Raw genomic sequence first — 45,519 nt, 5'->3', positions numbered from 1 at the left:
TTGCCGGCCTGACCGGCTCAGGCTTCGCGGTCGAGGGGGCCAGGCCCGCCCGCAACAGCGCGCTGCTCGCCGCCGGGCTCGACCTCAGGCTCAGCCCCTCCGTCACGCTCGGCGCCCGGCTCGACGGCGAACTCTCCGGCTCCACCAACCGCCTCGGCGGCCAGGCCCAGGTCAGGGTCAGCTTCTAGATCATCGGACCGGATATCGTATCCAGTCCGATGATCTAACCCTTTGTCTTTGCATCGGCTTCCCCGAAAAATCCCAATCCACTTTTCGGGCCGATGCTAAGGCGYGGGCATTCCGGCCGCGTGCATGAGCTCGGTCGAATGACAGCCATCGGAGTTGCAGCCGAAGGCTGCCCGCGCTTAAACGCAGCATGYGCCAGGCCCTGCTGATCGTGGACGTGCAAGCCAGCTTTTCGCCGCCGGAATGGCTGATCCAGGGTATTGCGGCTGTCGTAGCCGGTATGCCCTCAGTCGCGACGGTCGAGAGGCATGACGAGGCGGTGACGCCTTTCGAGCGTCAGTTGGGCTGGAAACCCGGCCTGTCGGACGAGAGCCTGGTTCCCGCCGATCGCGTCTTCGTCAAGCACGGCTATCTGCCGCCGGCCGCGATGATCGACCATCTCCAAGGCATGCAGCTGGAGCGTGTGCTGGTCTGCGGCCTGCAGGCCGACACCTGCGTCCTCGCCGCCGGCTTTGCCCTCTTTGATGCCGGGCTCAGTCCGGCGCTCCTGAGTTGGTTGACCGTCGGCTCCTCCTTGGATCGTTCCGGCGAATTGGGTGTCCGGCTCTGGCGCCACCATTTCGGTGCGGTGATCCTGAGCCCTGATGAGCTTCTGGCGGGTTAGCGCGGCCTTGGCTCCGATCCGGCTCGATGTAGCATGACGAAGCATTAATGCCCGCGTCATCGAACAGATCGGCCCGCCTCCCTATGCGGAGTGTGCTCGGTGTTTCGCTTTCAGGACGCGTCGCGTGAGTGATCTGACGCGATACCGATCGCCTGGCCTCGAGTGCAGGTCGAAGCAGTGAATGCTCCCTGCGCGCGTCGTTACTCGTACCGGGAATACCCGGGCGAGGCCTCGGCCCGCGGGAGGAGGCGCCGTGATGGGGAGATAGCGGCGCCTCCTCTTCGATCGCGCATGGAGCGGTCGGCATCTCGAGGCCGGCGAGCCTGGCGGCATGACGTGTGTCGCGCTGGGCTCAGCGTCGTCCCGACTGGGGGCGCTGGGCGGCCATCACCCAAGAAAAAAGGGCCACGCCAAAGGCGCAGCCCGAAGTCTAGGGAGGAAACGCCCAAGGAGGGCGCCACAGCATCTCTGCTGCGGTGCACAGGAGATAGGGCGGCACTCTCGCGACTGCAAGAGGAAAAGGGCAGTATCGCTGCCCTTTTTTCAGGCGGCCTGCTCAGCCTTGCTGCACGGCCGCGGGATCCATCCACATCACCTCCCAGACATGGCCGTCGAGATCCTGGAAGCCGTGGCCATACATGAAGCCGTGGTCCTGCGGTTTCGCATAGGTCTTGCCGCCGGCGGCGACCGCAGCATTGACCATCGTGTCGACATCGGCGCGGCTTTCGCGCGACAGGCAGGTCAGGACCTCGGTGACCTTGGTCGCGTCGGCAATCGGCTGCGGTGCAAAGCCTGCGAATTTCTCGTGCGTCAGCAGCATTGCGAAGATGGTGTCACTGATCACCATGCAGGCGGCGGTGTCATCGGTGAATTGCGGGTTGAAGTTGAAACCGAGCGCCTTGAAGAAGGCCATGGACTTCTGCAGGTCCTTCACCGGCAGGTTGACGAAGATCATCTGGGGCATGGTCGTTCCTTGCTTGTTTTTGGTGGTGTGGGTTGGGAAACGGCCGCCGCCATAGGCGGTAGCAGTCAGGGCTGGGACAGTGCCCTGAGATCGTGCCGGAAACGGTCAGGATCCGTCCCGGGCAAGAGCGCGTCGACCTCGCGGTGGATGCGCTCCCAGGTCGGGACGGCGAGGAGGAGCAATGCATGCCCGGCTGGCTGCAATGTCAGCAGCCGGCTGCGCCGATCATCCGGATCGCTGTCGACCGAAACGAGACCGCGCCGCTCGAGCGGCTTGAGCGCCGCCGTCAGGGTGGTGCGGTCCATGGCAAGGAGGTTTGCCACCGGGCCGAGGCTCGGTGGTTGCGGGCGATTGAGCGACATCAGCAGCGAGAATTGCTGGTTCGTCAGCTCAAACGGTCGCAAAGCCTCGTCAAAGCGCCGCGCAAGTGCCCTGGCTGCCCGCTGCACATGCAGGCACAGGCAATGGTCCCGCACATGCAATGTGGTCTCGAAGGGCAGTCGGTTCTCGGCGGAAAGGGGGATGGGCTTTGACATGAAGTTTTTATGTTGATATCAACTTATCTTGTCAAGAGGGGCGTTTCTGAAGGAGGAAGGCCATGCAGCAACACCCGGTTGTTTCACGCGAGGACTGGCTTGCCGCGCGCAAGGTTCTGCTCGCCCGCGAGAAGGAAGAGACGCGTCTGCGCGACGCGGTGAATGCCGAGCGAAGCGCCTTGCCCTGGGTCCGGGTCGAGAAGAACTATGTCTTCGACACCCTGACAGGGAGGCGGCGGCTGGCGGAGCTGTTCGACGGGCGCAGCCAGCTGATGATCTATCATTTCATGTTCGGGCCGGAATGGGAGGCAGGTTGCCCCGGTTGTTCCTTCCTGGCTGATCATCTCGACGGCACGCTGGCGCATCTGAACAATCACGACGTGACATTGGTCGCAGTTTCGCGCGCGCCGCTGCAGAAGATCGAGGCCTATAAGCGTCGCATGGGCTGGCGCTTCCCCTGGGTCTCGTCCCATGGCAGCGACTTCAATTTCGACTACCACGTCTCGTTCACGCCCGAGCAGCTCAAGGGGGAGAGCGTCCGCTACAATTTCACCGATACGCCGGTGGGCAATGCGCATGACGAACTGCCCGGACTGAGCTCATTCATCCGCAACGAAGCCGGCGAGGTGTTTCATACCTATTCGAGCTATGCGCGGGGCCCGGAGGAGCTGATCGGCACACTGATGATCCTCGACCGCGCCCCCAAGGGCCGCAATGAGGACTCGACCATGAGTTTCGTCAAGCGCCACGACGAGTACGAGACGGTGCCGATGGCCGCAGCCTGCTGCGCGTGATTGAAGGCCTGGTGCGCCCGGAACCCGGGCGTCACCCGGCCGATGAGAAGCGCAGGACCGGGGTCCATGCCAGCCTTGAACCATCCAGGTTCGGGCACGGCCCCCGGGGCTCTCTTCACCGCCCCGTCCGGCRGCGAGGCCAGAATGGCTCACCCCCGCGCCACGCTCGCGCGCTTCACGATGCCGGCCAGTTCCGGCGATGGATCGAGCGTGCCGAAGACATAACCCCAGTCGGCATCGAGCCTGGAGCGGCAGAAGGTCTCGAACACCGCCTCGTCCGCGTGCTTCTTCAGCTCCGAGGCCTGCAGCGCATAGGCCATCAGGTTGGCGAGCCGGCGGCCATGGCCGTCGTCATTGCGCGGTTTGGCCACCTCGTCGTCGAGCCTGTCGAGCCAGCGGTCGAGCGCACGGTTGACGCCCCGAGCGGAGCCGAGCTCGGCCATGAAGGCCTCCTTCGTATGTGGATCGCGGTTGAACGAGCGCAGGACGTCCATGCACATCATGTTCGAGGTGCCTTCCCAGATCGCGTTCAGCGGCGCCTCGCGATAGAGCCGTGCCATCGGGTTCTCCTCGATGAAGCCGTTGCCGCCATGGCATTCCAGCGCCTCGACGACGAAGGCGGCCGCGCGCTTGCAGTTCCAGAATTTCGCCAGCGGTGTCGAAACCCGTGCGACATGCCGCTCCTGCTCGCTGCTCTCCATCGCGTCCGTTGCGGCGGCGACGCGGAAGGCCATCAGGGTCGAGGCTTCGGAGTCGATTGCGAGATCGGCAAGAATATTGGTCATCATCGGCTGTTCGGCCAGCGAGGAGCCAAAGCCCCTGCGCGATTGTGTGTGGTTGAGCGCCAGGGTCAGCGCCTGCCGCATCAGCCCCGCCGAGCCGATGGCGAAATCCAGCCGGGTCAGATGGGCGTGGCCGAGGATCTCGCGGATGCCGTGCCCCTCTTCGCCGACCAGCCAGCCCAGGCACTCGCGGAATTCGACCTCCGACGAGGCGTTCGAGCGGTTCCCCGCCTTGTCCTTCAGCCGCTGGATCTGCAGCCGGTTGCGGCTGCCATCCGGCAGGAAGCCGGGGGCGAAGAAGCAGGAGACGCCGCTCTCGCTGCGCGCGAGTGTGAAGAACCCGTCCGATTGCGGGACCGAGAAGAACCATTTGTGTCCGGTGATCAGATAGACGCGCCCCTCCGGCGTATCCTCCAGATAGCGCGCGGTCGTCTGGGTCTGCCGGAGGTCCGATCCGCCCTGCTTCTCGGTCATCGCATAGCCGATGCTCGCCCCTGTCTTCTGTGAGACCGGGAGTGGGCGCTTGTCATACTGGCCAGAGGTGATCTTCTCGCGCCAGAGCGAGAACTCAGGCTGGGCCAGGCCCGGCCAGGCGGCATAGGTCATGCCGGTCGGGCAGCCGACCCCATGTTCGATCTGGTTCCAGACATAGGAGAGGACGCCACGCGCGACATGGCCGTTCGGCTCCGTCGTCGTCCAGGCCAGCGAGGGCACCTCGTGCCGGAAGGCGAGCGCCATCAATTCGTGCCAGGCTGGATGAAATTCGACCCAGTCGATGCGGTTGCCGAAGCGATCATGCGTCCTGAGTTCCGGCGTAAACCTGTTGGCGAGACGCGCCAGATCCTGCACCGTCTCATCGCCGGCATGGGCGCCGAGCGCCATCGCTCTGCCTGCAACCCAGGGAGCCTGGCGCGTGACGACGCCCTGCAGCACCGCGTCGTCGGAGAAGGCGTTCCAGCCCGTGGCTGGGCGCGCCTGGTTCAGCACCTGATCGGTCGAGGCAAGGGCGTGCACGGTCATGTTGGTCCTCTGGTCAGGTCCGGCGCGCCGGCTATCCCGTCCCGGGACGGGGAATGAAGGGGATCAGAGGCTGACGGGTTGCGCTATTCAGCCGCTTCGCGCGGGGCCCCGCCCGGCATTTCCGGCACCTCGCAACCGGCGACACAACAGCGCCCAGGCTGCTTCGAGACCCTGCCGCCATCGGCGAGGACGCCCCGTCCGAGCAGGCTCTCGACCAGTTCGACCTTCTCCGCCACCGGGTAGTTGCGCCAGATCTCGCGCTTCATCGCTTCCGGCGAGCCGCCGCCATGCAGCGAGATCACCGAATACCAGCCGGCCTCCTTCGAGACGGTGAGATCCTCGATGAAGCGCGCGACCTCGGCGCGCTGCGCGTGCGGGATATCGGGGCGGCCCGCGAGCACGGCAGACAACGAGGCAGCGGTCTCGGGATTATGGTCCTCATCCGGGCCTGGCAGCGCCRCGATCAACCCGCCCGATACGTAATGGGCGATGCGGTGCATGTCGTAGATCTGCGTGGCCAACAGCAGCTTGCCGATATTGGAGAAGACGCTGTCAGGCATCACCGAGCCTGCTGGATCTTTCTGGCAGTAGACGGAGGCCGCGACACCGCAGGCGAAAAATCCTTCGGTGATCTTGATCAACTCGACCATCTGTTCGCGGACATGGCCGTGGCGCTCGGTATCGAGCCCGTTGGCCTCGATCATCAGTGCGCCGGCGCCGATCAGGAGATCGCCGAACCCGGCTCTGGCGCCGATGCAGGAATGGCGGTGATGCGTCGCGTAGCTCGTGGTCAGGAAGCCGCCTTCCTCGGTCTCGCCGGCAAGGAAGACGCGGTCCCATGGCACGAAGACATCGTCGAACATCACGACGCCGGTCGACTGGCCGTATTGCGACGAGAATTTCGCGGCTCGATCTCCGGGGCGTCCGGCAGGTCGCGCTACGATGGTGACGCCCGCGGCATCGCAGGGCACGGCGCAGCAGACCGCGAAATCCTCGTCGCCCGGCACGTGGGTTCGGCAGGGCATCACCAGGAATTCGTGCATATAGGGCGCGCCGGTGACGATGGCCTTGGTGCCGCGAATGACGATGCCGTCCTTCCGCCGCTCCTTGATGTGAACATAGGAATCCGGGTTCGCCTGTGCGCCCGGTCGCTTCGAACGGTCACCCTTGGCGTCGGTCATGGCGACGCCGAGCGTCAGGTCCTTGTCCTGAACCTCGTGCAGATAGGCGCGGAAGCGTTGCGCATAATCGGTGCCGTGACGGGCGTCGGTGAGCGCTGTCGCCTGCCAGAGCGCATTCAGCGCATCATGGCTGAGATAGCGCTGGGCGCAGCCCGAGATATTGCAGACCAGCCGAACCGCCTCGAGCTTGGCGAGCAGGTCGCCGGAGCTTTCGTTGATGTGCAGCATGCGGTTGACGGTCTTGCCGGAGCTTGTCTGCCGCGCCGTCATCACCGGGAGATGGGCCTCCTGATGGGCGAGGTCGTAGGTGATCCCGACCGCGTTGATGCCCGGAGCGAGCAAGGGCTCGTCAGCCACGCTCTCGACACGCTGGCCGTTGACGAAAACCCGCGGATGATAGGCGCGCAGCGACTCGCGGTAGCCCGCAGCATCCATCAGCATGGGCGTGTCCTCTTGATATTTGAGTGTTGCCCGTAAAATTGAACGCCGTTAGAATTTTCGTCAACTCAAATCTGGAGCGATGCTGAGGTGGCAGTGGCCGAGACGATGCGAGGTCGCCGCAAGCGGGCGGTCACGGAACTCAGGCGCGGGCTGATCCTCGACGCCGCACGCACGATCTTCGAGCGCGATGGGTTGGATGGCGCCTCGCTGCGCGGCATCGCGGCTGAGGCCGGCTACACGCCGGCGGCGCTCTACTTCCATTTCGATTCCAAGGAGGCGCTCTATGCCGAGGTCCTTGGCCAGTCGCTGTCGGCACTGCGCGACCATGTCGACAAGGCGGTCGAAGGGGCTGCTACGCCGGAAGCCCGCTTCCGCCTGGCAGCGCTCGCCTTCTTCGATTTCTATGCGGCTCATCCCAGGGATCTCGATCTCGGCTTCTACCTGTTCCGTGGCGGCATGCGCCCCCATGGGCTCGGCCGCGAGCGGGACAAGGCCCTGAACGAGGCCCTGGAGGCGGGGCTCTCGCCAATCAGGCACGCGGTCGAACAGATGGGCCGCGATCAGGAGACGGCACGGCTGGCCATGGCCGATGCCTTCGCCCATGCTTCGGGCGTGCTGTTGCTCGCCCATACGCAGCGGCTGAGGATGTTCGGGGCGCAGGCGCGCGCCCTGATGGAACGCTATGTCGATGTCCAGATCGGACAATTGCTGATGAAGGGAGAGCGTCCATGACACTGCTGAAGGTCGAGCGCGCCCGCCTCGTCATCATCGATTTTCAGGCGCGCCTGATGCCCGTGATCCATGACGGGCCGCGCATGGTCGCGAATGCACGACGGCTCGTCGAGGCGGCGGCCCTGCTCGATGTTCCCGTGGTGATGACCGAGCAGAACCCGGCCGGGCTCGGCAGCACGGTGCCGGAACTGTCGGGCGCCGGTCCGGTGGTGACCAAGATGAGCTTCGATGCCTGTGCCGAACCGGCCTTTCTCGGCGCGCTGGAAGAGGACGAAGAGCTGATTGTCTGCGGTTGCGAGGCGCATGTTTGTGTCGGCCAGACGGTTCTTGGGCTGCTGACGCAATGGCGCCGCGTCCTCGTGGTGCAGGACGCGATCGGCTCACGCGCTGCGGAGAACAAGGAGGCTGCGATCCGGCGCATGTCCGCTCATGGCGCCGAGATGGTCACGACCGAGATGGTCCTGTTCGAATGGCTGCGGACGGCGGAACACCCGCAATTCCGCGCCGTGTCCAAGCTGATCAAATGAGGATGCGAATGACCAAGCCTGCCATCTGGTATTTCGACCTCATCTCACCCTTTGCCTATCTGGCATTGACGAAGCTCGACGCGATTGAAGAGCTGCGGCCTGTCGTGATGAAGCCGATCGTCTTTGGTGCCGTGCTCAAGCATTGGGGCCAGCTCGGCCCGGCCGAGATCGCGCCGAAGCGTGTCCACACCTATCGTCTCGCGACGCACCTGGCCCAATCGCTGGGCGTGCCCTTCCGCTTCCCGCCGAGCCACCCGTTCAACCCGCTCGCCATGCTGCGCCTGTTGACCGCGCTCGATGGGCAGAAGGGCGCGGTCCGCGAAGCCTTTCGGCTGATCTGGGGGCAGGGGCGCGACGGTAACGATCCAGCCGTGCTGGCCGAGGTGGCGGCCGCGGCCGGAGATCCTGCTGCGCTCGGCCGTATCGGCGAACAGCCGGTCAAGGATGCGCTGCGCCTGGCCACGGAAGAGGCCGTCGCGGCGGGGGTCTTCGGCGTGCCGAGCCTGCTGATCGACGGCGAAGTCTTCTGGGGCGTCGACGCCATGACGATGGCGCGTGACTATCTGGTGGCGCCGGAACGTTTCCTGAGCGGCGAAATGGCGCGGGTTTCGAGCCTGCCCGTCGGAGTTCGACGGCAGCTCTGAGCGGCAGGGGAGAGTCGGCGCAGTTTCACCATCTTGTCGTCCCAAGCTGGAAACCGGCCGAGGCGTTGCGCCCGGCCGGTACAGGAGGAGACGCTTCATGCTGCGCCGGTCCTTTCTTCAGCTTGGCCTCGTCGGGCTTGCGGCGCCGGCCCTGGTCGGCCGGGCGGCGGCGGCCGGACCGACGGCGCCGGGGTCCAGATTCAACATCACCTATTTCGATATCCCCGCGATCAAGGGCTCGCGCGATGTCACCGATGCCGGCGACGGCACGATCTGGGTCTGCGGTCAGCGCAACGGCACGCTCGGCCGCTTCGATCCGCGTTCGAGCCAGCTCAAGGTGGTCGAACTCGGCCAGGGGGCCGCACCCCATGGCGTGATCAGGGGCCCGGACGGAGCCGCCTGGGTGACGGAAGGTGGCCAGAACGCCATTGCCCGCGTCGACGACAAGACCCACAAGGTCGATCTCTTCAAGCTGCCAGCGGGGCGCGAGAGCGCCAATCTCAATACCGGGGTCTTCGATAAGGAAGGCATTCTCTGGTTCACGGGCCAGAATGGGATCGTCGGTCGCTTCGATCCGAAGACCGCCAGGATGGAGATCAAGGATGCGCCACGCGGGCCGGGCGCCTATGGCATCACCAGAACGCCCTCCGGCGAGATCTGGTACGCCTCGCTGGCGGGCAACCATATTGCCCAGATCAATCCCGGCACCTTCGAGATCACGGTGGTCGAACCACCGACGCCTGGTCAGGGCGCGCGGCGGGTCTGGTCGGATTCGAAGAATCGCATCTGGGTCAGCGAATGGAATTCCGGCAATGTCTCGGCCTATGACACGCTCAGCAACAGCTGGAAGACATGGAAATTGCCGGGTGACAAACCGCGCACCTATTCGGTCTATGTCGATGATGCGGACAAAGTCTGGCTGACGGACTTTTCGGCCAATGCCATCGTCCATTTCGATCCCGTCACCGAAGCCTTCAGCAGTCTCCCGAGCGACAAGCCCGGCGCCAATGTCCGCCAGATGGACGGGCGTTCCGGCGAGGCCTGGGGCGGCGAGAGCGGCAATGACCGACTTGTTCGGATCCAGACGGTGAAGCAGGCGTGAGGAGCGCGCCTGTCGCATCTGCGATCACGKCGGTTCTGTTTGCCGCGCAGCCTGGCGCAGCCCAGGAGAGCGGGGCGGGCGAGCGTCTGTTCGCGACCTGCCAGGCCTGCCACAGCCTCGACCCGGCCAAGCCGGGCATGGCGGGTCCGCATCTCGCCGGCCTGTCCGGCCGCCGCATCGGCACGGCCACAGGTTTCGATTACTCGCCGGCGCTGAAAGCGGCCGGCGCGCAGGGCCTCAGTTGGGACGCGGAGCGGCTGAAAGCCTATCTCGCCGATCCCGAGGCCATGTTCAAAGGCAGCTGGATGAGCGCGCCCGGGCTCGCCCGCGAGGCCGACCGGGCAGCCGTCGCTGATTTCCTGATGCGGCCGCGCTGACGTCAGAGCGGTCGCTTGATGGCCCTCGAGATCACGCCGACGATGCCCTCGCGGAACAGCATCACGCAGATCACGAAGATCACGCCCTGCACGACCGTGACCCAGGCGCCAAGGCTGGCGAGATAATTCTGCATCGAGACGATGACGAGCGCACCGACGATCGGCCCGAACACGGTTCCGAGACCGCCGACCAGCGTCATCAGCACGACCTCGCCGGACATTGACCAGTGCACGTCGGTGAGTGAGGCGAGCTGGAAGACGATGGCCTTGGTCGCGCCCGCCAGCCCCGCCAGCGCAGCCGAAAGGACGAAGACCGCGAGCTTGTAGCGATTGGCGCGGTAGCCGAGCGAGATCGCGCGCGGCTCGTTGTCCCGGATCGCCTTGCAGACCTGGCCGAAGGGCGAATGGATGATGCGGTAGATCAGCAGCAGCCCGGCCATGAAGATGACTGCGACCACGTAATACAGCGCCCGGTCGTCGGCGAGGCTGATCAGGCCGAAGAGCTTGCCGCGCGGCACTGACTGGATGCCGTCCTCGCCGCCCGTGAAGCGCGGTGTCTGCAGCGAGAAGAAGAACACCATCTGCGCCAGTGCCAGCGTGATCATGGCGAAGTAGATGCCTTGCCGGCGGATCGCGAGCGAGCCGAAGACGGCGCCAAGCATACCGGCGATCAGCGTCCCGGACAGGATCGCGAGCTCGGGCGTCAAGCCCCAGTTCTTGGCCGTATAGGCGCTGACATAGCTTGCCATGCCGAAATAGGCCGCATGGCCGAAGGAGAGCAGACCGCCATAGCCAAGCAGAAGGTTGAAGGCGAGCGCGAACAACGCAAAGCACATCACCTTCATCACGAAGACGGGATAGGCGAGGAAAGGCGCGACGGCGACCAGGACCGCGAGCCCGATGAAGATCGCCCGATGCAGGCGCTCGGTTCCCTTCGTGGTCTCGGCGACTGCGAGGCCGCCCGCGGGAACGTCGGCGGAAAGCGCGTCGGCCATGGTCAGCTCCTTCCAATCATGCGGGACGGTGCCATCACGCGGGCCGCCCGAACAACCCGGCTGGTTTCACCAGCAACACCAGGACCATGATGATGAAGATCACGGTCGCGGACGCTTCGGGATAGAAAACCTTGGTCACGCCTTCGATCAGGCCGAGGCCGAACCCGGTGACGATCGCGCCCATGATCGAGCCCATGCCGCCGATCACGACGACGGCGAAGACGACGATGATCAGGTCGGCCCCCATGTTTGGATTGACCGAGTAGATCGGCGCCGCGAGCACGCCGGCGAACGCCGCCAGAGCGACGCCGAAGCCGTAGGTCAGGGTCACCAGCAGCGGCACATTGATACCGAAGGCCTGTGTCAGCGTCGGGTTCTCGGTGGCGGCGCGAAGATAGGCGCCGAGCCTCGTCTTCTCGATCACGAACCAGGTCGCCAGGCAGATGACGAGCGACGCGATGACGACCCAGGCGCGGTAGTTCGGCAGGAACATGAAGCCGAGATTATGCCCGCCCGCCAGCTGCGGCGGGATCTGATAGGGCAGGCCCGACGAGCCGTAATTGTTGCGGAACAGGCCCTGGATGATCAGTGCGAGGCCGAAGGTCAGCAGCAGCCCGTAGAGATGGTCGAGATGGGCCAGCCGCGAGATCAGGAACCGCTCGATCRGGACGCCCACGATCCCGACGATCAGCGGTGCCAGCAGCAATGCGGCCCAGTAGTTGATGCCGAGATAGTTCAGGCACATCCAGGCCACGAAGGCGCCCATCATATACTGCGCGCCATGGGTGAAGTTGATGATGTTGAGCAGCCCGAAGATCACCGCCAGCCCGAGGCTGAGGATGGCATAGAACGAGYCGTTGATCAGGCCAAGCAGGACCTGGCCGAACAGCGCTTGTGGTGGGATTCCGAGAAGCTCGAACATGCCTTGCTCAACTCATCCTGAAAATGCTGCCAAGGACCGACGTACGGATACGCCATCTCCTGCTGCCATCATCCCGGGCCGGCCGAAGACCCGACCCGGGAGATGTGCCGGAGCATGTGGATCCCGGGTCTCCCTAGGATCGCCCGGGATGACGCAGGAACCAAGCAAGCGCGGACGAAGCCTCGTTCACTTCTTGACGAGCGGGCACTCGCTCTCGCTGAGCGGCTTGAAGGCCTGTTCTGCCGGCAGAACCGCGATCTGCTTGTAGTAATCCCATGGTGCCTTGGACTCGGACGGCTTCTTGACCTCGAAAAGGTACATGTCGTGCATCTTGCGGCCGTCGACGCGGACCGACCCCTTGCCGAAGAGCGGATCGTCGGTCGGCAATTCCTTCATCTTGGCCATCACGGCCGCGGTATCCTTGCTCTTCGCAGCCTCCACGGCCTTGAGATAGTGGAGCATGCCGGAATAGACGCCGGCCTGGACCATGGTTGGCTTCTTGCCGCCATGGGCCTTCGCAAAGCGCTCCGACCAGGCACGGGTCTGGTCGTTCGTGTCCCAGTAGAAGGCTTCCGTCAGGACCAGGCCTTGCGCCGTCTGCAGGCCGAGCGCGTGCACGTCGGTGAGGAAGACGAGCAGCCCCGCGAGCTTCTGCCCGCCTGCAACGATGCCGAACTCGCCCGCCTGCTTGATCGAGTTGATCGTGTCGCCGCCGGCATTGGCGAGGCCGATGACCTTGGCTTTGGAAGCCTGAGCCTGGAGCAGGAACGACGAGAAATCGGTGCCCGGGAAGGGCGTGCGTACGGCCCCCAGCACCTTGCCGCCGTTCTTGGTGACGATCGCGGCAGTGTCGCGCTCCAGAGCGTGACCGAAGGCATAGTCGGCGGTCAGGAAGAACCAGCTGTCGCCGCCGGCCTTCACCATGGCGCCGCCCGTGCCCTGGGCGAGGGCATAGGTGTCATAGGTCCAGTGGATCGTGTTCGGAGAACAGGCCTTGCCGGTGAGGTCTGAGGTCGCTGCGCCCGAGTTGATATGGATCTTGTTCTTTTCCTTGGTGATCTGGTTGACGGCCAGCGCCACCGATGAGGTTGGCACGTCAAGGATGATGTCGACGCCGTCCTGATCGTACCATTGCCGGGCGATGGTCGAGCCGACATCGGGCTTGTTCTGGTGGTCGGCGGAGATGATCTCGACCTTGATGCCCTTCTCGGCGGCCTTGAAATCCTCGACGGCCATGCGGGCCGCAACCACCGAGCCTTCGCCGGAGAGGTCTGCATAGAGGCCGGAACGGTCGTTGAGCACACCGGCCTTGACGGAAATCTGCTGCGCCAGCGCCGGGCTCACCAGCAGCGCGCCAAATACGCTGCCCAGCAGCAATGTCTTGAGTTTCATGCCGTCCCTCCCTGAAATGACGTCGTTCTCGACGCGATTGTTCAAACCCCGAGATAACCGTGGAGCTTGTCGATGTTTCGCTCAAGCGCCTCGTTCGGAATCATGTCGACCACCTTGCCCTGCTCGACGACATAGTGCCTGTCGGCCACCGTTGCGGCGAAGCGGAAATTCTGCTCGACCAGGATGATGGTGAAGCCATCGTGTTTCAGTTTCGCGATGGTGCGGCCGATCTGGTCGATAATCACGGGGGCCAGCCCCTCGGTCGGCTCGTCGAGCAGCAGGAGATTCGCGCCCGTGCGCAGGATGCGCCCGATCGCCAGCATCTGCTGCTCTCCGCCCGACAGCTTGGTGCMCTGGCTCTTCAGCCGCTCCTTCAGATTGGGAAAGAGCTCGAAGATCTGGTCGAGGCTGAATCCGCCCGGCTTCACCTGCGGCGGCAGCAGAAGGTTCTCCTCGACATTCAGGCTCGAATAGATGCCGCGTTCTTCCGGAACGAAGCCGATGCCGAGCCGGGCGATGGTGCGCGAGGGCAGGTTGATCGTCTCGGTACCGTCGAACGAAATCGAGCCCTTGCGCTTGCCCATGATGCCGATGATCGACTTCAACGTCGTGGTCTTGCCGGCGCCGTTACGGCCGAGCAAGGTCACCACTTCGCCCGGCGCGACGTCGAAATCGATGCCATGCAGCACATGCGACTCGCCATACCAGGCCTCGAGCCCGCGGACCGCGAGCAGCGGTTTGACAGCGCTCGCAGGCGCTGCGGCCCCGGTCGCCTCAGTGAGCATGGCCGACTCCCGATCCGATATAGGCTTCGACCACGCGCGGATCCTTCGAGACCGTGGCGTAGTCGCCTTCGGCAAGCACCTGCCCACGCGCCAGCACGGTGATGCGGTCGGAGAGTGAGGCGACGACCGAGAGGTTGTGCTCGACCATCAGGATGGTGCGGTTGGCCGAGATTTTCCGGATCAGCGCCGCGATGCGTTCGACATCCTCACGGCCCATTCCGGCCATCGGTTCGTCGAGCAGCAGCATCTCCGGATCGAGCGCCAGCGTGGTCGCGATTTCAAGCGCGCGCTTGCGACCGTAGGAGAGTTCTCCCGCCGGCAGGTCCGCAAAGGTCGAGAGGCCGACGGCCTCGACGAGGCGCAGCGCCTCGGCATCGAGCGATTTCAGCACATCCTCGGACCGCCAGAAATCGAAGGAGTCGCCACGCTTGCGCTGCAGCGCGATCCGGACGTTCTTCATCACGCTCAGTTGCGGGAAAACCGCCGAAATCTGAAAGGACCGGACCAGCCCGAGCCGGGCGATCTCGGCCGGCTTCTGGCGCGTGATGTCCTGGCCGTTATAGACGATCGAACCCTTGGTTGGCGCAAGAAACTTGGTCAGCAGATTGAAACATGTCGTTTTGCCGGCACCATTTGGGCCGATGAGCGCATGAATGCTGCCGCGCCTGACCTTGAGGTCGACGCCATTGACCGCGGTGAATCCCGCGAATTCTTTGGTTAGCCCCGAGGTGGAGAGAATAATATCCTCAGACATACCACGCACACATGGTCGCCACCTCAATGATTCTTGGATTGTTCGTTTCCCCTTGCAGTCATGCTGCACCGCGCGCAGCGCGCCTGTCAACGCCACGCCCGTGCGCATGAATCCATGTGCATCTGCCCAGGAATGGCGGTTTAGACGAAAGGCTTAGAGCCGATGCCGGCCCTGTCATACTAGCCGGTCGGCAGGACGGCAGCAGCCGTGACCGATGCGATCGCGTCGAGCCGCTGCTGGTAGTCCGCGCAGGAGGGCAGGGGGCCGAGCTTGGCACCGGCGGCCGCCTGCATCAGCGTGTTGATCAGCATCGTGGGGCTAAGGCCCGTGCGTTTCAGCGAGATCTCGCCCTTCGCTTGCGCCTCCTCGATGAGGTTGCGCGCATGCCTGGCGAAGATGTCTTCGAAGACAAGCAGCTCCTGCCCGGCAATGCTGGCGATGACGGCCTTCAACTCGACCAGGTGTTCACCCGTGCCGAGGCTCTCGAAGGCCGTGGCGAAATGAGCTCTCAACAGTGCCGTGAGGCGTTCCGGGAAGGGGGCCTGGCTGATCAGGACTTCACGGCAACGTGCTTCGACACGCCTGCCGAGCAGCGCGAGCATGGCCCGGAACACATCATCCTTGCCCTTGAAATGGAGGTAGAGCGTCGCCTTGGCCAGCCCGGCTTCCTTGGCGATGTCGTCCATCGAGGTGCGTTTGTAGCCGTAGCGGGCAAACAGGCGCAGGGCCGCATCGGCGATCTGATCGATGCGACCGGTGGCATCATCGGCGGCCACGCCGGAACTCTCGCTTCTGTCGGACATTGCAGTCTTGACAAGATCCAAACTGAGCGCGACTATTCCAATTAGACTCAAACGGTCTAATTCGTCTAGTCGCGCGACCCAAGACGACGGATCACCCGCCCGCTTCTGATATGTCAGATCGGGCCGTCGAGAGCGAGCCTCTCGATCCGCACCATGGTGCCGCGCTGTGTCATGTCCAGCGATCCGGAGGCAGCCATGGTCTCACTCAAAGTCAACGGCAGGACGCACAGCGTCGATGTCGACGACGATACGCCCCTGCTTTGGGCGATCCGCGACAATCTCGGCCTGACCGGCACCAAGTTCGGCTGTGGTGTCGCGCAATGCGGCGCCTGCACGGTCTTCATGGACGGCAAGCCGCTGCGCTCCTGCGTCACGCCGGTCTCGGCGGTGGGCGATGCCGAGATCACCACGATCGAGGCGATTTCGGGCAAGGAAGCCGATGCCGTTCAGGCCGCCTGGACGGCACGCGACGTACCGCAATGCGGCTACTGCCAGTCGGGCCAGGTGATGAGCGCGGTTGCGCTGCTCACGGAAAACAAGAAGCCGAGCRATCGCGACATCGATCTCGCGATGAACGGCAATCTTTGCCGTTGCGCAACCTATGTCCGCATCCGCGCCGCGATCCATGATGCTGCCCGCACGCTGGAGGGCTGAGCCATGACCGTTCACGATCAGAACCTCTCCCGCCGCTCGCTGCTGAAGGGAGCTGGCGCCCTCGTCATCGGGCTGCATCTCCCGCAAGTGGCCCGTGCCCAGTCCGGGGCAGGCGCTGCGTTTCGCCCGGGCGGAAACGCCACCTTCGCACCCAATGCCTTCGTCCGCGTCGCGCCTGACAGCACCGTCACGGTGCTGATCAAGCATATCGAGTTCGGCCAGGGGCCATTCACCGGGCTTGCGACGCTCGTCGCCGAGGAGATGGACGCAGACTGGGGCCAGATGCGCAGCGAGCATGCGCCGGCCGACGTCAAGCTCTATGCCAATCTCGCATTCGGCGTGCAGGGAACCGGCGGCTCGACCGCGATCGCCAATAGCTGGGAACAGATGCGCAAGGCTGGAGCCACGGCCCGTGCCATGCTGGTCCAGGCCGCAGCGCAGTCGTGGAAGGTCCCAGCCTCCGAGATCAAGGTCGAGGCCGGCGTCCTGAGCCATGCCTCCGGCAAACAGGGACGCTTTGGCGAATTCGCCGAGGCGGCCTCGGAGCTTGCCGTACCGGAAAACGTGCCGCTGAAGCCGGCTTCGGCCTACCGCCTGATCGGCAAGGAGGGCGCGGTCAGGCGGCTCGACAGTGCCGACAAGTCGCGCGGCAAGGCCGAGTTCACCATCGACATCCACGCTCCCAATATGCTGACCGTCGTCGTTGCCCGGCCACCGCGCTTCGGCGGCACGGTCGGAAACTTCGACGCGGCCGAGGCGCTCAAGGTCAAGGGCGTCGTCGACGTCAAGCAGATCGGCTCCGGCGTCGCCGTCTATGCCAATGGCATGTGGCCCGCGTTGAAGGGCCGCGAAGCCCTGAAAGTGACCTGGGACGAGAGCGCGGCCGAAAAGCGCGGCAGCCGCGAACTCATCGCCGAATATCGCGCGCTTGCCCGCCAGAAGGGTGTGGTCGCCGGTTCGCATGGCGATGCCGAGGCCGCGCTCGCCAAGGCTGGGACGGTGATCGAAGCCGAGTTCGTCTTCCCCTATCTGGCGCACGCGCCGATGGAGCCGCTCGACGGTTATCTGCAATGGGATGGCAGCGAGGCGCTCGCCCGCTTCGGCAGCCAGTTCCAGACCACCGAGCATATGACCATCGCAACCATCCTTGGCCTGCCGCCAGAGAAGGTCAGGCTCGAGACCATGCTGGCAGGCGGCAGCTTTGGCCGGCGTGCGCAGGTCAGCCAGCATCTGGCAGCGGAACTCGCCATGGTCGCCAAGGCGATCGGCCCCAACCGTCCGGTCAAGCTGGTCTGGACCCGCGAGGATGACCTCTCCGGCGGCTATTACCGCCCGCTCTTCGTGCATCGCCTGCGCGGTGCCGTGAACGACGGCAAGATCACGGCCTGGGCCGACAGCATCGTCGGCCAGTCCTTCTTCCTCGGCACGCCCTTCGAGGCGATGGTGGTGAAGAACGGCATCGACGCAACCTCGGTCGAAGGCGCCAACGAACTCTTCTACGAGATTGCCGATTTCCACTGCGAGGTGAACAACCCCAAGGTTGGCGTGCCGACCCTGTGGTGGCGCTCCGTCGGCCATACGCACACGGCCTATGCGGTCGAGTGCTTCATCGACGAGCTGCTGCAGGCGGCGGGGCAGGATCCGGTTGCCGGCAGGCTTAACCTGATGAACCGGCATCCGCGTGCCGTCGGCGTGCTCAAGGCTGTCGCCGAACTGGCGAAGTGGAATGGCTCCGGCCCGGTCGACGGCCGCGCCCGCGGCGTCGCGGTGGTCGAGAGCTTCGGTTCCTTCGTTGCCCAGATCGCGGAGGTCTCGCTCGGCACTGATGGTGAGCCGAAGGTTCACAAGGTCTGGTGCGCGGTGGATTGCGGGGTCGCGGTCAACCCCGACATCATCCGGGCGCAGATGGAAGGCGGCATCGGCTTTGGTCTTGGCCATGCGCTCTACGGCGAGATCACGCTCGACCAGGGCAGGCCGGTCCAGGCCAATTTCGATACCTATCGCTCGCTGCGCATTCACGAGATGCCGGAGGTCGAGGTCCTGATCATCCGTTCGACCGAAGCGCCCACCGGCGTCGGCGAGCCGGGCGTGCCGCCGATCGGCCCGGCGGTCGCCAATGCACTGGCAAAGCTCGGGCAACCGCGTCCGCGGCAATTGCCCATGGTCGGAGGCACGGTCTGATGCGGGCGCCCCTCCTTCACGCCGTCCTGGCAGGTGCGGGACTCTGTCTGGCCGGGACCGCGCTCACCTCGGCGCAAACGACGCGACAGGCCCCGCCCGCCTCGCTGCGTCCAGCCGAGAGCTTCAGCGCCATCGCCAACCAGCGCGATCGCTCGGTCGCCCTGTTCGGCGAGATCGGCACGGTGCTGCAGCATCCGCGCTGCATGAACTGCCACCCGGCGACCGAACGCCCGCGGCAGGCCGATGCGAGGCGCCTGCATCAGCCGCTCGTCGTGCGCGGCAAGGACGGGCACGGCGCACCGGGGCTGGAATGCGCGACCTGCCACGGAAAGCAGAATTTCGACCCGGCGCGGATTCCGGGCGATGGTCACTGGGCGCTGGCGCCGGCCTCGATGGCCTGGGAGGGTAAGTCGCTCGGTCAGATCTGCGAGCAGCTCAAGGACCAGAACCGCAATGGCAGCCGCGACCTCGCGGCAATCGTCAAGCATGTCACCAGCGACACCCTGGTGCTCTGGGCCTGGAACCCGGGACTCGGTCGTGTTCCGGCACCAGGCAGCAATGCGCAATTCGGTGCGCTTATGYAGGCCTGGGTCGATACGGGAGCCGTCTGTCCGGCGTCCTGACGCGGCTCCTTCTTCTCCCCTCGGGGTACGAGGGGAGGCACGCATGCCCACCCGCGCCCTCGTCCATGTTGCAACCGCACCATGGGCTCGGCTAGTCCTTGGGAGGAACGCTCCTCTCCCCCTGATCCCAGCGGCAAAGGCATCGCGATGAAGAAGGTCTACCCCGACGCAAAGGCGTCGCTCGCCGGTATCGTCAAGGACGGCATGACGATCATGGCCGGCGGCTTCGGCCTCTGCGGCATTCCCGACACCCTGATCGAGGCGATCCGTGATTCCGGCGCCAAGAACCTGACCTTTATCTCCAATAACGCCGGCGTCGACGGCGCGGGGCTTGGTCTGCTGCTGGAAACCCGCCAGATCAAGAAGATGATCAGTTCCTATGTCGGCGAGAACAAGCTTTTCGCCCAGCAATACCTGGCTGGTGAACTCGAGCTTGAATTCACGCCGCAGGGCACTCTTGCCGAGCGGATTCGTGCCGGCGGGGCTGGCATTCCCGCCTTCTTCACCAAGACCGGTGTCGGTACGCTGATCGCCGAGGGCAAGGAGGAACGCGAGTTCAATGGCGAGCGCTACATCATGGAGCGCGGCCTCTTCGCCGATATCTCGATCGTTCATGCCTGGAAGGGCGATACCGAGGGCAACCTCGTCTATCGGAAGACGGCGCGGAACTTCAATCCGATGATGGCGAGCGCCTCGCGCTTCACGGTCGCAGAGGTCGAGCACCTCGTGCCGGCCGGCGAGATCGATCCCGATCACATGCACACGCCCGGCATTTTCGTGAAGCGCATCGTGCATGTGCCGAACCCGGTCAAGCGCATCGAACAGCGCACCACCCGTCCCCGTCCGACGGCTTGAGGAGACAAGGACCATGGCTTGGACACGTGAGCAGATGGCCGCCCGCGCCGCCAGGGAGCTGCAGGACGGTTTCTACGTCAATCTCGGTATCGGCATCCCGACGCTGGTCTCGAACTACATTCCCGCCGGCATGAGCGTGCAGCTCCAGTCGGAGAACGGCATGCTCGGCATGGGGCCGTTCCCCTTTGAGGGCGAAGAAGATCCCGACCTGATCAATGCGGGAAAGCAGACCATCACCGAACTGCCGACGACGAGCTATTTCTCCTCGGCGGATTCCTTCGGCATGATCCGTGGCGGTCATATCGATCTGTCGATCCTCGGCGCGATGCAGGTGGCCGAGAACGGCGATCTCGCCAATTGGATGATCCCCGGCAAGATGGTGAAGGGCATGGGCGGCGCGATGGATCTCGTTGCCGGTGTCAAGAAGGTCGTCGTGGTGATGGAGCATGTCGCCAAGAACAAGGACGGCTCCGAATCGGCAAAGCTGCTCGAGGCCTGCGACCTGCCGCTAACAGGCGCCGGCGTCGTCGACATGGTGATCACCGATCTCGGTGTCTTCGCCGTGGACAAGGCGAATGGCGGCGGCATGACCCTGATCGAGCTGGCGGACGGCGTTTCGCTGGATGAGATCAAGGCCAAGACCCAGGCCAAGTTCAAGGTCGCGGTCTAAAGTATCGGCCCGAAGAGTGGATTGCGGTTTTCGGGAAAGCCGATGCAAACACAAAGGGCTAGATCATCCCGGGGCGGCGCATGCGGCCCCGGGATCGCCGCGCTGAACACGCGCGATGAGATCTCAGTCGCGGCCTGTCCCGATCTCCCAGCCATGCCGGATCAGCTCCGGATCGGCATGCTCCTCCTGCGGATAGCCGACGCAGAGCCAGGCGATCAGCTTCCATTGCGGCGGCACGCCAAGCGCAGCCGCGATCGCCTCGGGTTCGAGGATGGAGACCCAGCCGACGCCGATGCCGTGCATGCGCGCTGCCAGCCAGAACTGAGTGATCGCGGCGACCACGGAATAATCGAGCATCTCCGGCATGGTGCGCCGGCCGAGCCCATGACCTTGCTCCGTGCCGTGGTCGCAGAACACCGCAAACTGCTCGGGGGCTTCGCGCAGGCCTTCGAGCTTCAGGTTGGCATAGAGCCGGGCTCGCTCGCCGGCGTAGTCACCGAGCGCCTCGGCGTTGCAATGCGTAAAACTGGTCTGCGCCGCCGCACGCTGCTCTGCGTCCGTGACGCGCAACCAGCGCCAGGGCTGCGAATGGCCGACCGAGGGAGAGAGTTCGGTCAGCTTCAAGAGATGCGCCAATAACGCTTCGGGCACCGGCTCCGACCGGAAGCGGCGCACATCGCGCCGCCAGGCGAGCAGCGTCTCGAATTGCGCCGCAAAGGCCTCGTCGAAGACCGGAGGCCCGCTCATGGCTGCCCGGTGAAGCGGGCGATAGCGTGGAAGAAGGAGCCGGTTACCAGCGCCCGCCGGCCGCCGGCGGGAACCGGAGCCGAGCCATGCGGATCGGTCACCATCGCGAAGGGCGCGTCATCGCCAACCGAAATGATCGTCGCGTAGTGGAATTCATGCCCGGTCAGTGCCTGCCCGGCCGAACCCAGCGGACCATTCGCCTGGAGCACGGCGCGGCGGTAACCCAGATTCATCTTGCGCTTCGCGAAGCTGGTCTCGACCGAGAGCAGGTTCGCCATGGCATGGGCGGTGCCGTCGGCATCGATCAGCGTTCGGCCAAGCACCATGTAGCCGCCGCACTCGCCATGGACTGGCCGGGTCTCCGCGAAGCGGCGCAAGCCGGCCAGGAAGCGGCTGGCGCCGGCGATCCGGCCGGCATGAAGCTCCGGGTAGCCGCCCGGCAGCCAGCAGCTGTCGCAAGTCTCCGGCGGCGATTCGTCGGCGAGCGGCGAAAAGGGAAGGAGCGTTGCGCCGGTCGCACGCCAGCCGGTTTCGACATGCGGATAGACGAAGCTGAAGGCGGCATCGCGGGCAATGGCGATGCAGCGTCCCGGGGCGGGCAGGGCGGGAGCGCCATGCCGGGTTACCGGGAGGTCCGTCGGTTCGGCCACGGCAAGGATCGCATCGAGGTCGACCGCGGCAGAGATCGCGTCTGCGAGCGCATCGAGCCGGCCATGCAGATCCTCTGTCTCGCCGGCTTGCACAAGGCCGAGATGGCGCTCGGGCAGGATCAGGCTTGCCTCGCGCGACAGGGCTCCGAGCACGGGCAAGCCGATCCGCTCCATGCCGGCGCAGGCAAGCCGGCGATGGCGTTCGCTTGCCACCTTGTTGAGGATCACGCCCACGACACGGATGCGCTCGTCATAACGCACGCAGCCGAGAGCCACCGCGCCGGCCGACTGCGCCTGACCGGAGACATCGACGACCAGCACGACCGGCCAGCCGCAGAAGGCCGCGATATCGGCGCTCGCGCCCGTATGCCCCATCTCGCCCGGCACGCCGTCGAACAGGCCCATCGAGCCCTCTGCGACGACGATATCGGCCGCCTCTGCAGCCTCGCCTGCGATCTGGCCGAGCAAGGTGTCCGGCATCGCAAAACTGTCGAGATTGGCGCTCGGTGCGCCGGTTGCGGCCGCGTGGAATGCCGGGTCGATATAGTCCGGCCCGCATTTCAGCCCGCGTACGGTCAGCCCTCGCTTCACCAGCGCCCGTTGCAAACCGAGCGTGATCGTCGTCTTGCCCGAGCCGGAGCGCGGCGCGGCGATGAGGAGGCCTTTTCCGCTCATGCGATGATCTCCGCGGGCTCCTGACGGAGCCCTCTTGCTGCGCTATGCAGGCGCTCATGGAAGACTTGCCGCCCCAAGGCGAATTGCGACGCGGCTGGACGACGGGCGCTTGCGCTGCCGCCGCCGCCAAGTCCGCCTATTGCGGCTGGGCGGCCGGCTCGTTTCTCGATCCCGTCGAGATCACGCTGCCGGGCGGCCAGCGGCCGGCCTTTGCCCTGGCCCGGCAGTCCGCGCTTGCGGAGGGCGCCGAGGCCGGCATCATCAAGGATGCGGGCGACGATCCCGACGTTACGCATGGCGCGCTGGTGGTTGCGCGGGTCGGCCCGGCCGCGCCTGGCGCAGGCATTGTTTTTCGCGCCGGCGAGGGTGTCGGCACAGTCACCTTGCCCGGCTTGCCATTGCCGGTCGGCGAACCCGCCATCAACCCGATGCCGCGCGAGATGATCCGGCAGGCTTTGACGGAGGTCATTGCGGCGACGGGCGGTCCGCGCGACGTCTCCGTCACCATCGCGATCCCCGGTGGGGAGGCCCTCGCCGGAAAGACCATGAATCCGCGCCTCGGCATCGTCGGTGGGCTCTCGATTCTCGGTACGACCGGAATCGTCATACCCTTTTCGTGCGCGGCCTGGATTCACTCGATCCATCGCGGCATCGATGTCGCGCGCGCGACTGGTCTCACCCATGTCGCAGGCGCCACCGGCTCGACCTCCGAAGCCGCTATCCGGCGTCTCCATGGCCTGTCGGAGCAGGCTCTGATCGACATGGGGGATTTCGCCGGTGGCATGCTGAAATATCTGCGGCGCCACCCGGTCCACCGCGTCACGGTCGCCGGCGGCTTCGCAAAGATGGTCAAGCTCGGGCAGGGCATGCTCGACCTGCACTCGCGCGCGGGTCCGGTCGATTTCGCCTGGCTGGCGGCGCGGATTCTGGAGGCGGGCGGCAGTGAGCACCTGGCTGCCTGGGTGCCCGGGGCCAATACGGCGCTCGAGGTGTTGCAACGTGCCCAGGCCGAGGGGTTGCCATTGGCCGAAACCGTCGGCCGGCATGCCTGGGTGAACGCCGCGCATTCCCTCGGCGTGCCGGACAGTGAGCTGGAGATCGCGATTTTCGATCGCACCGGTGGCCTTCTGGCGCGTACGCCATTCCGCAAGGTGGGGTGAGCCCGAGCGTGTCACACGCCACCACCGCTCGGCCGGAAACGCCGGTCGTAGCCTGTGGAATACAAGGCGCTCTCGCCAAAATCCTGCGAGCCGAGCGCGGGGCCGACGAGGATCAGCGCGGTCCGTTCCAACCCCGAGGCCTGGACCTCGGCCACGATCGTGCTCAGCGTTCCGCACAGCACGCGCTCATCTGGCCAGGACGCCCGGAAGACGACGGCGACGGGGCAATCTGCTCCGTAGAACGGTGTCAGCTCGGCGGCGACCTGTCCGATCACGTGGATCGAGAGATGGATGGCGAGCGTCGTGCCCGAGGCCGCGAAGGTCGCGAGCTTTTCGCGCTCGGGCATAGCCGAGGCGCGGCCCGAGGTGCGTGTCAGGACCAGCGATTGCGCGACGCCGGGCAGCGTCAATTCGCGCTTCAGCGTCGCTGCCGCCGCGGCGAAGGCCGGCACGCCGGGCGTGACCGTAAAGGGGATGCCGAGCGCATCGAGCCGACGCATCTGTTCGCCGCAGGCGCTCCAGATCGAGAGATCGCCCGAATGCAGTCGAGCCACGTCCTGCCCCGCTTCATGGGCGGTCTGCATCTCGCCAATGAGCGCATCGAGATCGAGCGGGGCGGTGTCGACGATGCGCGCGCCCGGTGGACACCAGTCGAGCATCGTGCGCGGGATCAGCGAGCCGGCATAAAGGCAGACCGGGCAGGCGGCGATCAGGTCGCGCCCGCGAAGGGTGATGAGATCGGCGGCACCTGGGCCGGCGCCAATGAAATGGATGGTCATGACGTGGCGCTCCGCGCCAGCGCGCAGGTGACGCGGGCAGTGGCGATCCGTGGCTGGATCAGCACCGATCCCGGGCCGGCGGCCGCAAGCGCAGCCGCCTCCGCGACGGAGCCGACGCCATAGAGAGAGGCGATGCGGGTCGAGCGGGTTGCGCAGGCGGCCTCGTAGCCCTTGAGCGCTTCGTCTGGAATCGCGACGAGTTCGGCGTTGCGGCTCCGCGCCGTGGCAAGGAGACCCGCCTCGCGCGAACGGCTGGAGATGGTGGCGAGGCGCAACGCGGTCGGCGCCACGCCGGCTTGCCTGAGCGCCTGGTCGAGGCAGGCGAGGATATCCACCTCGCTGGTGCCCGGGCGTAATCCGATCCCCGCCACGATCACGGCTTCACCACCCGCCATTGTGTCACCGGCATCGCGGCGCGCCAGCCATGCATGCTGCCGACCGCGTCGAGATGGCTGACGCCGATCCGGCGCAAGGTGCCGCCATGCGCGGCGTAAAGCGCCGCAAGCCGTGCCTCGCCCTCCAGCGTCACCACATTGGCGACGAGGCGACCGCCCGACTTCAGCGCACCCCATGCAGCCTCGAAAACTCCGGGCTCGGTCATGCCGCCGCCGATGAAGACCGCATCCGGGACCGGGCGGCCGGGAAAGCTCGCAGGTGCCGCGCCGATGGCGACCTCGATTCGGAGCGCACCGAGGGCTGAGCCGTTGCGGGTGATCCGCGCAGCCCGCTCGGGCCTGGCCTCGAAGGCGATGGTCTGGTTGCCGGGATTGCGCAGGCACCATTCGAGCCCGATCGAGCCCGAACCGGCGCCGACATCCCAGAGCAGTTCTCCAGCACGGGGTCGCAGGGCGGACAACGTGATCGCACGGATATCGGCCTTGGTGATCTGGCCGTCATGCTCGAACCAGTCGTCATCCAGTCCGGAGGCGAGTGGGAGGATACGCGCTTCACGCTCTGCGACCAGATCCAGCGCGATCAGGTTGAGCGGGTCGACTGTGCCGAGATCGAAGGCCTGCGCCTTGCACTCGCGGATACGTTCGCGTGGACCGCCGAGCGCCTCCATCACCACGAGGCGCGAGGCACCAAAGCCGCGTGCGCTCATCAATTCAGCCAGCTTTCCCGGGGTCGAACCATCCCAGGACAGAGCGAGCACGCGCCGGCCCGGCTGCAGAAAGGGGATGATGCGTTCCAGCGCACGACCATGCAGCGAGACGCGGCCGCATTCCTCTTGCGGCCAGCGCAGCCGGTTGCAGGCGAGCGCAAAGGAAGAGAGCTGCGGATAGATCCGCATCTCGTCCGGGCCGAGTGCCTTCGCCAGGCCGGCACCGATTCCGTAATGGAACGGGTCGCCCGTGGCGAGCACGCAGACCTTGCGGCCTCTCTGCGAGAGGATCAGCGGCAGCGCATTGCGGAAGGGCTGCGGCCAGGGCGCAGCCTCGCCCGCAACCGGCCCGATCAGGGCGATATGCCGGGCGCCGCCATAGACGAGCTCGGCGCCTTCAAGCGCGGCAAGCGCGTCCGGCGAAAGCCCGGCGCGGCCGTCTTCTCCAAGCCCGACGAGGGAGAGCCAAGGCTCGGTGGCCGAGGCGGATGCCCTCGACAGTTCGTCGGATTCAGGCGAAAACAATGTCATGACGGTCCTGATCCTCGGCGGCACCAGCGAAGCTGTCGCGCTTGATCAGCTTCTTGCTGACCAGGCGCCGGAAATCCGCGCGGTTGTCTCGCTGGCCGGACATACCTCCGATCCCAAACCCCTCAATCTGCCGGTGCGTGTCGGTGGTTTCGGCGGCATCGAAGGCCTGCGGCATTATCTCATAGAAAACCGGGTCGTTGCCGTGGTCGATGCCACGCATCCCTTCGCAGCTATCATGCCGTTCCATGCGGAGGCGGCCTGCAAGGCCGAGAACGTGCCGATCATCGCGATCCGCCGTGAATCCTGGAAGCCGCGGCCGGGTGATCGCTGGCGCTCGGTGCCGGACATTCAAGCTGCAGTCGAGACGCTGGGCACGCAGCCGCGTCGCGTCTTCCTGACGGTCGGACGGCTCGAGCTGCCGGCCTTCGCCGACGCGCCGCAGCACCATTATCTCGTCAGGGTGATCGAGCCGATCGGCGACCGGCTGCCGCTCAACGGCATCAAGGTCATCCAGCAGCGCGGCCCGTTCGAGGCCGATGAAGAGGAGGATCTGATGCGCCGGGAGGGCATCGAGATTCTCGTCTCGAAGAATTCCGGCGGTCCGGCGACAGTCGGCAAGCTGACGGCGGCGCGCCGGCTCGGCCTTCCCGTGATCATGGTCGAGCGGCCGCCCAAACCCGATGTCGCAACCGTCGACCATATCGATCAGGTCCTGCCCTGGCTGGTGGCGCAGGGGATCTTCGTCACCGAACGCGGCGTATAGACGATCGGCGCCTGGCCCGGGCGGGCGATCGATCGCGTGCTCGAGGCACCGATCATCACGAGCGTTGCCATGTCGGCCGAGCCTGCCGCCCCCACAGCCTCGCTCATCGGCAATACGCGCAGGACTTCGTCCGGTCGTCCGACAGCGCGCGCGAAGATCACGGGTGTTTCAGGCGCGCGATGCCGGGCAGCCAGCGTTAGGGCCTCGCCGAGCTGCCAGGGCCGAGCCTTCGAGATCGGGTTATAGAGCGAGATCACGAAATCGGCGCTCAGCGCCGCTTCCAGCCGCGCGGTGATCACGTCCCAGGGCTTGAGGTTGTCAGAGAGCGAGATTGCGCAGAAATCGCCGCCAAGCGGCGCGCCGGCCCGCGCCGCTGCGGCGAGCATCGCGGTAATCCCGGGCTCGACGCTGATCGGCAGCGCAAGCCAGCCGGTTTCGCCGGCCTCGAGTGCCTCGAACACCGCCGCTGCCATCGCGAAGACGCCGGGATCGCCGCCTGATACCACCGCGACTGCGCGACCCTCGGCTGCAAGCTGCAACGCATAGCGAGCGCGTGCGATCTCGACCCGGTTGTCGGATGCGTGCTTCGTCTGCCCCCCGCGCACCGCCAGTCGGTCCAGATAGGGACCATACCCGACGAGGTCGGTAGCCGCTTCGAGCGCGGCTTGTGCAGCCGGCGTCAGCCAGTGCGGCTCTCCAGGGCCGAGGCCGACGATGGTGAGCGAGCCGCTCATAGCCGCCGGCCCTCGCCTGGAACGAGGATCATCGAGAAATAGGGGGCAACGTCATCGGTCTTCTCATCGAGCCGGGTCACGACCTGCCCCGCCATCGTTGCCCGCTCGACATAGATCGCGCGATGGATCAGCCCGGCTGCCTTCAGCGCGCGGCGTACTTTCGGCAGGTTGCGACCAAGCTTCATGATCACGGCCGCATCGGTGTCGACCAGGCGACGACGCAGTTCCGCCTCGGGCAAGGTGCCGGGCAGCACGGTCATGACGTCGTCACCCCAGGTGATCGGGGCACCTGCACGAACCCAGGCGCCGGCCATGCCGGTGACGCCCGGTACAACCTCGGTCGGGAAACGGTGGGCGAGGCGCCGCCATAGATGCATGAAGGAACCGTAGAAGAACGGATCGCCGTCGCAGAGCACCGCGACGGTCCGGCCCGCCGCCATCTCGGCTGCGAGCAATTCGGCGGATTCATCGTAGAAGGTGGCGATCGGCCCGGTATAGCCGTCCTCGCTGACAGGAACCTCGGTCGTCACCGGAAAGGCGAGCACGATCTCGCGCGCTGGATCCGGCGGGATCACCGCGTCGGCTGTCACGCGGGCATTGCCACGGCTGCCCTTCTTGCAGAAATGCACCAGCCGGTCGGCGGTCGTGATGATGTCGCGGGCCCGGACCGTCATGTAGTCGGGGTCGCCGGGCCCCAGGCCGACGCCGAAGAGCAGGGTGCCTGCGTTCTGGGGCAAGGACCGGTCCATGCTCACCGGCTCACTCCTTCTCTTGCGCCAGGGCGTTGACGGCAGCGGCCGCCATCGCAGAGCCGCCGCGGCGCCCATGCACGACAAGGAAGGGCACGCGGCCGTCCTGTGCCAGCGCCTGCTTCGATTCGGCTGCACCGACGAAACCGACCGGGATGCCGATCACGGCTGCCGGTTTTGGCGCACCGGCATCGAACATTTCGAGCAGCCGGAAAAGCGAGGTCGGGGCATTGCCGACGACGACCAAGGCTCCCGCGAGATGCGGCCGCCACAGCTCCATGGCCGCGGCCGAGCGCGTTGTGCCGGCCTGTTTGGCCAGTGCCGGCACCTCAGCCTGGTCCAGCGTGCAAATCACTGCGTTGCTGGCCTGCAAACGGGCGCGGGTCACGCCGTTCGCGACCATCTTGGCGTCGCACAGGATCGGAGCGCCGGCGCGCAGCGCAGCCTCCGCCGCATCCGTGAAATCGGCTGACATCTCGACATCGCGCGGCAGGTCGGTCATGCCGCAGGCATGGATCATGCGTACCACCACGCGGGCGGCCGCGCCTGAGAAGCGGGAGAGGTCGGCCTCGGCCCGGATGATGGCGAAGGAGCGCTCATAGATCGCATCACCCTCGCGGATATAGTCGTAGCGCGTGTTCAAACCTGTGGTCCTGAAAACCGGCCTGCGGTCAGGCGGGTGTGAATGTCCTGTCCCGGCTGCAGACGCTGCACAATCTGCGAAAGGTCAAGCCTCGCCATCGGCTTGTCCCGCGTCGTTCCGCCGATGACGACGTCATAGCGGCCGTCATGCCCGACCAGCGTGAGGTCGGCGGGGCCTGATTGCGCGCAGGATTTGACGCAGGCCGATAGATGCAGGCTGAGGCCAGCAGCAAGGAGCGAGGCTGCCGCTTCGGCCAGGACTGCGGCATCGCCCATCGTCTGCGTCTCGCCGCGCAGGCAGGCCGGCTTGCCGGAGCATGCCTGCACTGCAAGCCGTGGATCGGCGTCGCGGGTGATCAGCCCCAGTGCCTCGCATCGTGCGGCGAGGCTCGCGGCGGCATCGTGCTCGAGGCCCAGGAAAGCCAGCCCGCGCCAGGGCGAAAAGCGGATTTCGCTGACGCCATGCGCGCCGGCGGCCTCGCATAGCCGCGACAATGTCCGAGTGTCCGAGCGGCCGAACGGCAGCCCAGCGATCAGGGCAAAACGGGAGGCGCGCAACGCGAAGAGCCCGACCCGCCTCGGCGCGGAGCGAGCCGCCGGCGCACCGGCCGGCGCTATCGAGCGGGCCTCGGTCAGCGCRCTAATCTGGTCGTGGTCGAGATCACGCAGGCGATGGATCCTGTCAGCCTCGGCCCGCCGGTATGCCGCAAAGCCCTGCAACAGCCCTGCCGTCACGGCGCCTGCATCACCGGATGCGACCGGGCCAAACCAGCCGCCTTGCGGCAGGCCGATCACGACGGAACCCTGGTCAATCGCAACCACGCGCAGATCGCCGGCAAAGCCATCGAGTGCGAGCTCGCCGCCGCCATCGACGATGACGCTGGTCTTGGGCGGCAACCCTGAGATGGCGCGCCCCTGACGTTCCAGGGATGCGGCCAGAATGGCGGCATCGATCAGGTCGCTCGGATCCTGCCCGGCGAGCGGTGAGGTGAGCACCAGGCGCTGCGGCCCGGGCCCGCCGGCTTCGTCGACGAGCCGCTCCGCGAGCAAGGCCTCGACAAGGGCGGGATGGGCCTCCTGCCGCACACCCCTGATCTGGAGATTGCCGCGGCTGGAAATCTCGACGAGGCCATTGCCCGTCTCTTCGGCCAGATCCGCCACGCGTCGCAATTGTGCGGGCTGCATCTGCCCGCCCGGCGGGTGCAGCCGCACGAGCCAGCCGTCCCCGGTTTCCATCGGCCGGAGCGTGCTCGGGCACCAGCCGCGCCGGAGCGCTTCTTGCGTCGGGGCGGTCATTCCGCCGCGTCCTTGCTGGCGAGGAAGGCGGCCACGGAATTGCGCCGGGTCTGCCAGAGGCCGCGCCGCTCGGCTTCCGTCAGCCGCGCGCGGATCGAGGCAGCCGCGGGCGCATTGGCCTGTTCCAGCGCGCTCCAGATGGCCGGATCCGCGCAATAGGCCTGGAATACGGCGTCGAACAGTCCGTCCGAGGCCGCGTCTGTGCTGGCCGCATAGACGAAGAGTGTGTCGACGGTCTCGGCAAGTTCGGCCGCGCCGCGCCAGCCATGGGCAAGCTGGCCCGCAATCCAGCGCGGGTGGCAGAGCCGGCCATGGACGATGCGCGCAATGTCCTCGGCCAGGGTGCGCGTTTTCGGCGCTTCCGGGTTGGAGCTGTCGAGACTGTAGAGTGCGGCCTCGCTGCCGAGCGCCTGCGCTGCCGCGGCAAAACCGCCGATCACATCGGCCGCGCTGGTCGCTTCGAGAATGTCGCGCCCCGCCGTGTCGCTGACATGAACGAAGGCGCTTGCCGAGGCGACGCGACGCGCGAAGCCGGGATCGGCGCTGGCAAGGCCCTCCGTACCACCGAAGGCATGATCGCTGGCCGCGAGATAGGCGGCGCCAAGCTCGCCGCGGCTCTCCCATTGCCCGTCGAGCGCGCGGTCGGCCATGGCCGCGCCGAAGCGGCCGGGTGCCGGGCCGAAGATGCGTGCGGCGTCTTCGCCGCGCCGGCGGGCTGCAGCAGGCTCGTTCCATTCATCGGCTTCGTCCAGCACTGCTACGGCGCGCGCAGCGGCGTCGAGCAGTGCGATCTGACCTGGGAATGTGTCGCGGAAGGCGCCGGAGATACGGATGGTGACGTCGATGCGCGGGTGATCGAGCTTGGCCAGGGGAATGACGGAAAATCCGGTCACTCGCGTCGAGGCGTGATCCCAGAGCGGCGCGACGCCCATCAGGGCAAGCGCATGTGCGATGTCCTCGCCACCGGAACGCAGAGTGGGCGAGGCCCAGAGATCCATCACGATCCGGCGTGGATAATCGCCGTGGTCCTGGAGATGGCGTGCGATCAGCGACGCCGCGGCGCGCGAGCCGAGGCGCGCGGCGGCCCGGGTCGGGATCGCGCGCGGATCGAGCGTCGAGAGGTTGCGGCCGGTCGGCAGCACATCGCTTTGCCCGCGATGCGGCGAGCCGGCAGGGCCGGGCGGAACGAACCGCCCGGCCAGAGCGCGCAGCAAGTTGTCGCGCTCGTTGCGGGATGACGCGGGATCGTGCGCAGCCCGCCCGAAGACATGCAGCCCATCCCGGAAGGGCAGTTCGGCGATGTCGCAGAGATGCGCGTCGAGCTGGCTCAGTGCGCTCGCCATGTCGAGATCGGGCGTGACACCGCAGGCTTCCGCCAGCCCGCTTGCTTCGGCTCGCCCGCGGATTTCACGGGCGACGATCTCGGCGCGGCGCGGATCGAGGACCTGCGCTTGCGAAAACTCCTCGACGAGATCACGCAGCAGAGCCACTTCGCCGGCTGCATCCACATGCACCAGTTCGGGTGGGAGATGGCCGAGCGTCACGGCCGAAAGCCGGCGCTTGGCAGGGGCCGCCTCACCGGGGTCATCGACGACATAGGGGTAGATCACCGGCAGGCCGCCAACCGCAAGCCGAGGCCAGCAGCTCGCTGAAAGAGCCACCGCCTTGCCCGGCAGCCACTCGGTCGTGCCATGCGTACCGAGATGGATCAGTGCGTCGGCATCGGCAATCCGCCGGAGGCCGAGATAGAAGGCGAGATAGGCATGGCCCGGCGGCGCATCGGGATCGTGATAGCGCAGCTTGCGGTCGGGCGTCGTGTCGCGAGCGGGCTGCAGCGCGATGGTGAGACGGCCATTGCGGACCACACGGAAACGGAAGGCCGAGCCATCGCAGTCACGATCCGCCTCAGGTTCGCCATGGGCCGCGATGAGTGCCGCGCCTGCCGCGCCGGGAATGGCGCCGAGCCAGGCGTGATAATCGGCGAGCGGGACTGCAAACTCTGCTGGCCCTTCAGTCAGCGCCTGCATCAAACGCGTGTCGTCACCATGAGCAAGGTGACCGTCCCGGCTCTGCCTTGGCTCGTCCGGGATGACACTCTGCGCGGAGGGGCCGACATCGTATCCGGTCTGCGCCAGCAGTTCGCAAATGGCCCCGACGCTGGCTGGGGTATCGAGCCCGACTGCAAAGCCGGCCCGTCCTCCGCGCGCCGGGTAGTCGGACATGACCAGGGCGAGGTTGCGCTCGGCAGCCGGCTTGCCGGCCAGCGCGATCCAGCCTGAGGCGAGATCGGCAAGGGCGGCGACACCATCGCGATCAGGAACCAACCGGCGGCTCGTCAGGCCGGTCCTGCTGTCCGTCATCTCGGCCTTGAAGGCGACGGGCAGCGCCCCCAACCGTCCGTCGAATTCAGGCAGCGCCACCTGCATGGCGAGGTCGGCCCCGGAAAGCCCGCGCGGCGAGGCCTCCCAGGCGTCGCGCGGGCTGCCGACCGGCACGGCCTGCAGGATCGGGCAATCGGCGGTGTCCAGCACGAAATCGGCGCTGTTGCGGGCCGAGAACGCGGTGGTGGTGATGATGGCGGCGGGCTTGCGCGCGGCGATCAGGGCCGCAAGTTCGCCGGTGACGGCCGGGTCCTTCAAGCTCGTAAGGGCCAGAATCAACGGGGCATGGCCGCGCGCACTCAGCGCCTCTGCGATCGCCTCCGCCATGGCGGTGTCTCCGGCGGCGACGCTGGAGCGATAGACCAGGATCGGGACTAGCGCGTTCGCGACGGGGCGCTGTGAGAGCGCTTCACGCCATGCGAGCGGAGCACCGCCCGCACCAAGGGCGAAGAGCGCGGGCAAGGGAGTGGGCGCGAGGTCCGAAGCATCGCTTTCGCGGCGAAGGAACGCATCCACCCGTCCAAGCAGCCGGTGCATATTCTCCGCACCGCCGCCGGCGCGGAAATAGGCGAGAAGCTCCGCCGCGAAATGCGGTTCGACGGTGCCGTACTCGGCCAGCCGCTCATCAGGCCGGTCGTCGCCGGGCAGCACGACGAGCGGTATCCCGCCCCGTCGGCAGATTTCCGCATGCTGCTCGATGCCGTAACGCCAGTAGTCCAGCCCGCCGAGACAGCGGATCAGCACGAAGCGCGAATGCGCCACCGTCTTCTCGACGAGAAAATCGACGGAGAGCGGGTGTTTCAGCCGGCGCAGCGAGGCGAGCCTGACGGCGAGCTCGCTTGCGCCGGCCGCGGCCGTCAGCGCCGAAAGGTCGCTGTCGGCGAAGGAGAGCACCAGCACATCCCCTGGCGGCAGGGCGAGATCGACGGCGTCTTCGCCGTCGTCAAGCCTGATCTCGCTTGAGGGGAGGAGGTGCATGGCTCAGCCCGCGAGGGCGGCCTCCACGGACTTGCGATCAAAGCCCTTCAGGCCAATCACCACGAGGCGACCATCCTTGGCTTCGCCGGCCGCCCAGGCGCGGTCGTAATGATGGCTGACCCGACGCCCGACACCCTGGACGACGAGCCGCATCGGCTTACCGGGAATCGCCGAAAAACCCTTCAGGCGCAGCACGCCCTCGGCCTCCGCGGCCCTGGCAACGCGGGCCGCCAGCTCCTCGGGCGATGTCGCCGCGGCGAGAGCGAAATCGAGGCTTTCGAAATCGTCGTGGTCGTGGTCCTCGGCGCTCTCATGGTGAGAGGGGCGTCCAGCGAGATCGGCCTCGGCAGCCGCGTTGAGGCCAATAATCAGGGCGGGCTCGACCTTGCCATGGGCCGTCTCGACGATCTTGATCGCCTTCGGCAGATGCGCGGCGATCTCGGCCTTGACGCGTTCGCGGCCGGCCGCATCGACGAGGTCGCTCTTGTTGAGCAGGATCAGGTCGGCGCAGAGGATCTGGTCCTCGAACACTTCTTCGAGCGGGTTGTCGTGCCCGACCGCGGCATCCTGCGCCGCCTGCGCAGCGAGAGCGGCGGGATCATCCGCGAACTGGCCATCCGCCACGGCCGGACCATCGACCACGGCGATGACACCATCGACCGTGACACGTGACCGAATGGCCGGCCAATTGAACGCGTTGACCAGCGGCTTCGGCAGGGCAAGCCCCGAGGTCTCGATCAGGATGTGTTCCGGCGGGTTCGGCCGGTCGAGCAGCTTTTCCAGCGCTGGCACGAAGTCGTCGGCGACGGTGCAGCAGATGCAGCCATTCGGCAGCTCGACGATGTCCTCCGCGGTGCAGCCGGAAATGCCGCAGCCGTCGATGAAGGAACCGTCGAAGCCGAGATCGCCGAACTCATTGACCAGCACGGCGATGCGCTTGCCCCCTGCATTCTCCAGCAGGTGCCGCACCAGTGTGGTCTTTCCGGCCCCGAGGAAGCCGGTGATGATCGTGCAGGGGATCTTGCCCAGCGAGCGGGCTTGGGGAGCGTTCATGATCTCATCCTTGTTGGCGCGCCGGGAGAGGCGGTACGCGCGCGACCACGCCCTTGCGGAACGAAGCGGGTCTTTCTTTCCAGGGAACGATACCGTTTGCGCTGGCTGCAAAGCTTGCAGCTGCGTCAACGATTTCGGCGATATGGGTGTCTGCGTCGAGATCGCCGATCAGATAGGTCCATTTGCCGTCGGCCGCCAAGGCGACGGTGCAGGGGCGATTGCAGACCGCGAGGCAGTCGACGGGTTCGACCGGAAGCGTCCCGCCGTCGCGCGCGATGCGTTCGCGCAGCGCCTCGGCAAAACCCAGTCCGGGCTGGTCGTAACCCTCCGGCAGGTCCGCCCGCGCGCGCCGGCAGGCGACGCAGACGAAAATGGTGACATCGCCTTCGGGCATAGGCCGGTTCCTTTGCTTCCGGCGCGATCCCGGGGGATCGCGCTCAGCGTCAGGCCTTGGCCGGGGCTGCGGCACGGCGCGTCGCCCAGGGCCAGAGCACGCCGACGGCAAAGCCGGTAGCGAGCCAGAGGGCAGCCTGGAGCGCGAGCGAGAGCGCGGCGAAATGCGCTGCGATTTCGGCCGGGACCTTGCTCTCCGGGGCGGCGGGATGTGGTGCGCCGATCAGATGCGGGACGAGCATGGCAAGCACGGCAAGTGCCCGCAGCCAGCTCGCCTCCGTCCGCAGGAAGACCCAGAGGCCGCCGGCGGTGACGAGCGCGGTGGCGATCCACCAGGTCTGGCGGTGGAGCAGTTCGGCTGACGCGCTGCCGGGCAATTCCGGTGCGAGCCCGGTCGCCGGCACGAGGCCGAAGGCCAGGAAGCCGCAAGCCGCCCAGATCAGTGCGGTCCGTTCAGTGATGGCATCGCCCGCTGCGATCATGCCGCCGAGCAGCAGGGCGGCAAAGCCGATCGCGGTCGCAATGGTGACGATGGTGGTGAAGGCCGTGCGCTGCAAGCCGTCCTGTGGCTTCCACTCGGCGTGGTCGGCTGCGTCGGCGCCGCCATGGGCAAGGACGATCCTGGCATCGCCGGTGAAGCTGGCGTGCTGAAGCTCGGCTGCGCGCAACGCCGTCTCAAAGGTTTCCGCCTTGAGGATCAGCGGCGTGGTGGTGACATGCTGGAGTGCTGCGACCAGGAGCCCAGCAAGAAGCCCGGCCAGAAGACTGACCGTGAGAACACGATTGACCATGTTGCCTTTCCCTCAGTGGCAGGGAAAGGCGAGGGTGTGGCGCGTGTCGTGGGCTGCGTTGTGAACGCTGGTCGAATGGGCGAAGCCGACGGTGAAGATCAGGGCTGCGCCGAGTGCCAGGGCAGCTGCGACAGCCTTGACGCGCTCGGATGCGCTGGCCTGGGTGGTGATCGAAGCCGTATTCGTCGTCATCTCGGTCTCCTTGGCCACCCCGCCGGCAGCCCGCTGGATTGCATCACTCATCGACGGCAGGTCTCCTGGCTCGCGGGTCCGGATCTCTCGCCGCCTTCCCGGGACAATCCCAGTGGCCGATGGCGCGAAACTCGCCGCTTACAGTTGCGGGGGCAGCCGCGGTATCGCACCGCGTTCCCTTTTCACCTCCTTGCAGAGGCACCGTCGGGGATGATCATTAGCCATCTGCACGGTGCTGTGCAATGCAGCGATCGTGATTGCGAGCGCAGTGAAGCGATGTGATCTCTGATGGCCTGTCCCGGCTTGTTTCGCTTCGCTCGCCAGGTCCGTTCCTTAGGCTGATCTTCCCTGGGTTGAGATTTTGGCAGTGGCAGCGATCCTTTCCCCTCTTACCCTCGTTCTGGGCGGCGCCCGCTCCGGCAAGAGCCGCCATGCCGAGGCCCTGATCGAGATGGTGCCGGCGCCCTGGATCTATCTCGCCACGGCGCAGGCCTATGACGATGAGATGCGCGCCCGGATTGCCGAGCACCGCGCCCGCCGGTCGCAGGATTGGATGACCATCGATGCGCCGCTGGCCCTGGCGCAGGCGATCCGCGCGGTTCCCGCGGGGCAACCTGCCCTGGTGGACTGCCTGACGCTCTGGCTGACCAACGTGATACTGGCAGAGCAGGATGTGGCGGCTGCAAGCCGGGAACTGGTCGAGGCCTGCGTTTCGGCACGTGGCCCGGTGGTCCTGGTTTCCAACGAGGTCGGGCTCGGTATCGTGCCCGAGAATGCGCTCGCCCGACGGTTCCGCGACGAGGCGGGGCGGTTGCACCAGATGCTTGCGGCGCGGGCCGACCGGGTGATCTTCATGGTCGCCGGTCTGCCGATGCAGGTGAAATGAGCAGGAGGTTCCGATGACGATCGATGCTGACGAGGCCGCCCGCCACAAGGCCAAGATGGAAAAGCGCAAGGCGGTGCAGGATGCCGAGGTCGCCGCCAAGACGATCGAAAAGGGACTCCTGATCGTCAATACGGGGCCAGGCAAGGGCAAGTCGACCGCCGCCTTCGGATTGATCCTGCGGGCTCTCGGCCATGACTGGCGCGTCGGGGTGGTGCAGTTCATCAAGGGCGCCTGGGCGACAGGTGAACGCAAGGCGCTCGACGCCTTCGGCGATCGCATCGTCTGGCACACGATGGGCGAAGGCTTCACCTGGGAAACGCAGGACAAGGCCCGCGACATCGCTGCCGCCGGGCGCGCCTTCGCCAAGGCCAAGGCGTTGATGGACGATCCGGAGATACGCCTGCTCGTGCTCGACGAACTCAATATCGCGCTGCGCTACGACTATCTGCCGCTGGCGGAGGTGGTCGAGACATTGGCGAGCCGGCGCCCTGATCTGCACATCGTCGTCACCGGCCGCAATGCCAAGCCCGAGTTGATCGCCGTCGCAGACCTCGTCACCGAGATGACGGTGGTCAAGCATCACTTCGCGGCGGGCGTGAAGGCACAGGCCGGGATCGAGTTCTGAGGCCAGGGCATCGACCCGAAACGTGGATCGCAGCTTTCGGGAAAGTCGAAGCAAACACAGAAGGTGAGATCGTCGTTCCCGATGCGATGCCCGGTCCGATGAACTAGAGGGCGAGCGCGGTGACGGCCCCCGCAACGGCGAGCCCCCACAGCAGCAGACACGCCCTCCGATAGAGAGCGAGCGCCCGCCGGATATCCGCCGCTTCCGCTTCGGCCCGGCCGTCCCCCATCCACCCGTCGTCGACCCTGACATCGCCATAGACGCGCGGGCCCGCCAGCCGGAGGCCGAGCGCACCTGCCATCGCGGCTTCCGGCCAACCGGCATTGGGCGAACGATGATGGCGGGCATCGCGTCGGACAGCTCGCCACGCATTGGCGGGGTCTGACGTTTTGTCGAGTGCGGCGGCTGCGGTCAGCAGCAGCGCGGTGAGGCGAGAGGCGGGAAGGTTGACGAGGTCGTCGAGACGCGCCGCCGCCCAGCCGAAGGCGAGGTGGCGCGGTGTCTTGTGGCCGATCATCGAATCGGCGGTATTGATCGCCTTGTAGAGCGCGCCGCCCGGCAGGCCGCCGACGCCGAGCCAGAAAGCCGGAGCGACGATCCCGTCCGAGAAATTCTCGGCAAGGCTTTCGATTGCGGCGCGGGAAACTCCGGCTTCGTCGAGGGTTTCGGGGTTGCGGCCGACAATCATCGAAACGGCGATGCGTCCGCCTTTGAGCCCGTCCCGCTCCAGTCCTTCGGCGACCCGTGCGACATGCTCGTGCAGGCTGCGCTGTGCGATGAGGCTGGAGGCGACGAGCGCGAGGGGCAGCCAGCCCAGCGGGCCGAGGCCGCGGCAGAGCAGGGTCAGCCCCCATGAGATGGCGAATGTGGCGGCAAGCAGCAGCGCGAGGGCGAGGCCGCCGGCCGCCTTGCGCACGATGAAGGAGGCGCGCTCGCGATTGAGCATCCGGTCGAGCCGGGAGATCAGCGCACCGATCCAGGTGACGGGATGGCCGATCAGCGCATACAAGCCCTGGGGGTAGCCGAATCCCGCCTCGATGATCAGGGCGGCGGCGAGGAGCGGTAGGGAATCGGACAGGCTCATGCGGGGCGGGAATGGCTGAGGCGGCAGGCAAGGTCTGGCATGGCGGCGATCTGGCACAGGCGAAGGCGCTGTTCCCGGAGGCGCCCGAGCCATGGATCGATCTTTCGACCGGGATCAATCCCATCCCCTATCCGGTTCCTGCGCTGCCGTTAAGCCTCTGGCAGCGCCTGCCGGGAGTGCGGGACGAGGCGGCATTGCTCGCTGCGGCACGCGAGACGTACCGGGTGCCCGAGACGGCCGGCATCGTCGCGGCGCCCGGCACTCAGATCCTGATCGAACTGCTGCCGTGTCTTGCGAACACCGGGCCAGTCGTCGTGATCGGCCCGACCTATGCCGAACATGCGGTGGCCTGGCGCAAGGCGGGGATGGACGTGCGGGAGAGCGCAACGCCCGCGGAGGCGGGCGATGCGGGCGTGGTCGTGCTGGTCAACCCGAACAATCCCGATGGGCGGGTGATTGAGCGCGCGCAACTCACGGCGGTTGCGCGTGACCTGGCCGGACGAGGCGGGTTGCTCGTCATCGACGAGGCCTTCATCGATTTCATGCCCGAGGCGAGCCTGATCCCCGAGCTGCCACCGGCGACGCTGATCCTGCGCTCCTTTGGCAAGACTTACGGGCTTGCCGGCTTGCGTCTGGGTTTCGCGATCGGCGAGGCGCGCCTGACGGAGGCCTTGCGTGCCGCGCTCGGTCCCTGGGCCGTCGCGGGGCCGGCGCTTCATATCGGGGCGCAGGCGCTCAGTGACACGGACTGGCTCGCGGCGGCCGCCGGTGCCCGGGCCAGCGATGCCGCCCGCCTCGATGCCTTGCTGGCGTCGCGAGGCGTGATCGTTGGCGGCACCTCCCTGTTCAGGCTGTTGGCGACGCCGGACGCACCGGCACTCTTCGCCCATCTCGGCCGCGACGGCATCTATGTCCGCCGCTTTCAGAACAATGCGAGCTGGCTACGGCTTGGCTTGCCCGGCGACGAGCCGTCCTGGCAGAGGCTCGCCGCTGCTCTGGCATCCTTTCTGCCTCCTGATGCCGCCTAGGGGGCGCATGCATGGAAGGGCGGGACGGAGCCGTTTCGCATGATTAAGCTGGGTTTTGTCATCACGGGGGAATGCAATGAAGCCTTGGCCGCAGGAAAGAGAACTCACGATCGGCTTCGCGCATGCCGCCTACCAGTTGGGAGCGGAGTTCTCCGCGCGGGCGCGCGCCGCGAGGAGCTTTGAGGTTCGCAGCCTCGATGAACTCAAGGCGCGCGCGCCCGAAGCCGATGTCCTCGTCGTCTCCGGACTCTGGCGCAACGAGCTGATCGCCGCCTGCCCGCGCCTGCGCTTCGTCCAGTCGATCAGCGCCGGCACGGATCAGTTCGACAAGGCCGCCTTCGCCGCGGCCGGCATTCGCCTCACCAGTGCGCAGGGGGGCAATGAGCGCGCCGTTGCCGAACACGCGATGGCGCTCATCCTGGGCCTTACCCGTCAGATCCACCTCGCTCGCGACAACCAGATGGCAAAGCATTGGCGGCCGATGATCGGTGATCGCGCCCGACGCGAGGACGAGCTCGGCGGCAAGACGCTTGTCATCGTCGGCCTTGGACGGATCGGCCTGCGTTTGGCGAGGTTGGCTGCGGCTTTCGGTCTGCGCATCATTGGTGTGCGCCGCAGCGAGCGGCCCGTATCAGGCATCGATGCGATTGTGGCGACGGACAAGCTGGGCACGGTTCTGGCTGAGGCCGATATCGTGGCGTTGACCTGCCCGCTGACGCCCGAGACCGAAGGACTGATCGGCAGCGAGGCGCTGGCCGCCATGCGTCCGGGCTCTCTCCTGATCAATGTTGCGCGTGGCCGTGTCGTCGACGAGGCGGCGCTGCTGGCGGCGCTGGGYTCGGGGCGCCTGGCTGGCGCCGGACTCGACTGCTTCCATGACGAGCCGCTCCCACCGGCCTCGCCCTTCTGGGGGCAGCCGAACGTCATCGTCACCCCGCACAGCGCCGGCGAGACGCGCGCCTATGAGACGAACGTCGTCGACATCCTCCTCGACAATCTCGACCGGCTGGCGCGTGGCGACGCGGAGTTGCACAACCAGATCGTTTAGATCATGGAACCGGAACGAAGTCCGGTCCCATGATCTGACTGTGATCGCATCGGTCTTCCCGGTTTCGGGCCGATACCTGACCGGGCGGTCGCTTACGCCTCGTGCAGCCGGCGGTAGATGCCGTCGGCCTTGACCAGGTCGGCATGGCTGCCCTGCTCGGCGATCCCGGTCGAATCCACCACCACGATCCGGTCGGCATCGCGGATGGTCGCGAGACGATGCGCGATCATCAGCGTGGTGCGGCCCTGCGACAGATCCGCAAGCGATTGCTGAATGGCGCGCTCGGTTTGCGTGTCCAGCGCCGAGGTCGCCTCGTCCAGGATCAGGATCGGCGGATTCCTCAGGAAGATGCGAGCGATGGCGAGGCGCTGCTTCTGCCCGCCCGAAAGCTTGACCCCGCGTTCGCCGATGATGGTGTCGAGCCCGTCGGGCATCGCCGCGATGACCTCGTCGAGCCGCGCGCGCCGCGCGGCCTCGACGATCTCGGCCTCGCTCGCCTCGAGCCGGCCATAGGCGATGTTCTCGCGCATCGTGCCGGCGAAGAGGAAGACATCCTGCTGCACGATGCCGATCTGCCCGCGCAGCGAGGCCAGCGTCATGTCGCGGATATCGATGCCGTCGATGGTGATGCTTCCGCCGCTGACTTCGTAGAAGCGCGGCAGCAGGGAGCAGATCGTCGTCTTGCCGGCCCCGGACGGGCCGACGAACGCGATCGTTTCGCCCGGCTTGATATGCAGGTCGTGCCGCTGAGCACGGGGCGGCCGGTCTGATATGCGAACGAAACGCCCGCATAGCGGATTTCGCCCGAGAGTCTCGGCGCAGTCACCGCATTCGGTCGGTCGGCGATATCAGGCTCGGTGTCGAGGAACTCGGTATAGCGCCGGAAGCCGGCAATGCCCTTCGGATAGGTCTCGATCACCGAATTGATCTTCTCGATCGGTCGGAAGAACACGGCGATGAGCAGCAGGAATCCGACGAAACCGCCCTGGCTCAGGCTGCCGGTGATGACGAGATAGCTGCCGGCGACCATCACCACCATCTGGGTCAGCCGCATGCTGAGATAGCTCAGCGAGATGGTAGCCGCCATGATGCGGTAGGCATCGAGCTTGGTCTGGCGGTAGTTCTGGTTGTCACGGGCGAAGAGCCGCCGCTCGTGCTCCTCGTTGGCGAAGGCCTGGACGACGCGGATGCCGCCGACATTCTCCTCGATTCGCGCGTTGAAGCTGCCGACCCGCCCGAAGAGCTGCTGCCAGTTATGCGTCATGCGCCCGCCATAGCGGCCGGTCAGCCAGCCGGTCAGCGGCACGATCGCGGCAGTGACGAGCGCAAGCTCGGGGCTGACCATGAACATCAGCACGAAGGCGCCGAACAGGGTCATCATCGCGATGAACAGGTCTTCGGGCCCGTGATGCGCGACCTCTCCGATCTCCTCGAGGTCCTTGGTGAGGCGGGCCACGAGATGGCCGGTCTTCTGGTTGTCGAAAAAGCTGAAGGAGAGCTTCTGCAGATGGTCGAACGCCTTCCGCCGCATCTCGGTCTCGATATTGATGCCGAGCATGTGGCCCCAATAGGTCACGATCGCCATCAGCCCGCTATTGAGCAGGTAGATCACCAGCAGTGCGGCGGCGCAGGCGAGGATCAATCCCCAGTTCTGGCCGGGCAGCAGCCAGTCGATGAAGAACTTCACCGCGATCGGGAAGGCGAGCTCCAGCAGGCCCGACAGCACTGCGCAGGAAAAATCCAGCAGGAAGAGGCCGCGATGCGGTGCGTAATAGGCGAAGAAACGGCGAAGCATGATGACGATGTCTTTTCAAATCCGGATCGCGCACGATTATCCGCGGGTCCAGAGGCCGGAACGGGGCCGGCCCCTTCTATAGGCTCTGGCGTGCCGGAGCGGAATGCCGGCGATGCATGGCCGGGCACTGATCACTCATCGCCAAGCCGGGGCCCGGAGCTCCGCCGCACTCCAGATGGGCCACGTCAGCGATTGTAACGCACCGGCACCGCGAGCGAGATCGTGCCGCCCCCGCCGACGCCGGCAGGAGGCGCCGGGACGGGGCTTGCCCTGCGGATCATGCTGACGGCCTCCTCATCGAGCGTGGCATCGCCGGAGCTACCGGCGAGTCGCGCGGACAGGACACGCCCGCCCCGATCGATCGAGAAGGCAATCTGCACCGTGCCGGGACGCGCGCCGCCCGGGAAGCGCTTGTAGCGATTGAGATGGGCGATCAGCATGCCGCGCCATGACGCCGTCGAGGCGGAGGGCGATGCAGCGGAACCGGTTGGCGCGGAGGAAGGAGCAGCGGCGGGCGCGGCCGAGGCGGGGGGCGCGGCGGCTTCCTTGGCCCGTGGCTTCTCGCGCTCGACCGGCTTGCGGCGCTCCACGATGCGTGGCTTGGGCGGCGTCGGCTTGCGTTCGACGACCTTCGGCTTCTCGGGGGCAGGCGGAGGCGGGGGAGCGAGCACGGCTGCAGCATCGGGCAGCTGCGGCAGTTCGGGCAGCTTGATCTCAGGCTCGGGCAGATGGACCGGCTCGGGTATCACCTCGGGTTCCGGAGGCGGCTCTGGCTCCTTGACCGGCTCGGGAACAGGCTCCGGGGTTGGTGGGGGCGGCTCGGCCTCGGTCGCCTGGGGGGCAAGGGGCAGGTCGGCAGCGGGGGYCTCGGGCGCAACGGAAACCGCCGCAAGCTCGATCATCACGGCAGGCTCGGGCGCGCCGGCCGCAGCCTCTCCCGGCCGCCAGCTCAAGGCCAGCCAGGCAATACCGCCATGCGCCGCCACCACGACGAGCCCAGCCGAACTCCAGCGCAATAGCGCCGGCCAGAGGCGTCGTGATGCGCTGCCATCGAGAGACCCGGTCTTCATGGCTTCACACCCGCGACCGGCGCGGCCGCCTGGCCCGTATCCTCGAGCCCGACCAGCGCGATCTTCAGATAGCCGGCATTGCGCAGGAGGTTCATCACATCCATCAGCTCGCGATAGGCGACAGTCCCGTCGGCGCGCAGGAAGACTCTCTGCTCACGGTCGCTGCTGGTTTGCCGGTCGAGGACACTCTGCAGCGCTTCGCGCGGGACGGGGTCGTTGCCGAGCGCGAGCGAGAGATCGCCCTTCACGGTAAGGAAGACGGGCTTCTCGGGCCGCGGCTGCGGCTGCGCGTTGGAGACGGGCAGATCGACGGCGACATCGACGGTGGAGAGCGGGGCTGCGACCATGAAGATGATCAGCAGCACGAGAATCACGTCGATGAAGGGTGTGACGTTGATCTCGGAGACCTCAGCCAGATCGCCGTCCTGCGGATCCTTGAGCGAAACGGCCATCGTTCACTCCGCCGACATCAGCGGCGGCACCGCATGCAGCGAGCGGCCGGGACGCTGCGCCGCACGCCGCGCACGCTCAAGGTCGCGCGAGAGGTGGCGCAGGACGTCGCCCGAGGCGTCCGACAGCACGGCGCGGTAGCCTGCGATCGAGCGCGAGAAGACATTGTAGATGATGACGGCGGGGATCGCCGCGACGAGGYCGATCGCAGTCGCCAGCAGGGCTTCGGCGATGCCGGGCGCGACCACGGCGAGATTGGTGGTCTTCGACTGCGAGATGCCGATGAAGGAGTTCATGATGCCCCAGACAGTGCCGAACAGGCCGACAAAGGGGGCGGTCGAACCAATCGTCGCGAGCAGGCCGGTGCCCTTCGCCATATCCCGGCCGGCACGCGCCTCGCGCCGTGACAACGCGATCGCAACGCGCTCCTTGATGCCGTCATCCGAGAGATCAGCCGAACGGCGGACTTCATCGCGAGCGGCCTGAACCAGCTCGGCGACGACGCTGCGTCGTGCATGGCCGGCAGAGATCCTCTCGGCGGCGATCTCGAGGCTGTCCGCCTCGTCCAGCCGGCGTGCGGCCAGCCGCGCCCTGGTCTTGGCAGCCATCAGCTCCAGGCTCTTGGCGAGCCAGATCGTCCAGGTCACCAGCGATGCGAAGGCAAGCCCGAGCATCACCGCCTTAACGACGATGTCCGCCGCCATGAACATGCCCCAGGGCGAAAGGTCATGAGGAAGCGCAGCAGCGGCGACCGGGGCGGGAGCTTGCGGTGCCGGCAGTTGCTGGGAAACAGCCGTCTGTTCATGGGCGCCGCTCGGGCTTGCGGCCATGTTCGGCGCCGGCGTCGCAGGCGCGGTCGTCGCGGCTGGGGGGGGCGCCGGCTGCTGGGTGGTCGGCGCGCTTGCTGGCGCCTGCGCGAAGCTTGTTCCGATTGCGGGGCCAATTGTGAGGGACAGTGCCAACAGCAGGCTGCCCGCTGCGCTGCGTTTTGCCCGACCAGCGAGGGTGGTCGTGGCTGTACTGCGGCGGGGCTCGTCCTGGGCACTCATACCGGTTGGCTCTCTGCTGTCAGAATGGTGGGCGGTTCATTTCAAGAGGGTAGGCAATAGTTGTACTATTAATTTAGAAAAAATCTAATCTATGAATACTTCTATGGGCGCGTTACTGGCCACTAACAACGCGAATGTCAAAGATAAAGATTGTGGTTGTGCCGAGTTGTAACGATTGTTTGGGCGGTTCGCGGTCAGGGGCGCCGCAGCCCGGCGTAACACTTTATCGCGTCGCCGCTGCCGACCGGTCGTTCGTTCGCCCATGCCGATGATGTCTGCTCAGG

Annotated in this window: 47 protein-coding genes, 1 pseudogene and 1 riboswitch; of the genes and pseudogenes, 19 read left to right on the top strand and 29 right to left on the bottom strand. The window is 66.4% G+C overall.

Annotated elements, in window-relative coordinates; all coding sequences use genetic code 11:
• On the top strand, nucleotides 1-188 hold a 188-nt coding region (locus AC1DRP_RS08980; protein WP_476768319.1), incomplete at its 5' end, for a hypothetical protein.
• Nucleotides 189-376: 188 nt separating this feature from the next.
• The gene (locus AC1DRP_RS08975) at nucleotides 377-850 is read left to right on the top strand and encodes a cysteine hydrolase family protein (protein WP_476768318.1); all 474 of its coding nucleotides are present in this window, start codon (nucleotides 377-379) and stop codon (nucleotides 848-850) included.
• A 556-nt stretch (nucleotides 851-1,406) separates the two neighbouring features.
• Here AC1DRP_RS08975 and AC1DRP_RS08970 read toward each other — a convergent pair.
• Together AC1DRP_RS08970 and AC1DRP_RS08965 are read right to left on the bottom strand one after the other, a co-directional pair.
• Nucleotides 1,407-1,814 carry a VOC family protein gene (locus tag AC1DRP_RS08970; protein ID WP_441490382.1) on the bottom strand — a complete coding sequence of 136 codons (408 nt, stop codon included), beginning with the start codon at nucleotides 1,812-1,814 and terminating at the stop codon, nucleotides 1,407-1,409.
• 65 nt (nucleotides 1,815-1,879) lie between these two features.
• Nucleotides 1,880-2,350 carry a MarR family winged helix-turn-helix transcriptional regulator gene (locus AC1DRP_RS08965; RefSeq protein ID WP_441490381.1) on the bottom strand — a complete coding sequence of 157 codons (471 nt, stop codon included), beginning with the start codon at nucleotides 2,348-2,350 and terminating at the stop codon, nucleotides 1,880-1,882.
• A gap of 62 nt (nucleotides 2,351-2,412) precedes the next feature.
• On the opposite strand from AC1DRP_RS08965, the gene AC1DRP_RS08960 reads away from it, so the two are divergent.
• Nucleotides 2,413-3,144: a DUF899 domain-containing protein gene (locus AC1DRP_RS08960; RefSeq protein ID WP_441490380.1), complete on the top strand. Its 732-nt coding sequence runs from the start codon at nucleotides 2,413-2,415 to the stop codon at nucleotides 3,142-3,144.
• A 149-nt stretch (nucleotides 3,145-3,293) separates the two neighbouring features.
• On the opposite strand, the gene AC1DRP_RS08955 is transcribed toward AC1DRP_RS08960, so the two are convergent.
• Both AC1DRP_RS08955 and AC1DRP_RS08950 read right to left on the bottom strand, forming a co-directional pair.
• Nucleotides 3,294-4,946, bottom strand: a complete 1,653-nt coding sequence (locus AC1DRP_RS08955) for an acyl-CoA dehydrogenase family protein (protein WP_476768317.1) — start codon at nucleotides 4,944-4,946, stop codon at nucleotides 3,294-3,296.
• Nucleotides 4,947-5,029: 83 nt separating this feature from the next.
• The gene (locus AC1DRP_RS08950; RefSeq protein WP_476768316.1) at nucleotides 5,030-6,568 is read right to left on the bottom strand and encodes a 4-hydroxyphenylacetate 3-hydroxylase family protein; all 1,539 of its coding nucleotides are present in this window, start codon (nucleotides 6,566-6,568) and stop codon (nucleotides 5,030-5,032) included.
• 93 nt (nucleotides 6,569-6,661) lie between these two features.
• On the opposite strand from AC1DRP_RS08950, the gene AC1DRP_RS08945 reads away from it, so the two are divergent.
• From AC1DRP_RS08945 to AC1DRP_RS08925, 5 genes are all read left to right on the top strand, one after another.
• Nucleotides 6,662-7,300, top strand: coding sequence for a TetR/AcrR family transcriptional regulator (locus AC1DRP_RS08945; protein WP_441507482.1), 639 nt, complete (start codon nucleotides 6,662-6,664; stop codon nucleotides 7,298-7,300).
• Entirely contained in the window at nucleotides 7,297-7,827 is a 531-nt protein-coding gene (locus AC1DRP_RS08940) for an isochorismatase family protein (protein ID WP_441507483.1), read from the top strand. Before AC1DRP_RS08945 ends, AC1DRP_RS08940 begins: the two co-directional genes overlap by 4 nt.
• Before the next feature lie 8 nt (nucleotides 7,828-7,835).
• Nucleotides 7,836-8,471, top strand: coding sequence for a 2-hydroxychromene-2-carboxylate isomerase (locus AC1DRP_RS08935; RefSeq protein WP_441507484.1), 636 nt, complete (start codon nucleotides 7,836-7,838; stop codon nucleotides 8,469-8,471).
• Between the two features lie 97 nt (nucleotides 8,472-8,568).
• Nucleotides 8,569-9,573, top strand: coding sequence for a Vgb family protein (locus AC1DRP_RS08930; RefSeq protein WP_441507485.1), 1,005 nt, complete (start codon nucleotides 8,569-8,571; stop codon nucleotides 9,571-9,573).
• Nucleotides 9,570-9,950: a c-type cytochrome gene (locus AC1DRP_RS08925; RefSeq protein ID WP_476768315.1), complete on the top strand. Its 381-nt coding sequence runs from the start codon at nucleotides 9,570-9,572 to the stop codon at nucleotides 9,948-9,950. The genes AC1DRP_RS08930 and AC1DRP_RS08925 overlap by 4 nt, the downstream gene beginning before the upstream one ends.
• 2 nt (nucleotides 9,951-9,952) lie before the next feature.
• Here AC1DRP_RS08925 and AC1DRP_RS08920 read toward each other — a convergent pair whose 3' ends face one another.
• The 6 genes from AC1DRP_RS08920 to AC1DRP_RS08895 all read right to left on the bottom strand — a co-directional run bounded on the left by AC1DRP_RS08920 (nucleotide 9,953) and on the right by AC1DRP_RS08895 (nucleotide 15,601).
• Complete coding sequence (locus AC1DRP_RS08920; protein ID WP_441507487.1) at nucleotides 9,953-10,945, bottom strand: branched-chain amino acid ABC transporter permease; 993 nt, start codon at nucleotides 10,943-10,945, stop codon at nucleotides 9,953-9,955.
• A gap of 34 nt (nucleotides 10,946-10,979) precedes the next feature.
• The gene (locus tag AC1DRP_RS08915; RefSeq protein WP_476768314.1) at nucleotides 10,980-11,867 is read right to left on the bottom strand and encodes a branched-chain amino acid ABC transporter permease; all 888 of its coding nucleotides are present in this window, start codon (nucleotides 11,865-11,867) and stop codon (nucleotides 10,980-10,982) included.
• Nucleotides 11,868-12,053: 186 nt separating this feature from the next.
• A complete protein-coding gene (locus AC1DRP_RS08910) occupies nucleotides 12,054-13,259 on the bottom strand; it encodes an ABC transporter substrate-binding protein (RefSeq protein ID WP_441490371.1) in 1,206 nt (401 codons plus the stop codon).
• Between the two features lie 41 nt (nucleotides 13,260-13,300).
• A complete protein-coding gene (locus tag AC1DRP_RS08905) occupies nucleotides 13,301-14,044 on the bottom strand; it encodes an ABC transporter ATP-binding protein (RefSeq protein ID WP_476768313.1) in 744 nt (247 codons plus the stop codon).
• Nucleotides 14,034-14,798 carry an ABC transporter ATP-binding protein gene (locus AC1DRP_RS08900; RefSeq protein ID WP_441507489.1) on the bottom strand — a complete coding sequence of 255 codons (765 nt, stop codon included), beginning with the start codon at nucleotides 14,796-14,798 and terminating at the stop codon, nucleotides 14,034-14,036. Before AC1DRP_RS08900 ends, AC1DRP_RS08905 begins: the two co-directional genes overlap by 11 nt.
• Nucleotides 14,799-14,977: 179 nt before the next feature.
• Entirely contained in the window at nucleotides 14,978-15,601 is a 624-nt protein-coding gene (locus AC1DRP_RS08895) for a TetR/AcrR family transcriptional regulator (protein WP_441507490.1), read from the bottom strand.
• Nucleotides 15,602-15,796: 195 nt separating this feature from the next.
• On the opposite strand from AC1DRP_RS08895, the gene AC1DRP_RS08890 reads away from it, so the two are divergent.
• From AC1DRP_RS08890 to AC1DRP_RS08870, 5 genes are all read left to right on the top strand, one after another.
• Entirely contained in the window at nucleotides 15,797-16,255 is a 459-nt protein-coding gene (locus AC1DRP_RS08890; protein WP_476768312.1) for a (2Fe-2S)-binding protein, read from the top strand.
• Between the two features lie 3 nt (nucleotides 16,256-16,258).
• Nucleotides 16,259-18,436, top strand: coding sequence for a xanthine dehydrogenase family protein molybdopterin-binding subunit (locus tag AC1DRP_RS08885; RefSeq protein WP_441490366.1), 2,178 nt, complete (start codon nucleotides 16,259-16,261; stop codon nucleotides 18,434-18,436).
• Nucleotides 18,436-19,059 (top strand): Isoquinoline 1-oxidoreductase subunit, encoded by a 624-nt coding sequence (locus tag AC1DRP_RS08880; protein WP_476768311.1) that lies wholly within the window; start codon nucleotides 18,436-18,438, stop codon nucleotides 19,057-19,059. Before AC1DRP_RS08885 ends, AC1DRP_RS08880 begins: the two co-directional genes overlap by 1 nt.
• A gap of 147 nt (nucleotides 19,060-19,206) precedes the next feature.
• Complete coding sequence (locus AC1DRP_RS08875; RefSeq protein ID WP_441490364.1) at nucleotides 19,207-19,914, top strand: CoA transferase subunit A; 708 nt, start codon at nucleotides 19,207-19,209, stop codon at nucleotides 19,912-19,914.
• 13 nt (nucleotides 19,915-19,927) lie between these two features.
• Nucleotides 19,928-20,584, top strand: coding sequence for a 3-oxoacid CoA-transferase subunit B (locus AC1DRP_RS08870; RefSeq protein WP_441507492.1), 657 nt, complete (start codon nucleotides 19,928-19,930; stop codon nucleotides 20,582-20,584).
• Between the two features lie 123 nt (nucleotides 20,585-20,707).
• Here AC1DRP_RS08870 and bluB read toward each other — a convergent pair whose 3' ends face one another.
• On the bottom strand, nucleotides 20,708-21,331 hold the full coding sequence (gene bluB / locus AC1DRP_RS08865; RefSeq protein WP_441507493.1) for a 5,6-dimethylbenzimidazole synthase: 624 nt from the start codon (nucleotides 21,329-21,331) through the stop codon (nucleotides 20,708-20,710).
• Complete coding sequence (locus AC1DRP_RS08860; protein WP_441507494.1) at nucleotides 21,328-22,656, bottom strand: cobyrinic acid a,c-diamide synthase CobB; 1,329 nt, start codon at nucleotides 22,654-22,656, stop codon at nucleotides 21,328-21,330. The genes bluB and AC1DRP_RS08860 overlap by 4 nt, the downstream gene beginning before the upstream one ends.
• Before the next feature lie 56 nt (nucleotides 22,657-22,712).
• Here AC1DRP_RS08860 and AC1DRP_RS08855 point away from each other — a divergent pair, with 56 nt between their 5' ends.
• Nucleotides 22,713-23,816: a cobalt-precorrin-5B (C(1))-methyltransferase gene (locus AC1DRP_RS08855; RefSeq protein WP_441490360.1), complete on the top strand. Its 1,104-nt coding sequence runs from the start codon at nucleotides 22,713-22,715 to the stop codon at nucleotides 23,814-23,816.
• An 11-nt stretch (nucleotides 23,817-23,827) separates the two neighbouring features.
• Here AC1DRP_RS08855 and cobM read toward each other — a convergent pair whose 3' ends face one another.
• From cobM to cbiE, 3 genes are read right to left on the bottom strand one after another with little or no spacing between them, the layout of a single operon-like run.
• On the bottom strand, nucleotides 23,828-24,595 hold the full coding sequence (gene cobM / locus AC1DRP_RS08850) for a precorrin-4 C(11)-methyltransferase (protein ID WP_441490359.1): 768 nt from the start codon (nucleotides 24,593-24,595) through the stop codon (nucleotides 23,828-23,830).
• Complete coding sequence (locus AC1DRP_RS08845) at nucleotides 24,592-24,990, bottom strand: cobalamin biosynthesis protein (RefSeq protein ID WP_441490358.1); 399 nt, start codon at nucleotides 24,988-24,990, stop codon at nucleotides 24,592-24,594. The genes cobM and AC1DRP_RS08845 overlap by 4 nt, the downstream gene beginning before the upstream one ends.
• Nucleotides 24,969-26,228 carry a precorrin-6y C5,15-methyltransferase (decarboxylating) subunit CbiE gene (gene cbiE / locus AC1DRP_RS08840; RefSeq protein ID WP_441490357.1) on the bottom strand — a complete coding sequence of 420 codons (1,260 nt, stop codon included), beginning with the start codon at nucleotides 26,226-26,228 and terminating at the stop codon, nucleotides 24,969-24,971. Before cbiE ends, AC1DRP_RS08845 begins: the two co-directional genes overlap by 22 nt.
• Between cbiE and AC1DRP_RS08835 the strand changes: the two genes are divergently transcribed.
• The gene (locus AC1DRP_RS08835; RefSeq protein ID WP_441490356.1) at nucleotides 26,227-26,991 is read left to right on the top strand and encodes a cobalt-precorrin-6A reductase; all 765 of its coding nucleotides are present in this window, start codon (nucleotides 26,227-26,229) and stop codon (nucleotides 26,989-26,991) included. The two genes, cbiE and AC1DRP_RS08835, sit on opposite strands and share 2 nt — an antisense overlap.
• On the opposite strand, the gene cobJ is transcribed toward AC1DRP_RS08835, so the two are convergent.
• The 9 genes from cobJ to AC1DRP_RS08790 form a co-directional block, all read right to left on the bottom strand.
• Nucleotides 26,934-27,725 (bottom strand): precorrin-3B C(17)-methyltransferase, encoded by a 792-nt coding sequence (gene cobJ / locus AC1DRP_RS08830; protein ID WP_441507495.1) that lies wholly within the window; start codon nucleotides 27,723-27,725, stop codon nucleotides 26,934-26,936. The genes AC1DRP_RS08835 and cobJ overlap by 58 nt on opposite strands.
• Nucleotides 27,722-28,474, bottom strand: a complete 753-nt coding sequence (locus tag AC1DRP_RS08825) for a precorrin-2 C(20)-methyltransferase (RefSeq protein ID WP_441507496.1) — start codon at nucleotides 28,472-28,474, stop codon at nucleotides 27,722-27,724. Before AC1DRP_RS08825 ends, cobJ begins: the two co-directional genes overlap by 4 nt.
• Before the next feature lie 10 nt (nucleotides 28,475-28,484).
• Nucleotides 28,485-29,117, bottom strand: coding sequence for a precorrin-8X methylmutase (locus AC1DRP_RS08820; RefSeq protein WP_441507497.1), 633 nt, complete (start codon nucleotides 29,115-29,117; stop codon nucleotides 28,485-28,487).
• On the bottom strand, nucleotides 29,114-30,412 hold the full coding sequence (gene cobG, locus AC1DRP_RS08815) for a precorrin-3B synthase (RefSeq protein ID WP_441507498.1): 1,299 nt from the start codon (nucleotides 30,410-30,412) through the stop codon (nucleotides 29,114-29,116). The genes AC1DRP_RS08820 and cobG overlap by 4 nt, the downstream gene beginning before the upstream one ends.
• On the bottom strand, nucleotides 30,409-33,771 hold the full coding sequence (cobN, locus tag AC1DRP_RS08810) for a cobaltochelatase subunit CobN (protein ID WP_476768310.1): 3,363 nt from the start codon (nucleotides 33,769-33,771) through the stop codon (nucleotides 30,409-30,411). Before cobN ends, cobG begins: the two co-directional genes overlap by 4 nt.
• 3 nt (nucleotides 33,772-33,774) lie before the next feature.
• Nucleotides 33,775-34,824 (bottom strand): cobalamin biosynthesis protein CobW, encoded by a 1,050-nt coding sequence (gene cobW / locus AC1DRP_RS08805; RefSeq protein ID WP_441507500.1) that lies wholly within the window; start codon nucleotides 34,822-34,824, stop codon nucleotides 33,775-33,777.
• A 4-nt stretch (nucleotides 34,825-34,828) separates the two neighbouring features.
• The gene (locus AC1DRP_RS08800; protein ID WP_441490350.1) at nucleotides 34,829-35,218 is read right to left on the bottom strand and encodes a DUF1636 family protein; all 390 of its coding nucleotides are present in this window, start codon (nucleotides 35,216-35,218) and stop codon (nucleotides 34,829-34,831) included.
• 49 nt (nucleotides 35,219-35,267) lie between these two features.
• A complete protein-coding gene (locus AC1DRP_RS08795; RefSeq protein ID WP_441507501.1) occupies nucleotides 35,268-36,008 on the bottom strand; it encodes a CbtA family protein in 741 nt (246 codons plus the stop codon).
• 12 nt (nucleotides 36,009-36,020) lie between these two features.
• Nucleotides 36,021-36,251: a CbtB domain-containing protein gene (locus AC1DRP_RS08790; RefSeq protein ID WP_441507502.1), complete on the bottom strand. Its 231-nt coding sequence runs from the start codon at nucleotides 36,249-36,251 to the stop codon at nucleotides 36,021-36,023.
• A riboswitch (cobalamin riboswitch) is annotated at nucleotides 36,239-36,421 on the bottom strand. (Overlaps the previous gene by 13 nt.)
• A 140-nt stretch (nucleotides 36,422-36,561) precedes the next feature.
• Here AC1DRP_RS08790 and cobU point away from each other — a divergent pair.
• Nucleotides 36,562-37,086: a bifunctional adenosylcobinamide kinase/adenosylcobinamide-phosphate guanylyltransferase gene (gene cobU, locus AC1DRP_RS08785; RefSeq protein ID WP_441507503.1), complete on the top strand. Its 525-nt coding sequence runs from the start codon at nucleotides 36,562-36,564 to the stop codon at nucleotides 37,084-37,086.
• 13 nt (nucleotides 37,087-37,099) lie between these two features.
• On the top strand, nucleotides 37,100-37,711 hold the full coding sequence (cobO, locus tag AC1DRP_RS08780) for a cob(I)yrinic acid a,c-diamide adenosyltransferase (RefSeq protein ID WP_441507504.1): 612 nt from the start codon (nucleotides 37,100-37,102) through the stop codon (nucleotides 37,709-37,711).
• Between the two features lie 103 nt (nucleotides 37,712-37,814).
• On the opposite strand, the gene cbiB is transcribed toward cobO, so the two are convergent.
• A complete protein-coding gene (gene cbiB / locus AC1DRP_RS08775) occupies nucleotides 37,815-38,795 on the bottom strand; it encodes an adenosylcobinamide-phosphate synthase CbiB (protein ID WP_476768309.1) in 981 nt (326 codons plus the stop codon).
• A gap of 11 nt (nucleotides 38,796-38,806) precedes the next feature.
• Here cbiB and cobD point away from each other — a divergent pair, with 11 nt between their 5' ends.
• Together cobD and AC1DRP_RS08765 are read left to right on the top strand one after the other, a co-directional pair.
• A complete protein-coding gene (gene cobD / locus AC1DRP_RS08770) occupies nucleotides 38,807-39,823 on the top strand; it encodes a threonine-phosphate decarboxylase CobD (RefSeq protein WP_441507506.1) in 1,017 nt (338 codons plus the stop codon).
• A 76-nt stretch (nucleotides 39,824-39,899) separates the two neighbouring features.
• Entirely contained in the window at nucleotides 39,900-40,871 is a 972-nt protein-coding gene (locus AC1DRP_RS08765; RefSeq protein WP_441507507.1) for a D-2-hydroxyacid dehydrogenase, read from the top strand.
• A 92-nt stretch (nucleotides 40,872-40,963) separates the two neighbouring features.
• Here AC1DRP_RS08765 and AC1DRP_RS08760 read toward each other — a convergent pair.
• The 4 genes and pseudogenes from AC1DRP_RS08760 to exbB form a co-directional block, all read right to left on the bottom strand.
• A pseudogene (locus AC1DRP_RS08760) lies at nucleotides 40,964-42,666 on the bottom strand (ABC transporter ATP-binding protein).
• Between the two features lie 185 nt (nucleotides 42,667-42,851).
• The gene (locus AC1DRP_RS08755) at nucleotides 42,852-43,736 is read right to left on the bottom strand and encodes an energy transducer TonB family protein (RefSeq protein ID WP_476768308.1); all 885 of its coding nucleotides are present in this window, start codon (nucleotides 43,734-43,736) and stop codon (nucleotides 42,852-42,854) included.
• The gene (gene exbD / locus AC1DRP_RS08750; RefSeq protein ID WP_441490341.1) at nucleotides 43,733-44,188 is read right to left on the bottom strand and encodes a TonB system transport protein ExbD; all 456 of its coding nucleotides are present in this window, start codon (nucleotides 44,186-44,188) and stop codon (nucleotides 43,733-43,735) included. The genes AC1DRP_RS08755 and exbD overlap by 4 nt, the downstream gene beginning before the upstream one ends.
• Nucleotides 44,189-44,191: 3 nt before the next feature.
• Nucleotides 44,192-45,235 carry a tonB-system energizer ExbB gene (gene exbB, locus AC1DRP_RS08745; RefSeq protein WP_476768307.1) on the bottom strand — a complete coding sequence of 348 codons (1,044 nt, stop codon included), beginning with the start codon at nucleotides 45,233-45,235 and terminating at the stop codon, nucleotides 44,192-44,194.
• Nucleotides 45,236-45,519: the final 284 nt, after the last annotated feature.

This window comes from Allobosea sp. 01N443 (assembly GCF_056399325.1).
The sequence above is the reverse complement of the archived record's forward strand: the minus strand, read 5'-3'. Positions and strand labels throughout refer to the sequence as shown.

Coding starts and splice junctions, on each gene's coding strand:
- AC1DRP_RS08970 (WP_441490382.1), bottom strand. CDS start 1,814: ATGCCCCAGATGATCTTCGTCAACCTGCCGGTGAAGGACCTGCAGAAG.
- AC1DRP_RS08965 (WP_441490381.1), bottom strand. CDS start 2,350: ATGTCAAAGCCCATCCCCCTTTCCGCCGAGAACCGACTGCCCTTCGAG.
- AC1DRP_RS08960 (WP_441490380.1), top strand. CDS start 2,413: ATGCAGCAACACCCGGTTGTTTCACGCGAGGACTGGCTTGCCGCGCGC.
- AC1DRP_RS08955 (WP_476768317.1), bottom strand. CDS start 4,946: ATGACCGTGCACGCCCTTGCCTCGACCGATCAGGTGCTGAACCAGGCG.
- AC1DRP_RS08940 (WP_441507483.1), top strand. CDS start 7,297: ATGACACTGCTGAAGGTCGAGCGCGCCCGCCTCGTCATCATCGATTTT.
- AC1DRP_RS08935 (WP_441507484.1), top strand. CDS start 7,836: ATGACCAAGCCTGCCATCTGGTATTTCGACCTCATCTCACCCTTTGCC.
- AC1DRP_RS08930 (WP_441507485.1), top strand. CDS start 8,569: ATGCTGCGCCGGTCCTTTCTTCAGCTTGGCCTCGTCGGGCTTGCGGCG.
- AC1DRP_RS08920 (WP_441507487.1), bottom strand. CDS start 10,945: ATGGCCGACGCGCTTTCCGCCGACGTTCCCGCGGGCGGCCTCGCAGTC.
- AC1DRP_RS08910 (WP_441490371.1), bottom strand. CDS start 13,259: ATGAAACTCAAGACATTGCTGCTGGGCAGCGTATTTGGCGCGCTGCTG.
- AC1DRP_RS08900 (WP_441507489.1), bottom strand. CDS start 14,798: ATGTCTGAGGATATTATTCTCTCCACCTCGGGGCTAACCAAAGAATTC.
- AC1DRP_RS08895 (WP_441507490.1), bottom strand. CDS start 15,601: ATGTCCGACAGAAGCGAGAGTTCCGGCGTGGCCGCCGATGATGCCACC.
- AC1DRP_RS08885 (WP_441490366.1), top strand. CDS start 16,259: ATGACCGTTCACGATCAGAACCTCTCCCGCCGCTCGCTGCTGAAGGGA.
- AC1DRP_RS08875 (WP_441490364.1), top strand. CDS start 19,207: ATGAAGAAGGTCTACCCCGACGCAAAGGCGTCGCTCGCCGGTATCGTC.
- AC1DRP_RS08870 (WP_441507492.1), top strand. CDS start 19,928: ATGGCTTGGACACGTGAGCAGATGGCCGCCCGCGCCGCCAGGGAGCTG.
- bluB (WP_441507493.1), bottom strand. CDS start 21,331: ATGAGCGGGCCTCCGGTCTTCGACGAGGCCTTTGCGGCGCAATTCGAG.
- AC1DRP_RS08860 (WP_441507494.1), bottom strand. CDS start 22,656: ATGAGCGGAAAAGGCCTCCTCATCGCCGCGCCGCGCTCCGGCTCGGGC.
- AC1DRP_RS08855 (WP_441490360.1), top strand. CDS start 22,713: ATGGAAGACTTGCCGCCCCAAGGCGAATTGCGACGCGGCTGGACGACG.
- cobM (WP_441490359.1), bottom strand. CDS start 24,595: ATGACCATCCATTTCATTGGCGCCGGCCCAGGTGCCGCCGATCTCATC.
- AC1DRP_RS08845 (WP_441490358.1), bottom strand. CDS start 24,990: ATGGCGGGTGGTGAAGCCGTGATCGTGGCGGGGATCGGATTACGCCCG.
- AC1DRP_RS08835 (WP_441490356.1), top strand. CDS start 26,227: ATGACGGTCCTGATCCTCGGCGGCACCAGCGAAGCTGTCGCGCTTGAT.
- cbiE (WP_441490357.1), bottom strand. CDS start 26,228: ATGACATTGTTTTCGCCTGAATCCGACGAACTGTCGAGGGCATCCGCC.
- cobJ (WP_441507495.1), bottom strand. CDS start 27,725: ATGAGCGGCTCGCTCACCATCGTCGGCCTCGGCCCTGGAGAGCCGCAC.
- AC1DRP_RS08825 (WP_441507496.1), bottom strand. CDS start 28,474: ATGGACCGGTCCTTGCCCCAGAACGCAGGCACCCTGCTCTTCGGCGTC.
- cobN (WP_476768310.1), bottom strand. CDS start 33,771: ATGCACCTCCTCCCCTCAAGCGAGATCAGGCTTGACGACGGCGAAGAC.
- cobW (WP_441507500.1), bottom strand. CDS start 34,824: ATGAACGCTCCCCAAGCCCGCTCGCTGGGCAAGATCCCCTGCACGATC.
- AC1DRP_RS08800 (WP_441490350.1), bottom strand. CDS start 35,218: ATGCCCGAAGGCGATGTCACCATTTTCGTCTGCGTCGCCTGCCGGCGC.
- AC1DRP_RS08795 (WP_441507501.1), bottom strand. CDS start 36,008: ATGGTCAATCGTGTTCTCACGGTCAGTCTTCTGGCCGGGCTTCTTGCT.
- AC1DRP_RS08790 (WP_441507502.1), bottom strand. CDS start 36,251: ATGAGTGATGCAATCCAGCGGGCTGCCGGCGGGGTGGCCAAGGAGACC.
- cobO (WP_441507504.1), top strand. CDS start 37,100: ATGACGATCGATGCTGACGAGGCCGCCCGCCACAAGGCCAAGATGGAA.
- cbiB (WP_476768309.1), bottom strand. CDS start 38,795: ATGAGCCTGTCCGATTCCCTACCGCTCCTCGCCGCCGCCCTGATCATC.
- cobD (WP_441507506.1), top strand. CDS start 38,807: ATGGCTGAGGCGGCAGGCAAGGTCTGGCATGGCGGCGATCTGGCACAG.
- exbD (WP_441490341.1), bottom strand. CDS start 44,188: ATGGCCGTTTCGCTCAAGGATCCGCAGGACGGCGATCTGGCTGAGGTC.